This is a genomic window from Streptomyces sp. NPDC051976 (assembly GCF_040680795.1).
GTDB lineage: Bacteria > Actinomycetota > Actinomycetes > Streptomycetales > Streptomycetaceae > Actinacidiphila.
Genome location: NZ_JBFAXL010000044.1, coordinates 1 through 56,215, shown reverse-complemented (window position 1 = coordinate 56,215; position 56,215 = coordinate 1). Strand labels below are relative to the sequence as shown.

The window sequence follows — 56,215 nt, the reverse complement described above, 5'->3', positions numbered from 1 at the left end:
GCTCACCGCGCACAAGTCCAAGGGCCTGGAGTGGGACGTGGTCGCCGTCCCCGGCCTGGTCGCCAAGGGCTTCCCCAGCGAGCGCGGCCGCGAGCTGTGGCCCGCCAACGCCAAGGTGCTGCCGCACGGGCTGCGCGGCGACGCGGCGACGCTCCCCGAGGTGCCGGAGTGGACCAGGGCCGGGCTCGACGGCTTCCGCGACGCGATGAGGGAGCACCAGCGCGTCGAGGAACTCCGGCTCGGCTACGTCACGTTCACCCGGCCGCGCTCGCTGCTGCTCGGCTCGGGGCACTGGTGGGGGCCGACCCAGAAGAAGCCGTTCGGCCCCTCGGCGTTCCTGGAGGCGCTGCGCGAGCACTGCGAGGCGGGATTCGGCGAGATCGACCACTGGACGGAGCAGCCCGCCGAGGACGCCGTCAACCCGGCGCTGGAGACCACCGCCGACCACCCCTGGCCGCTCCCGCTGGACCCGGCCGCGCTGGACCGCCGCCGCCGCGCGGCCCGTACCGTACTGGCCCATCTGGAGGGCCCGGCCGCCGAGGCCCCTCTTGGCACCGCCCTTCCCGGCGACCACGAATTTCCCGATGACGACCCAGGCGACCCGGACGCCCCCGGGGAGCTCGTCGACCCCGACGACTGGGACGCGCTGCCCACCGAGCGCCCCGTCCCCGTACCGCACCAGAGCGCCCGCCCCCAGCGGACCGGGCCCACCGCCCCCGAGGGGGCCTCACCGGAGGAGGCGCGGCTCATCGCGTCCTGGGACCGCGACCTGACCGCGCTCAGCGGTGAGTTGCGGCGTGCCCGCGCCGGTCAGCGGGACGTGCCGCTGCCCGCCGCGCTGACCGCCACCGAGCTCATGCGGCTGGCCGCCGACCCCGACGGGCTCGCCCGCGACCTGGCGCGCCCGATGCCGCGCCGCCCGCACGCCGCCGCACGCCGCGGCACCCGCTTCCACGCCTGGGTGGAGTCCCGCCTGGACGCCCGCCCGCTGTTCGGCCCCGAGGACCTGCCCGGCGTCGAGGACGAGGACATCGCCGACGAGCACGACCTCACCGCGCTCAAGGACGCCTTCCTGCGCACCCCGTACGCCGACCGCACGCCCTACCGCGTGGAGACCGCGTTCCAGGTCACCCTCGCGGGCCGGGTCATCCGCGGCCGGATCGACGCCGTGTACCGCGACGGCGACGACGGCTACGAGATCATCGACTGGAAGACCGGTCGCGGCACCGACGCCGACCCGCTCCAGCTCGCCGTCTACCGGGTGGCCTGGTCCGAACTGCACGCCGTCCCGCTCGACCGCGTCACTGCCGCCTTCCTGCACATCCGCAGCGGCGCCCTGATCCGCCCCGACCGCCTCCCGGACCGCGCGGAGCTGGAACGCCTGCTGAGCGGCGAGTAGCCGTAGCGGCCCGGCGGACCAGGGCCGCCCCGGGCCGCCGCACCCCGCCAAGCTAGGCTGCAGGCCATGAGCTCGACCCAGGACAACGACGTCCGCGCGTACATCGCCTCGCACACCGCCCCCTTCCTCCAGGACCTGCGGGACTGGGTGCGCATCCCGTCCGTCTCGGCCGATCCCGACCGCGCCCCGGAGCTGCGCCGCAGCGCCGAGTGGCTGGTGGCGGCGCTGCGGGAGACCGGATTCCCGGTCGCCGAGGTGTGGGAGACCGACGGCGCCCCCGCGGTGTTCGCGGAGTGGCCCTCGGGCGACGAGAACGCGACGACCGTGCTGGTCTACGGCCACCACGACGTGCAGCCCGCCGCCCGCGAGGACGGCTGGGACACCGACCCCTTCGAGGCCGTCGAGCGCGACGGGCGGCTGTACGGCCGCGGCGCCGCCGACGACAAGGGCCAGGTCTTCCTGCACACCCTGGGCCTGCGCGCGCACCTGGCGGCGACCGGCCGCAGCGCCCCCGCGGTCAACGTGAAGCTGCTCATCGAGGGCGAGGAGGAGTCCGGTTCCCCGAACTTCGCCGCCCTGATCCGCGCCCACGCCGACCGGCTCGCCTGCGACACCGTGATCGTCTCGGACACCGGCATGTGGGCCGAGGACACCCCGACCGTCTGCACCGGCATGCGCGGCCTGGTGGACGGCCAGCTCGACCTGTACGGCCCCGACCAGGACATCCACTCCGGCTCCTTCGGCGGCGCGGTGCCCAACCCGGCGACCGAGGTCGCCCGGCTGGTCGCGGCGCTGCACGACGAGGACCGCAAGGTCGCCATCCCCGGCTTCTACGACGGGGTGATCGACCTCACCGCGCGCGAGCGCGAACTCCTCGCGGAGCTGCCGTTCGACGAGAAGGCGTGGCTGCGTACGGCCAAGTCGCACGCCGCGCTCGGCGAGGCGGGCCACTCCACGCTGGAGCGCGTGTGGGCCCGCCCGACCGCCGAGGTCAACGGCATCCACGGCGGCTACGGCGGCCCCGGCGGCAAGACGATCGTGCCGTCGAGCGCACAGCTGAAGTTCTCCTTCCGGCTGGTCGCGGGGCAGGACACGGCCCGGATCCAGCAGCTGTTCACCGACTGGGTGGCCGAGCGGCTGCCCGCCGGGATCCGGCACGAGATCCGCTTCTGGGGCGGCGGCACCCGCCCCTGTCTGACGCCGCTGGACCACCCCGCGCTGCGGTCACTGGTACGGGCGATGGGCCGCGCGTTCGGCCAGGAGATCCGCTTCACCCGTGAGGGTGGCTCGGGACCCGCCGCCGACCTCCAGGACGTCCTGGGTGTTCCCGTGCTGTTCCTGGGAATTTCCGTGCCGTCCGACGGTTGGCATTCGGTGAACGAGAAGGTGGAGATCGATCTGCTCTTCAAGGGCGTGGAGACGGCCGCCCACCTGTGGGGGGAGCTCGCCGAGGACTGGCGCGCCGAGCCGTGGCAACGAACGACGGGGAAGTAGGAAACAGCCTTGACCGGACTGGACGCGACGTCGCGACCGCTGGCCCTCACGCACGAGGGTGTCGACCGAGCCGCACACCACCGCCTCGACGAGGCGTGGCTGGCCGCGGCCTGGAGCCACCCGACGACCCGTGTCTTCGTGGTCTCCGGCGGCCAGGTGCTGGTCGAGGACACCGCCGACGGCGGCACGGAACTCGTCATGACCCCGGCCTTCGACGCGCCGGAGACCGAGACGCACCGCTACTTCCTCGGTATCGGTGATGACGGCGTCCGCTACTTCGCTCTGCAGAAGGACACCCTGCCGGGCCGGATGGACGAGGAGGCCCGCGCCGCGGGCCTGCGCGAGGTCGGCGGACTGCTCTCGCCGCTCCAGGCGGGCCTGATGGTGCACGCCGTCGCGCTGGAGAACTGGCAGCGCATGCACCGCTTCTGCTCGCGCTGCGGCGAGCGCACAGTCATCGCCGCGGCGGGCCACATCCGCCGCTGCCCGGCCTGCGGCGCGGAGCACTACCCGCGGACCGACCCCGCGGTGATCATGCTGGTCACCGACGAGGAGGACCGCGCGCTGCTCGGCCGCCAGGTGCACTGGCCCGAGGGCCGCTTCTCGACGCTGGCGGGCTTCGTGGAGCCCGGCGAGTCCATCGAGCATTCGGTGCGCCGCGAGGTGCTGGAGGAGGCGGGGGTCACCGTCGGCGACGTCGAGTACGTCGCCAGCCAGCCGTGGCCGTTCCCGTCCAGCCTGATGCTGGGCTTCAACGCCCGCGCCACCTCGTCGGAGATCACCGTCGACGGCGAGGAGATCAGCGAGGCCCGCTGGTTCTCCCGGGACGACCTGCGGGCCGCGTTCGAGTCCGGCGAGGTCCTGCCCCCGTTCGGCATCTCGATCGCGGCCCGGCTCATCGAACTCTGGTACGGCAAGCCCCTGCCGCGCCCGGGCTCGGTCGGCGACCGGCCGTTCGGGCAGGAGAAGTCGTAGGCGAGGCCGTACAGGTGCGTCCGGCGGCAGGTGCTACGCGCCGAGCTTCATCTTGACCTGGGCGAGCGAGGGGTTCGTCAGGGTCGAGCCGTCGGCGAAGAGGACGGTCGGGACGGTCTGGTTTCCGCCGTTGGCCTTCTCCACGAAGGTGGCGGACGCCGGGTCCTCCTCGATGTTGATCTCGGTGTACGCGATGCCCTCGCGGTCCATCTGGGTCTTCAGCCGGCGGCAGTAGCCGCACCAGGTGGTGCTGTACATGGTCACGGACATCGCTTCTTGCTCCTCGTCGCCTGGTGTAGGGGGTCCAGCGACAAGAGAACACCACAGGCGGGCGCCGCATTCCGGCGCGGGCTGTGGATAACTTTCCCGGGGTGTCGGCGGGACCTGGCAGAGTGGCGGTGTGACTGCGACAACCCACGAATCGCTCTTCCCCGCCGTGCCCGACTCCGCGGACGCGGTGCTCGCCGGGCTGGACCCCGAGCAGCGTGCCGTCGCCACGGCGCTGCACGGGCCGGTATGCGTGCTGGCCGGCGCCGGTACGGGCAAGACGCGCGCGATCACCCACCGGATCGCGTACGGGGTCCGTGCGGGCATCCTGCAGCCCGCGAGTGTGCTCGCGGTCACCTTCACGGCACGGGCGGCGGGCGAGATGCGCGGGCGGCTGCGGCAGCTCGGCGCGGGCGGGGTGCAGGCGCGGACCTTCCACTCGGCGGCGCTGCGCCAGCTCCAGTACTTCTGGCCGCGGGCCATCGGCGGCGAGATGCCGCGGCTGCTGGAGCGCAAGATCCAGCTCGTGGCGGAGGCGGGCGCCCGCTGCCGTATCCGGCTGGACCGCAACGAACTGCGGGACGTGACCGGGGAGATCGAGTGGTGCAAGGTCACCCAGACCGTGCCCGAGGAGTATCCGGCGGCAGCCGCCAAGACCGGCCGTGACGTGCCCCGGGACCCGGCCGAGGTGGCCCGGATCTACACCACGTACGAGCAGCTCAAGCGGGACCGCGGGGTGATCGACTTCGAGGACGTGCTGCTGCTCACCGTCGGCGTGCTGCAGGACCGGCCCGACGTGGCGGACACCGTCCGCTCCCAGTACCAGCACTTCGTGGTCGACGAGTACCAGGACGTCAGCCCGCTCCAGCAGCGGCTGCTGGAGCTGTGGCTGGGCGGCCGTGACGACCTGTGCGTGGTCGGTGACGCCTCGCAGACCATCTACTCCTTCACCGGCGCCACCCCCGACTTCCTGCTCGGCTTCAGGACCCGGCACCCGGACGCCACCGTGGTGAAGCTGGTCCGCGACTACCGCTCGACACCCCAGGTCGTCGGCCTCGCCAACGGCCTGCTCGCCCAGGCCAGGGGCCAGGCCGCCGCGCACCGCCTGGAGCTGATCTCGCAGCGCGAGGCGGGGCCCGAGCCCACGTACACCGAGTTCACGGACGAGCCCGCCGAGGCGGAGGGCGCCGCCCGCCGGATCAAGGACCTGATCGCCGCCGGGGTGCGGCCGAGCGAGATCGCCGTGCTGTACCGGATCAACGCCCAGTCGGAGGTCTACGAACAGGCGCTGGCCGACGCCGGGATCCCGTACCAGCTCCGCGGCGCCGAACGGTTCTTCGAGCGGCCCGAGGTGCGCGAGGCGGGGCTGCTGCTGCGGGGCGCGGCCCGCGCGGGCGGCAACTCCGACCCCGGCCTGGAGGACGCGACGGTCCCCGAGCAGGTGCGGGCGGTGCTCAGCTCGCGCGGCTGGGCCTCCGAGGCGCCCGCGGGCTCCGGCGCGGTCCGGGACCGGTGGGAGTCGCTGGCGGCCCTGGTGCGGCTGTCGGAGGACTTCGCGGCGGCGCGGCAGGGCGCCACCCTCTCGGACTTCGTGGCGGAGCTCGACGAGCGGGCCAGCGCGCAGCACGCCCCGACCGTCGAGGGCGTCACGCTGGCCTCGCTGCACGCGGCGAAGGGCCTGGAGTGGGACGCGGTGTTCCTGGTCGGCCTGACCGAGGGCACGCTGCCGATCACCTACGCCAAGACCGACGAGCAGGTCGAGGAGGAGCGGCGGCTGCTCTACGTCGGAGTGACCCGCGCCCGGCTGCACCTGTCGCTGTCGTGGGCGCTGTCCCGGTCGCCCGGTGGACGCGGCGGCCGACGTCCCTCGCGCTTCCTCGACGGCCTGCGGCCGGGTTCGGCGGCCGCTGGTGCCCGGGGCGGCGGTTCGGGCGGCAGAGGCGGCGTGGAGCGCGGCTCCGGCGGACGCAAGCGGCGCGGCCCGGTCCAGTGCCGGGTGTGCGGGCGGACGCTGTCCGAGGCGGGCGAGATCAAGTTGATGCGCTGCGAGGACTGCCCCTCCGATCTCGACGAGGCGCTGTACGAGCGGCTGCGCGCGTGGCGGATGGAGCAGGCCAAGGAGCTGGGACAGCCGGCGTACTGCGTGTTCACCGACAAGACGCTGCTGGCGATCGCCGAGGTCAGGCCGGACGACGAGGCGGGGCTGTCGGCGATCGCCGGAGTCGGCGCCCGCAAGCTGGACAAGTTCGGCGCGGACGTCCTCGCGCTGTGCGCCGGAAGGGAACCAGAGGTTCCGGAAGACGCCGAAGAATCTTCTCCAGAAGAAGCAGAAAAATAGTTTGCGCATCCCGCGGAAGTCCCCATAGCCTTCCTGAGCACGGTCAAGAACGGCTCTTCCAAGAGCCGGGGCGATCGTGATGTACTAGCAGTCCGTTCCATCAGCCACACGAGACGCCGAGAGGAGGCGAGCCAGATGATCAGCCAGATGACCACCACCAAAATGACCGATCGTTCGGTCATCGCCACCTGCCCGCTCGGTGTTTCGCTGCGTGCCACCGGTCTGTCCGCCTCCCTGCTCCTGCCGGTCGTCCCGGTGCGTGAGCGGAATGAGCGACCGATCCAGGCGCCTGCGGTAGCGGCGGCGGCGAAGACGCAGGCCTCGGCCTATGCCTTTGCGGCGGCGGCCAACGGCGCCGGCGCTGGTACCGCCAACGGCATCGATGGTGGAACCGCCAAGGGACAGCAGAAGACGCAGCAGCACGGTAAGTGGGCCTTCCGCGGGCTCGAACCCTGGAGTGATCCAGCCTGATAGCGCATCAGGTCGGCACCTCAGGGCCGCGGAATCCCAGACCGGGATCCGCGGCCCTTCTGTTTTCTCCAGACAGACACAACCGAAGACCGGCCGACCAGGCCGGACACACAGACGAGGAACGAACACCGTGCACACCGCCCCGCACGCACCGTCCGGACCCCAGCCCGACCTGAACCGCCCGCCCGCAGATCACCCGGAGACCGCCTTGCTGCCCCTGACCGAGCTCGATGACGAGATCGAGCGACTCGGCGTGCCCGTCCCGTGCCGGACCTACGACCCCGAGGTCTTCTTCGCGGAGTCCCCGGCAGACGTCGAGTACGCCAAGTCCCTCTGCCAGACCTGTCCTGTCCGTGACGCGTGCCTCGCCGGCGCCAAGGACCGCCGTGAGCCCTGGGGCGTCTGGGGTGGCGAGCTGTTCATCCAGGGCGTCGTCGTCCCCCGCAAGCGGCCCCGTGGCCGCCCGCGCAAGGACGCGCTCGCGGTATGAGCACCAAGAACACCCGCACCACGCACGCACCCGGCACCATCGACCGCCCACTCACCCACGATCCGAAGAATCAGGCTCCGATGACACCCAGCCTCAGCGAACTTCCCGCACGTACTTCCGACGCCCATGCGGCGCACCAGAACAGGAACCTCGAAATGCAACTCATGCCAGAAGCTCTGGCTCGTGCCCATATGCAACAGCGCCTGTACGAGGCCGAACACGAACGCAGGTACGTTCGGCTGGTGCGGGCGCGCAAGCTCCAGCGGCGTGCCGAGCGCGCTTCCCTGCGTGCCCGGCGGGCGCTGGCCCTCGCCGTGATGCAGTAGTCGCCAGGGCAGTGGCCCGGTGACCGCGCGACAGCGCTGACCACGACAGATACCGCGGGACCGGTCCAGAAGGACCGGTCCCGCGGTGCGTTGGGCGGCAAAGGCGACGCCTGCGGAGGTATCGTCACCCAGTGGATCAGAAGAACCCTCAGACCACGACGACGTGCGAGAGCTGCGGCACCACGCGCGAGGGGCTGCCGCTGACCTGGACCTGCTCCAAGGAGAACGGCCGCCGTGTGTACTTCTGCGACGAGTGCGCCCGGAAGCACCTGCGGAGCATCGAAGGACGCCTGGACTCCTCCTGGTGGTAGCCCGCTCGCCGGCCCGATCGGTCGGCGGGACGGCTCAGGCCGACTCGGCAGCGCCCTCCGGGTCGAAACCGGGCAGCCACTCGCGTAGTTCGTCGCGCAGCCGCACCGTCGCCCCGAGCTGGCAGAGCACCCCGACGGTGCTCAGCGTCACGCGGTGGATCAGCAGATACGACGGCGGCAGGTTGAGCTGCTTGCCCAACTGGTGCGCGGGGGAGCGCGGATCGGCGATCCGTGCCGCCTGGGTACGCATCCACGCCCGGTCGAAGGCGAACTCCTCGCACCCGGCGGGCTCGATGATCGGCCGCAGGTAGTCCAGCACCGCCTCCGAGTCCAGCGTGATCGTCGGCTTCACGAAGCCCTCCTGCCGGAGCATCGCGTGCACCTCCTCCGCCTCGCCCTCCAGTGCGAGCCGCAGCGCGGTGCCGATCGGCAGCGGCAGGCCCTCGGGCAGCCGGTCCACGGTGCCGAAGTCCAGCACGCCCAGCCGCCAGCCCTCGGCCGGGCCGTCGTCCACCAGCAGCCGGAAGTTCCCCGGGTGCGGGTCGGCGTGCAGCAGCCCGGTGCGGGCCGGACCGGCGAACAGGAAGTGCGCCAGCAGCTGCCCCGCCCGGTCGCGCATCGCCTCGTCGCCCCCGGAGATCACCTCCGACAGCGGGACGCCGTCCATCCACTCGGTGACCAGCACCTGGTCGGCCTGGTGCACTACATCGGGCACATGGATGTCCGGGTCCCCGGCGAACTCCTCCGCGTGCACCCGCTGGGCCTTCGCCTCCAGGGCGTAGTCCAGCTCCTCCGCCACCCGGTCGCGCAGCTCGGCCAGCAGCGGCTTCACGTCCATGCCAGGGATGAGCGGCCCGAAGAGCCTGGCCACCCGGCCCAGTTGGGCCAGGTCCGACAGCAGCGCGTCACCCGCCCCCGGGTACTGGACCTTCACCGCGACCTTGCGCCCGTCGCTCCACACCGCCCTGTGCACCTGGCCGATGGACGCCGCGGCGGCCGGGGTGTCGTCGAACTCGGCGAACAGCGACCGCCAGTTCCTGCCCAGCCGCTCCGCCAGCACCTTGTGCACGGTGCGGGCGGGCATCGGCGGGGCGGCCTCCTGGAGTTTGGTGAGCGCCGCCCGGTAGGGACCGGCGACGTCCTCCGGCAGGGCCGACTCGAAGACCGACAGGGCCTGGCCGAACTTCATCGCCCCGCCCTTGAGCTCCCCGAGGACCTTGAAGAGCTGCTCGGCGGTGCGTTCCTGCAGCTCGGAGGCGACCTCGTCGGCGGGTCTGCCGCCCAGGCGCTTGCCCAGCCCGAGCGTGGCCCGACCGGCGAACCCCAGGGGGAGCGCGGCCAGTTTCGCGGTCCGGGTCACAGCCTTGCGCGGAAGATCAGACATGCGCCCCTCATTTCCCGTCGGTCACATGGCCATTGTGCCCTCCCGCACTCGCGCCCCGACCCGGAGACCGTCAGTTGAAGCTCTCCCCTCCGCTTGCCCGCCGCCGGGCACCGCTACGGGCGTCCCACCCGCCCCGCCCGCCCCGTCCCGCGGGCCCGCCGGGCGCTGCCGGACCGCGGCGCCGCAGCCGCACCGGGCGTCCCCGGGAAGCGGCCGCACCCGGGTGGAGAGCCGGGCCAGCGACAGCTCCAGCCGGGCCCCGGTGCTCGGTGGCCGCCGCCCGTCGAGATGGGCCAGCGCATGGGCCGCCGCCAGCCCGGCGACCGTGGTGGCCAGCGCGATGTCGCAGGCGGGCACCGCGGGCTGCCGCCCCGACCTGAGCTGGGCGAGCATCCTCGGCCACGCCGGGTCCCGTTCCGCGAGGCCCAGCCCCAGGCACTCGCCGCAGGCGGTCCGCCCCGGCACCACCAGCGGGCCGATGACGCCCGTCCCCTCCACCACCCCGGTGTAGAGGTGCGGCACGCCCGCCGCGACCAGCCGCCGGGACTCCTCGGGGTCGGGCGCATAGGCGTCCAGCCCGTCCCGGGGCGCGAGCACCACCAGCGCGGCGCCCGGCGCGGCGCGCTCCCTGCCGGGCGCGCGGGTCCGGCGCCGCCCGCCGCACCGCGCCCCGTCCGGCCGCGTCCCGCCGGTCCCCGATGTGCTCGGCGGGGATGCCGCCAGGCCCGACGTCCCACGGCTCGACCCGCCCGCTGTCCAGCACGTCGACCGAGCCCACCCCGGCCGCCGACAGCACCGAGGCCACCGCGGCGCCCACCCGGCCCGCGCCGCGCACCCGCACCCTGGCCGTCCGCCGGTGCCGTATCCGGTCCGCGGCCCCGCCCGCGCAGGGGTGGACGACCGAGAGCGCGGCGAGGTCGGGCCGCAGCCGGTCGAGCGCGCCCGTCCGGTGCCGCACCGCCTCGGACAGGGCGCCGTGCGCCGCCGCGTCGTCCAGCACACCGCCCTCGGCGAGCAGCGCCAGCAGCCGTCTGACCTGGTCGGGAGCCAGTCCCAGCGCGCCCGCGTCCCGGGTCAGGGTGTCGGCGGACCGGGTGCCGTCGAGCAGGTCGAGGAACCCCGCCGCCGCCCCGTCGACCGGCTCCAGCACCACCGCGTGCGCGGGGTCCACCCCGAACTGCACACTCTCCCGGTCCCGCCAGCTCCGCCGCAGCGCGCTCTTGAGCATCGGCCGCATGCCCGCCACCTCCTTCGTCCCGTCGACCGCTCCGTCGACCGACCCGGCCACCCGCCGACACGCCGACCTCTCGGCCATCGGCCGGCCGCCGCCGGCTCGGCCCGATCCCATCACTCTCCGTGAGCGACAGATGCCAGCATGTCCGATTCCGAAGGTTCGGCCGGGCGGTTATCCACAGGTTGTGGGGGATAGTCGTTCAATATGCGTATGAAGCGAGGTGATTCCCATGCGAACCGGCCGGGAGACGGGACTTCCCGGACATGCAGCGGGTAACGTCGTCGGCGTGTCCGCCGATCGAGCGCGAAATCTCGCCAGTCAGTCCGCTAGCGGCCTTCGGACGAGCGCGGTGGAGGTCCGCCGCAGTGCCCGACGGAGCCGGACGGTCTCCGCGTACCGCGACGGCGATCGCACGGTCGTGCTCATCCCGGCCCGGATGTCGGCCGCGGAGGAACAGCGCTGGGTGACGGTGATGCTGGACAAGCTCGCCGCCCAGGAGAGCCGCCGGATGCCCGGCGACGACGAACTGGCCGCCCGCGCCGAGCGGCTGTCCGAGCAGTATCTGCGCGGCCGGGCCGTCCCGGACTCGGTCCGCTGGGTCACCAACCAGAACTCCCGCTGGGGCTCGTGCACCCCGTCCGAGGGCAGCATCCGCCTGTCGCACCGGCTGCAGGGCATGCCCGAGTACGTCATCGACTACGTGCTGCTGCACGAACTCGCGCACCTTCTGGTGCCGGGACACGGCCCGAGCTTCTGGCGGCTGCTGGAGAACTACCCGCGTACCGAGCGGGCCCGCGGCTTCCTGGAAGGCGTGGTCGCCGCCGACCGGCTGCCGCACCTGCCCGCGGCCCGGGAAGAATAGCCGCTGTCCGTACGACCGGTTAGCCTGTCGCCACGCACCAGCAGCAATGAGGGGATGGGGGACGGTCGCATCCATGGCCAGGGAATTCCAGCGTGGCCACAAGGCCAAGATCAGTGATCTGACGGCGGGTACGGATCTTTATGTCGGTGTGCAGATCACCGGCCCCGGCCTGACGTTCGACATCAGTTGTTTCGGGCTCGACGACAAGGAACAGCTGTCGGACGACCGTTACTTCATCTTCTTCAACCAGCCGAAGTCGCCCGAGGAGTCCCTCCAGCTTCTCGGCGCGCAGTCCGGTGACACCGAGTCGTTCCGGGTCACCCTCGACCGCGTCCCGTCCACCGTGCGCAAACTGGCCTTCACCGCCACGATCGACGGCGCCGGACAGATGTCCCAGGTCGCCCCCGGCTATCTGCGGATCGTCGCCGGCGGCGAGGAGGTCGCGCGGTACGCCTTCACCGGCGCCGAGTTCAGCACCGAGCGCGCGGTCATGCTCGCCGACATCTACCTCAAGGACGTGTGGCGCTTCGCCGCCGTCGGCCAGGGCTTCGACGGCGGCCTCGAAGCGCTGCTGCGCAACTTCGGCGGCGAGGTCGCCGAGGAGGAGCCGGCGCAGCCGGCCGCGACTCCCGGGTTCGCGCCGCCGTCCGGCGCCGCCCCCGGGTTCGCGCCGCCGCCCGGCGGACCGGCACCGGCCCCGGCGCCGTCCTTCGGCGCGCCCCCGCCCGCCCCGGCACCCGCGCCCTCCTTCGGCGCGCCCGCGGGACCGCCGCAACCCGCCGCGGCGCAGCAGGGCTTCACCCCGCCGCCCGGCAACCAGTCGATCCACCAGGCGCCGACCATGATCGCGCCGCTGGCGCCGCCCGGACAGCAGGGGCCGCCCGCCCCGCCGCCGTTCGGCCAGGTCCCGCCGCCTGGCGCGCCCCCCGGCGCCCCCGGCTACCCGCAGCCCCCGGGCTACCCCCAGCCGCAGTTCGGCCAGGTCCCAGGACAGGTACCGGGCCAGGTCCCCGGTCAGGCGCCGGGCCAGACGCCAGGGCAGGCACCCGGCCAGTTCCCCGGCCAGCCGCAGGGTTACGGCCAGCCGCCCGCCCCCGCGCAGGGCGGCGGTCTCGCCGTCGGCATGCAGAAGTACCGGGAGACGCCGACCGGCCAGCGCTGGACGCAGCAGAACCCCAAGATGATGCGCGCCGACCTCGGCCAGGGCAACGGCCAGCCCGTACTCGCCCGCCAGGGCAGCATGGTGCTCTACCAGGGCAAAGTCGATTTCGGCTACAAGGGTGCCGGTTTCACCGGCCGGATCATCGGCAACGCCACCGGCCAGGAGATGCAGCTCATGCGCTGCACCGGCGGCGGTCAGGTCTTCTTCGCCGAGAACGCCGCCTATCTGCACCCCATCGAACTCCAGGGCGACGCCTTGTGCGTCTCCGCGGAGAATGTGCTGGCGTTCGACGAGAGCCTCCAGCACGAGGTGCGCAGGATCGAGGGCCACGGCATCCCCGGCGGCGCCCTGTTCACCATGCAGTTCCAGGGCACCGGCACCGTCATCGTGAAGACCCACGGCACCCCTGTGGTGCTGCCGGTCACCCCCACCACCTACGCCGACAGCAACGCGATCGTCGCCTGGTCGGCCGCCGCCCAGGTGATCATCTCCAGCCAGGTGCGGCTGCGCAGGAGCGCCTATCCGGGCCACAGCGGCGAGACCGTGAACCTCCAGTTCCGCGGTGCTCCCGGCAACTTCATCGTCGTCCAGCCCTACGAGGTGTGACCCCGCCATGGACCAGCAGATGATCGCGGGCTACGCACCGACCCCGGTGGCCGCCCGGATGGAGAACCACGGCTCGTCGATGCTCAAGGTCGCCATGGTGACCGGCCAGGACCTCTTCGCGCGCAGCGGCTCGATGGTCGCGTACGAGGGGTTCGTGCAGTACGAGCCCAACCCGCCCGCCGTGCGCCAGATGGCCTCGGCCTGGCTCACCGGTGAGAGCGCCCCGCTGATGAAGTGCAGCGGCGACGGCCTGCTCTACTTGGCCGACTACGGCGCCGACGTGGTGTGCCTGAACCTCAACAACGAGTCGGTGTCCGTCAACGGCACCAACCTCCTGGCCTTCGACGCGCATCTGACATGGGGCGTCGAGCGGGTCAAGGGCCTGGCGAAGTTCGCCGGCCAGGGCCTGTTCAACGTCGGGGTGTCCGGCAACGGCTGGGTGGCCGTCACCTCCCGCGGCACACCGATCGTGGTCGACTGCGGCAGCGGCGCCGACGAGACCTACGTCGACCCGGACGCGCTCGTCGCCTGGTCGTCGGGGCTGAAGATGAAGGCCAAGCGCAGCTTCAAGGCGTCGTCGCTGATCGGGCGCGGCAGCGGGGAGGCGTTCCAGATCGCCTTCTCCGGGCAGGGCTTCGTCGTCGTCCAGCCCAGCGAGGACAGCACAGACCGCCTCCGAGTCCGGGGCTGAGGGGGAACAGAGCATCATGCAGAGCCCGCTTTTCGCATTCACCGAGGTCCAGAGCGAGGACCACTACACCCTGCAGAACTCGTACCTGCTGCGGGTGAAGCTGGACGGCAACACCGGCCCCGACTGCCTGGCCCGCAAAGGGTCGATGGTCGCGTACCAGGGCATGATCGAGTTCGACGGCGAGTACCAGTCGCAGGGCCAGCGCGGCGCGCGGCGGTTCACCGGCGAGGGCCTGGACCTGATGCGCTGCTCCGGGCAGGGCACCGTCTACCTGGCCAACCTGGCCCAGCAGATCCACGTCCTGGACGTCGACCAGGAGGGGCTGACCGTCGACAGCGCCTATGTGCTGGCGCTCGACTCCGGGCTGCACTACGACGTGATCGCCGTGGACAGCCAGTTCGGCCTGTCCGGCACCGGCGCCTACAACCTGAACATCTCGGGGCGCGGCAAGGTGGCCCTGATGACTTCGGGCAAGCCGCTGCTGATGCCGGTGACGCCCGACAAGTACGTGTCCTGCGACGCGGACGCGGTGGTCGCCTGGTCGACCAGCCTGCGGGTCCAGATGCAGGCGCAGACCAGCAGTTCCTCGGTCTTCCGCCGCCGCGGCAACACCGGCGAGGGCTGGGAGCTGAACTTCGTCGGCCAGGGATACGTCCTGGTGCAGCCCAGCGAGCTGATGCCGCCGCAGAACGCGGTGATCGGCCAGGGGCTGCGCGCGCAGTACGGCATGGGCCAGCACGGCGCGCACGGCCAGAACCAGGGCAACATCTGGTCCAACTGACGCCCGGCATCCCGAGCTTGCCCGGTGCGCCGGGCAGGCCCGGGGCCGCGGTCAGAGGAGCGCGCGGGTCCTGGCCAGCAGGCCCACCACCGAGCTGTCGGCCACCTCGGCCACCTCGTCGTACCCGAACCAGCGCAGTTCGAGCGACTCGTCGCTGATCGCCACGGCCGCGTCGCGCGGCGCGAGGGCCGCGTACTGCACATCGAGATGCCAGGCGCAGGGCGTGAGGTGCCGGTCGAGGTTGACCGGCTCGGGGCGCAGCAGCCGCAGCCCCTCGATACCGGACTCCTCGGTCCCCTCGCGCAGCGCGGACGCGGCCAGCGAGATGTCCTCCGGCTCGCAGTGGCCGCCCATCTGCAGCCACATCCGCAGCTTGGCGTGCAGGGTGAGCAGCACCCGCTCCCGGGACGGGTCGATCACCAGGGCGCTCGCCGTGATGTGCCCGTCCCGGCAGGGCTTCCACACCCCGTCGGGGTGCGCGCCCAGATGCGCCAGATACTCCTCGCGGAGCCGCTCCTGGCCCTCGTCGGGCGCGCGCCAGCCCTCAAGGACGCCGACGGCGTCCGCGTGCAGCCCGCTCACTTCTCGCCGTCGCCGTCCTCGTCGCTGCCCTTGGCGTCGTCTTTGGCGTCCTTGTCCGTACGGTCGCCGGCGTCGTCCTTACGGTCCTTGCCGCCGCTCGCGGCCTCGCCGAGCATCTTGTCCAGCTCGGAGAAGTCCACGGTCTCGCGGTGCACGAAGCCGTCCGGGTCGTCGAGGTCGGCGGCGGTCGGCAGCATGTCGGGGTGCGCCCACAGGCCGTCACGGCCGTCGACACCGCGGGCGTCGGTCAGCGAGGCCCACAGCCGGGAGGCGTCCCGCAGCCTGCGGGGGCGCAGCTCCAGGCCGATCAGGGTGGCGAAGGTCTGCTCGGCGGGACCACCGGTGGCGCGGCGGCGGCGCAGCGTCTCGCGCAGCGCGCCCGCGGACGGCAGATGCGGCGCGGCCGCCTCGTGCACGACCGCGTCTACCCAGCCCTCGACAAGGGCCAGCGCCGTCTCCAGACGGGCCAGCGCCGCCTTCTGGGCCGGGGTGTCCTCGGGCTGGAACATGCCCTGCTGCAGCGCCTCCTGGAGCTGCTCGGGCTGCGACGGGTCGAGCTGGCCGACGGCCTCCTCCAGCCGCGCGGTGTCGACCTTGATACCGCGCGCGTAGCCCTCGACGGCGCCGAACAGATGGGCGCGCAGCCACGGCACATGGGCGAAGAGCCGCTGGTGGGCGGTCTCGCGCAGCGCCAGGTAGAGGCGCACCTCCTCCTGCGGGACGCCGAGGCCGTCGCCGAACGCGGCGACGTTCGCCGGGAGCAGCGCGGCCTTGCCCGCCGGGCCGAGCGGCAGCCCGACGTCGGTCGAGCCGACCACCTCACCGGCCAGGGTGCCGAGCGCCTGCCCGATCTGGGAGCCGAACATCGCACCGCCCATGGAGCGCATCATGCCGAGCAGCGGCCCGGACATGGCCTGCATCTCCTCCGGCAGCACATCGCCCATCGCGCCGGCGACCCGCTCGGCCACCGGATCGACCAGCTCCTTCCACACCGGGAGGGTCGCCTCGACCCACTCGGCGCGGCTCCACGCGACCGCGGACCCGGCGCCGGAGGGCAGCGAGGTGGCGCCGTCCAGCCACAGGTCGGCCAGGCGCACGGCCTCCTGCACCCAGGTGCGGTCGGAGGCGCTGACGGTCGCGTCCTTGACGCCGTCCGGCGTGCCCTGGGCGACGGTCTGGCGGGCGATGTCCTTGGCCATGTCCCAGTTCACCGGCCCGCCGTCGTACGACAGCATCTGGCCGAGCTGCTGGAAGGCGGCTCCGAGGTCGTTGGGGTTCAGCGAGCCGAACATCGCCGCGAACGGGTTGTCGCCGCCGCCCGCGCCGAAGGGGTTGTCACCGAATCCGAAGGGGTTGGGCGGTCCGCTCTGGCCGCCGTCCTTGCCGCCGCCCTTGTTCTGCCGACCGTCGTCCCCGTCCTCGGGCTCCTCGGGAGGGACGCCGAATCCGAATGGGATGTCACTCACGGGATTCCTCGGCTCTGTGTTGTGATGGGCTGGGAGTGCGGGCTGTACCTCCAGCCTAGACACCTGTCGGGCAGGATGGCTGCGTACCGATGTCATACCGATGCCATACGGCAGCCGCACCTCGTACCTGAATCAACCGTGGGAGACACCCGGTGAGTTCCCCAGAAGGACACGTTCGCCCAGAGCGGAGCGCCGCCAGGGCCGGAACGGGACCGGTGGTCGCGATCACCGGCGCCGCCTCCGGCGTCGGGCACCACCTGGCGCTGCGGCTCGTGGAGTCCGACCAGGTCAGGAAGGTCGTGGCGATCGACGAGCGGCGCGGTGACGTGCCCGGGGCGACCTGGCGGGTGCTCGATGTGCGCGACCCCGCGATCGCCGAGAAACTGCGCGGCGCCGACGTCGTCGTCCACCTGGCGCTCGACCTGGACCTGACGTCCGACGCCAAGGCCAGGTCCGCCTTCAACGTGCGCGGCACGCAGACCGTGCTCACGGCGGCGGCCGCGGCGGGCGTGCACCGGGTGGTGCTGTGCACCTCCGCCATGGTCTACGGCGCCCAGGCCGACAACGACGTGCCGCTCGCCGAGGACGCCCCGCTGCGGGCCACCTCGGAGGCCAGCTTCGTCGAGGACCTGATGGAGATCGAGCGCCTCGGCCGCCGCGCGCCGCGGGCCCACCCCGGCCTCAATGTGACGATCCTGCGCCCCGCGGTCCTGGTCGGCGGCACCGACACCGCGCTCACCCGGTACTTCGAGTCGCCGCGGCTGCTGGTGGTGGCGGGCAGCAGGCCGTGCTGGCAGTTCTGCCATGTCGACGACCTGGTGTCGGCGCTGGAATACGCCGTCCTGGAGAAGGTGGACGGCGAGATGGCGGTCGGCTGCGACGGCTGGCTGGAGCAGGAGGAGGTCGAGGAGCTGACCGGGATCCGGCGTATGGAGCTGCCGCCGGCCATCGCCTTCGGCGCCGCCTCCCGGCTGCACCGCCTGGGCCTGACCCCGTCGCCCGCCGGTGACCTGGCGTACACGATGCACCCCTGGGTGGTCAGCGGCAGCCGTCTGCACGAGGCGGGCTGGCGGCCGCAGTGGTCCAACGAGGAGGTGCTGGCCGAGCTGCTCGAGGAGGTCGCGGGCCGCAACTCGGTCGCGGGCCGCCGGATCGGGCGCAAGGACGCCACCGCGCTGGGCGCCGCGGGCGCGACGGTCGCCCTGGTGGGCGCCGCGGCCGCGGTACGCAGGGCCCGCAGGCGCCGCGGCATCTGAGCGCCGCCACTCCCTCCCCGGACCGTGGGGGAGTCCTGGCGTGGAAGACACTTTCCGTATCGCGGGCAGATGAGGCAGCATGGGCGACATGGCACCACAGCACGAAGACCGCGAGACCGGCACGACGCCCGGCACCGGCTCCACCGAGGACCAGGGCGGACCGATCCGTCTGCTGGCGATCCGCGACACCCCGCTGTCGGTGGACGAGGTCTTCGCGGCGGTCGGGGACGACGCCGCGGGCGGCACCACGCTCTTCGTCGGCACCGTGCGCGACCACGACGGCGCCTCCGCCGCCGGGGTGACCGGGCTGACGTACTCCGCGCACCCCGGCGCCCTCGCCGAGCTGCGCCGGGTCGCGGAGAAGGTCGCCGCGGACTTCCCGGTCCGCGCGCTGGCGGCCGTCCACCGGGTGGGTGAACTGCGGGTGGGCGATCTGGCGGTCGTGGTGGCGGTCTCCTGCCCGCACCGCGGCGAGGCGTTCGCGGCCAGCCGGCGCCTGATCGACGACCTCAAGGGCGAGGTTCCGATCTGGAAGCACCAGACCTTCACCGACGGCACCGACGAATGGGTCGGCGCATAGCACGCCGAGGGGCGCTCACTGCGGTTGCGTAACCCCGTGCGTCGCCAGAACGTTGGTCTTCAGAGCGGTTAATCTGCTCATAAGTCCGTTTTGGTGTACGTGGGTCGGGAGTTCACAGTGGCAGCACTCGCATGGTTGATCATTCCGGTGGTCGGCGCGATCTGCGCAGCCGCCTGGGCCCGCTGGGCGACGCGTGCCCGCTCCAGCGGCGACGGCGCCTCCCTCGCGGGCTACGAGCGGTTCCGCGAGGCGATGCAGGGCGAGGCGGTACGGCCGGAGCCGACGCAGAAGCCGGACACCGAGCCCGCCTGACGCCGGCCCGCACCCGAGCGGACTCACCCCGGGAGCCGGTTGCCGGTCCGGTCCCGTAGGGTCGGGGGCATGCCCCGCCGCACCGCGACGCTGCTCGCCTCGACACTGACGCTGATAGTGCTGCTGTCCGTCGCGCTGATCGCGCGGGCGCCGTACGCGGAGATGTCACCGGGACCGACGGTGAACACCCTCGGGGACTACGCCGGTGACACCGTGATCCAGATCACCGGGCGCAAGACCTACCCGGCCTCCGGTCACCTCAACATGACGACGGTCCGGGTCACCGGCGCCGACTACTCGATGAACCTGGTCGAGGCGGTGCTCGGTTGGGCGCGGCACGACGACAAGGTCGTCGAGCACGACACCCTGTACCCCCAGGGGCAGACCGCCGAACAGGCCGACCAGGAGAACGCCGAGGAGTTCAGCCAGTCCCAGGACAGCGCCAAGGTCGCCGCGCTCAAGGAACTGAGCATCCCGGTCGGCTCCCGGGTGATCGTCGCCACCGTGGTCAAGGGCGCCGCCTCGGAGGGCGTGCTGCACGCGGGCGACGAGATCAAGGCCGTCGACGGCACCCAGGTCAAGGAGGCCGACCAGGTCGCCGGGCTGGTCACCAAGCACAAGCCGGGCGAGAAGGTGGTCTTCACCATCGTGCCCGCGGCCGAGGTCAAGAAGCCCGCGGGCCAGCAGACCCCGCAGCAGGTGACGATCACCACCCGGGTCTCCCACGACCAGGGCCCGCGGCGGGCCGTGGTCGGCATCTCGGCCGGGATCGAGCACATCTACCCGTTCACCATCGACATCAAGCTCGCCGATGTGGGCGGCCCCAGCGCGGGCATGATGTTCGCGCTCGGGATCATCGACAAGCTCACGCCCGGCGACCTGACCGGCGGCAAGTTCGTCGCGGGCACCGGCACCATCGACGACACCGGCAACGTCGGGCCGATCGGCGGCATCAGCCTCAAGACGATCGGCGCCCGGGACAAGGGCGCGAAGTACTTCCTCACCCCGGCCGACAACTGCGAGGAGGCCGCCAAGGACATCCCCTCCGGCCTCACCCTGGTGAAGGTGAAGACCCTCGACGACGCCATGGCGGCGCTCAAGGACATCAAGTCGGGGAACGTCGCGGCGCTGCCGAGCTGCAAGAGCTGAGCCCGGGGCCGCCCCGGGCCGCCCCCCCGGCGGGCCCGCCGGGCCCGCCCCGCGCCCCGTCAGCCCTCGAAGGTCGCCGTCAGCGCCTCCGCCAGCCCCGGCACCAGTTCGGAGCCGGTGAGCACCTCGGTCGGCGAGTCCTTCGCGCGCAGCCGTACGGCCGACTCGCGGGCGCCGTCGCGGAGCACCGCCACCGTCATCCGTACCTCCTGCCGCTCGGGGTGGGCGGCCACCCAGGAGGCCAGGGAGGCGTCGTCCAGGCCCTCCGGGATGGCCGTCTCGGCGGACGGCGGCAGCATCAGGCGCTCCACGGTCAGGGCGCAGCCCGCGATCACCTCGGGCCAGGCGATCGTCGCCAGGAACTCGTCGAGCGGGGTGCCCGCGGGCAGCTCGTCCTGCTCGATCGGGGTCAGCGCCCCCGCGGTCGTCTCGTCGGCCCCCAGCCCGAGCTGGTCGGCCAGGCCGGGTTCCTGGGTACGGAGCTGCGCGGTGTCGACGAGGGCGAACAGCCGCGCGGGCTGGTCCCAGCCGAGACCGGACGCGTAGTCGTCGATCTCCAGAACGGCACGGGTCAGCGGGCTTCCCGCGAGCGGTGCACCATCGGTCGCAATGTTGGACATGGTCAATATCCTGCCTCTTCCCAGGGCGGAATCGGGAACCGGCTAAAGCGTAGGTAAGTTGCACCTGTGGGGATCCGACCCGGGACCCCCGCGAAACACTGACATTTCGAGGTGCGCACCTTGGTATTCCAGATGCCGGACCGTGGCGGCGGGCCGTCCGGGCCGCGGATCAGAGTGGGCCGCCCGTCCCGGCGGACGCGGACGCTGCTCATCACCCTCGGCATACTCGCCGCGCTGATGATCGCGTTCGTGATGTTCGCCGGGTTCTGGACGGACTGGCTCTGGTACCGCTCGGTCCACTACTCGTCGGTCTTCACCACCACCCTGTGGACCAAGGTCGGTCTCTTCTTCGTCTTCGGCCTGCTGATGGCCGGCGCCGTGGGGCTGAACATCTATCTGGCGCACCGGCTGCGGCCGCCGCTCAGCGCGATGTCGGTGGAGCAGCAGAGCCTCGACCGGTACCGGATGGGTGTCGCGCCGTACAAGAAGTGGGTGCTGCTCGGGATCTGCGCGGTGGTCGGGCTCATCGCCGGCGGATCTGCCTCGGGACAGTGGCGGCTGTGGCTGCTGACCACCAACGCCACCAAGTTCCACGTCAAGGACCCGCAGTTCCACAAGGACGTCTCCTTCTACGCCTTCGACCTGCCCTGGTACCGCTTCCTGCTGAGCTTCGGCTTCGCCGCCGTGGTCCTGTCGCTGGTCGCCGCCGCCCTGGTGCACTACCTGTACGGCGGGCTGCGCATCACCTCGCCCGGCGGCCGGGCCACCGCCGCCGCCACCGGCCATCTGTCGGTGCTGCTCGGCGTGTTCGTCTCGCTCAAGGCGGTCGCCTACTGGCTGGACCGCTACGGGCTGGCGGTGAAGTCCAGCGGCTTCAAGGCCACCGACAACTGGACCGGCCTGCGGTACGTCGACGCGAACGCGTACCTGCCCGCCAAGACGATCCTGTTCTGCATCGCGGTCATCTGCGCCCTGCTCTTCTTCGCGACGCTATGGCGCCGCACCTGGTCGCTGCCCATGATCGGCTTCGGCCTGATGGTGCTCTCCGCGATCCTGATCGGCGGCCTGTACCCGGCCATCGTGCAGAAGTTCCAGGTGCAGCCGAACGAAGCGGCCAAGGAAGCGCCGTACATCCAGAAGAACATCGACGCGACCCGGGCCGCGTACGGCATCGCGGACAGCCAGGTGAGCGACTACGCGGGCACCAGTGGCGCCGCCAACGGGACGCTGCGGGCGGACGCCAACAGCACCGCCAGCGTGCGGGTGCTGGACCCGAACGTGGTCTCGCCGACGTACCAGCAGATGCAGCAGTCGCGCAGCTACTACTCCTTCCCGTCCACGCTCGACGTCGACCGGTACACCACCGGCGGCAAGGAGCAGGACACCGTGGTCGGCCTGCGCGAGCTGAACATCAACGGCATCCCCGAGAACAACTGGATCAACGACCACTTCAAGTACACCCACGGCTTCGGCCTGATCGCCGCCAAGGGCACCACCGCCACCGCCAGCGACCCCTCGGGCCAGCCGGTGTACACCGAGCAGGACCTGCCGACCAGCGGTGACCTCGGCTCGTACCAGCAGCGGATCTACTTCGGCGAGCAGACCAAGCAGTACTCGATCGTCGGCGGTCCCACGCCGGAGCTCGACTACGCGGACAAGGACGGCGAGAAGCCGTTCACGTACGACGGCACGGGCGGCGTCAGCCTGAACAACCCGGTCACGCGGGCCGCGTACGCGGTGACGTTCGGCGAGCCGCAGATGCTCTACTCCGGGGCGATCGGCAAGGGGTCGAAGATCCTCTACAACCGCACCCCCAAGGAGCGGGTGGAGGCGGTCGCGCCCTGGCTGACCATCGACGGCGACCCGTACCCGGCCGTGGTGAACCACAAGGTGGTGTGGATCGTGGACGCCTACACGACCACCAACGGGTATCCGTACGCGTCGCGCACCACGCTCGGAGACACCACCGCGGACTCCCTCACCGACAACCAGCGCGAGGTCATCGCGCAGCAGAACCAGGTCAACTACATCCGCAACTCGGTCAAGGCGACCGTGGACGCGTACAACGGCACGGTGACCCTCTACCAGTGGGACACCCAGGACCCGGTGCTGAAGACCTGGATGAAGGCGTTCCCGCACACGGTGAAACCGAAGTCCGACATCTCGCCGGAGCTGATGGCGCATCTGCGCTATCCGCAGGACCTGTTCAAGGTGCAGCGGCAGCTGCTCACCCGCTACCACGTCACCAAGGCCGCGCAGTTCTACAGCGGCAGTGAGGTGTGGCAGGTGCCGGACGACCCGGCGTCCAAGTCGGGCAAGGCGGTGCCGCCGTACTACCTGAGCATGAAGATGCCGGACCAGAGCGACCAGTCGTTCTCGCTGACCACCACCTTCACGCCGAACAAGCGCAGCAACCTGTCGGCGTTCATGGCGGTGGACGCCAACGCGACCAGTCCGGACTACGGCAAGATGCGGGTGCTCAAACTCCCGTTGAACGCCCAGGTCGACGGGCCGCAACAGGTGCAGAGCAAGTTCAACTCCGAGCCGCAGTTCGCCCCGACGATCACCTTGCTCAAGGGCAAGGACTCCACGATCGAGTACGGCAACCTGCTCACCATGCCACTGGACGGCGGGCTGCTGTACGTGGAGCCGGTGTACGTGCGCGGCGCGGACACCGACTACCCGCTGCTCAAGAAGGTGTTCGTCAACTTCGGCGGCAAGATGGCGTTCGAGGACACCCTCGGCAAGGCGCTGGACGTGGTCTTCGGCAACGGCGCGAGCCCACCGCCGGCCGACACCGGCGGTTCGACCACCAAGCCGCCACCGACGACGACCGTCAACCCGACCCTCCAACAGGCCCTGGCCGACGCCCAGAAGGCGTACGACGACGGTCAGGCGGCCCTGAAGGCGTCGGACTGGGTGAAGTACGGCGAGGCCCAGAAGCGGCTCGCCGACGCCCTCAAGGCGGCGCAGGACGCGGAGAAGGGCACCAAGAGCCCGGCCAACGGGACCAAGGGCGGCTGATCGGACCGAACGGGCGACACTCCGCGACGTGGTAGCGTTGCACTCAGAACGCAACGAAAACCGTCGCGGGGTGGAGCAGCTCGGTAGCTCGCTGGGCTCATAACCCAGAGGTCGCAGGTTCAAATCCTGTCCCCGCTACTGCTCGAAGAGGCCCGAAGTCAACTGACTTCGGGCCTCTTCACTGTTACGGGGGATCTTCGCGGAGTAGGGTTTGGCGTGACGCCTTGTCGGGAAGTCGACAAAACGCTGTAGTGACCAATCGGGTTGCGGTATACCAGGTGTACGCCGGTAGCGGGTGGTGCGACGATGGACCTCATGGGGGATGGTGCAAGACTGCTGAATACTCGTCAGATCCGCGAACAGCGCGGGTCGGCGGGCGACATGTCGACGCCCGCGACCGTTTCCGCGCTGCTGCCGGCGCCGCGTCCAGGGGAGGACGCCGGTGCCACCGACACACAGGGGACCGTTCAGGAGACCGCTACACGTGCGCTGAGCGCCGCTGAGCTTCCCGAGCCCGCCGGACTGGCCGAACTGCCGGACGAGGAGGGCCTCGCGCTCCGCGAGGAGGCCGAGATCGAGGCGCGCCACCGCCGCGCGGCCGACCAGGGCGACCCGGGCGCGATGAGCGCGCTGGGCACCCTGCTGCTGCGCCGCGGCGACCTCGACGGCGCCGAGCCGTACCTGCGCGCGGCGGTCACCCACGGGGACCGCGCCGCCGCGAACAACCTGGCGCTGCTGCTGCACCAGCGCGGCTACGCGGACGAGGCGGCCGGGTGGTGGCGGATCGCCGCCGTCGCGGGCTCCGCGCCCGCGGCGCACGCGCTGGGCCGCTACTACCGCGAGCGGGGCGACGAGCCCGCGGCCGAGTACTGGCTGCGGCACGCCGCCGAGTCCGGCCACACGCTGGGCGCGTACGCCCTCGCCGACCTGCTCGACCACCGGCGGGACGTCGGCGCCGAGCGCTGGTTCCACGCCGCAGCCGAGCACGGCCACCGCGAGGCCGCCTACCGGCTCGCCCGGATCTGCGCCGACCGCGGCCAGAACCGGGAGGCCGAGCAGTGGTTCCGGCAGGCCGCCGCGCGCCGCCACCGGCGGGCCGCGCTGCGGCTCGGCACCCTGCTGGAGGAGCGCGGCGAGCTGAAGGAGGCCGCGCGCTGGTACCTCACGGCCGCCAGGGACGGCGAGGCGCGGGCCGCCTGCGCGCTGGCGTTCCTGCTGCGCGACGCGGGCGACATCGACCAGGCCGCCACCTGGTGGCGCCGCGCCGCCCAGGCGGGCGACGGCAACGCGGCCAACGCGCTCGGCGCGCTGCACGCCCAGGAGGGCGAGACGCAGACCGCCGAGCGGTGGTACCGCACGGCCCTGGACGCGGGCGACATCAACGGCGCCTACAACCTCGGCCTGCTCTGCGCGGGCCAGAGCCGTACCGCCCAGGCCGAGCAGTGGTACCGCAAGGCCGCGTACGCCGGGCACCGCGAGGCCGCCAACGCGCTGGCCGTGCTGCTGCTGCAGCGCGGTGACGCGGCGGGGGCCGAGCCGTGGTTCTCCAAGGCCGCCGAGGCGGGCAGCATCGACGCCGCCTTCAACCTCGGCATCCTGCACGCCAGCCGGGAGGACGGCGACGCCGCCCGCGGCTGGTACGAGCGGGCGGCCGCCGCCGGTCACTCGGAGGCGGCCCTCCAGGTGGCCATAGCGCTCCAGCGCGAGGGCGACCACCACGGCGCCGAGCGCCATCTGCGGTGCGCCGCGGGCGGTGGCAGCCCGGAGGCGGCGTTCCGGCTCGGCGCGCTGCTCGACCGGCGCGAGCGGGAGGGGCAGCAGGAGGGCGGCACGGCCGAGGCGGAGACCTGCGTCGAGGCCGAGGAGTGGTACGAACGGGCCGCCCAGCAGGGGCACCGCCGCGCCCAGGTGCGGCTCGGCATGTGCGCCGCCCAGCGGGGCGACGTGGTGGCCGCGGCGCACTGGTACCGGCGGGCCGCCGAGGCGGGCTCCCGCAACGGCGCCTTCAACCTCGGGCTGCTGCTGGCCCGTGAGGGCGCCGAGCCCGAGGCGGCGCTGTGGTGGACCCGTGCCGCCGACGCGGGGCACGGCCGCGCCGCGCTGCGGATGGCGCTGCTGGCCGCTCGCCACGGTGAGCTGGCCGAGGCGCAGTCCTGGTGCGCGCGTGCCATCGCCTGCGGCCCGGCCGAGGTCGCCGAGCGCGCCGCCCGGCTGACCGACGCGGTCAAGCACGAGCTGACGGCGTAAGAAGAAGGGGTGGGGTCCGGCGTCCGGACCCCACCCACTTACTGATTTGCACTGCTCAGCGGCGCTGGTCTACAGTGAGGGCACAACGACGCGGGGTGGAGCAGCTCGGTAGCTCGCTGGGCTCATAACCCAGAGGTCGCAGGTTCAAATCCTGTCCCCGCTACTGTTGGAGAAGGCCCGGAAGCCATGGCTTCCGGGCCTTCTTCCTGTCCGCGCGCGTCGCGTCCCGTGTCCCACTTGCCCCAATGGTCCCGGCCACTTCTTATTCGGGCAAAGTCCCGCCGATCCGTCTTGGTCCTGGTGCGCGGGCGGGCCATCCTGGTCGGGTACGACGGGGCAAGGAGGCGGGATTGCTGCGCAGACGGCGGGGGCGATCCGGAACGGGCCGTGAGGCCGCGGCGGGCTTCACCGTGGACACCGAACGCTGGACGCGCTGGTGCGAGGCCACCGCCGACGGGCGGCGCGAGGACGCGGTGATCCTGCTCACCCAGCTGCGCGCGGTCCGGGACACCGGCCCGCCGTACGACCGCGCCGCCGCCGTCGAGGCGCTCAGCCGCGCTCCGGCCGATCTGCTGCTGGTGCTCGACCGGCACGCCCGCCCCGGTCTCAGCGGCCCGCGGCCGACCGGCTACGGCTCCGCCGACCCGCTCCGGCTGCTGCTCGCCTCCCTCGACCAGGACGGCCGGGTCCGCGCCGCCGCGGTGACCGGCCTCGCGGGCTGCGGCGGACCGCTGGCGGTGGGCGCGCTCGCGCTGCGGACCGTCGACTGGGTGCCCGAGGTGCGGGAGGACGCGGTGGCCGCGCTGGTCGCCAGGAACGCCCCCGACGAGGTCGCGGCCGCGGTCCGGGTGCTGCTGCGGCTGGGCCGGCGCAGCCGGGCGGGCGGTCTGCTGGCCGACTATCGGGCGGTGCTGAGCGAGCCGCCGCACCGCCGCGCGGTCCGCGCCCTGGCCGCCGACTCCGATCCGCTGGCCCGCCGCTTCGGCGTGGAACTCGCCCTCGATCTCGGCCAGTACGTCCGCGGCGACCTGCTGCGGACCGCGCTGCACGACCACGACCAGGTGTGCCGCAAACTCTGCGCGCAGCGGCTGCTGGAACTCGACCCCGACCAGGCGGGGCGCCTGATGTGGGCGCGCAGCGCGGGGGTGCGGGAGCTGGCGGTGGCCGCGCTGCCGCCGGACGTGCCCGCCACCCGGCTGGTGCCGCCGCTGGCCGACCGGGCCCGGATGGTGCGGGCGCAGGCCCGCTGGCAGCTCTACCGGCGCGGTGAGCCGCCCGCCGACGTCTACCGCAGGCACTTGCGCAAGGCAGGCCGGTCGACCTCGCCGCGGCTGGCGGCCGGGCTGGCGGCGGGGCTCGGGGAGTGCGGTGACGCGGGTGACGCGGCGCTGCTGATGCGGCTGCTCGGGCCGCGGGACCGCGACCACGGCGAGTCGTGGCCGCCGATGGTGCGGCGGGCCGCGGCACGCGCGGTGGGGCGGCTGGCCCAGCCCGCCGAACTGGTCGCCCTGCTGGGTCCGTTGGCGACCGACCGCGATCCGGGCGTGGCCCGCGAGGTCTTCGAGGCGCTGGCCCGGGTGCCGCAGGACGTGCCGGCCGAGACGTTATGGGTCGGCAGGACCCGTACGGAACCGGCCGTCCGCCGGGCCGCCGAACGCATCGGCAGCGGCTCGGGACGGCCGGATCCGCTGAGCCCGGTGAGTCCCGGGGTTACGAGCAGTCGGGGCACAGCCCCCGGTAGGTGACCTCGACGGCGGAGACCGCGAAGCCGAAACGCTCGTGCGCGGGCAGCGCCGCCAGCGCGTCGCCGTGCGGGTGGACATCGCGGATGGTGCCGCAGCCGGAGCACACCAGGTGCTGGTGCGGACGGTGGGCGTTGGGGTCGTAGCGCTTGGCGCGGCCGTCGGTGGCGACCTCGATGATCTCGCCGATGGTCACCATCTCGCCCAGGGTGTTGTAGACGGTGGCACGGGAGATCTCGGGCAGCCGTTCGATGGCACGCGCGTGCACCTCGTCGGCGGTCAGATGGACGTGGTCGCCGTCGAGGACCTCGGCGACCACCCGCCGCTGGGCGGTCAGCCGCCAGCCGCGTTCGCGCAGGCGTTCCAGCAGGTCACTCATGCGCATCAGCCTAACAGTGGGGTGTTCGGATTCGAACGAGTCCGTGACTGTCTCTTTTCTTGACTTGGACTCTGTCCATTGTAGGATCTGGTCATACGCCTGAGATGCGAAGGCGTGACCGGCGGCTTCCGCCGGGCGGACCCCGACTACGGCAAGCGGCTGGAGGCAGCGGTCCAAGGCCCTCCGCGCCCGAACTGCCGCTTTCCGTAAGGCCGGAGGGGCCGGACGCCATTGGGCTCCGGCCCCTTCGTCGTACGGTGGCCGCGGGGTCAGACGGTGACGGCGGCGGTCGTGCCGGTGGCGTGCTCCGGCGCCCAGCAGCGGATGATGTCGCGGACCGAGACGACCCCCACCGGGTCGTGTCCGTCGAGCACGATGAGATGGCGGAAGCCGCCGCGGACCATGGCGGTGGCGGCCTCCTCGAGGGTCCACCGGGGGGCGGCGAACACGACGTCAGTCGTGGTGTGGGCCTGGGCGAGTTCGTGGTCGGGGCTGAGCCCCGCGCCGATGGCGTTGAGCACGTCGCGCTCGGTGAGGATGCCGAGGGCGCAGCTGTCGGTGTCGAGGACGATGGCCGCGCCGACACGGCGGGCGGACATCAGCCGGGCGGCCTGGCGGAGGGTGTGGGCGGGGCCGATGGTGAGGACCACCGTACTCATGGCGTCGCGGACCAGCATGGACAGGCACCTCCTGGACTGAATCCGTTCCGTGAACGAATTCACAAGTTCACAAGCGGGGGCACCTTCATCGTCACACCGACCAGGGGGCGGGGCAAGGGGGCGCGCGAGGCTCCCGCGCGGCCCGGCCGCGACTCTACGCGCGGCCCAGATACCCCAGGAGTTCCTCGTGCAGCAGGCCGTTGGACGCCGCCGCGTTCGTCCCGAACGGGCCCGGCTCGCCGTCCAGCGAGGTGAAACGGCCGCCGGCCTCCCGCACGATCACATCGGGCGCCGCCATGTCCCACATGTTCAGCTCGGGCTCCGCGCAGATGTCCACCGAGCCCTCGGCGACCATCATGTACGGCCAGAAGTCGCCGTAGCCGCGGGTCCGCCAGCAGTTGCGCGACAGGTGCAGGAACCCGTCGAGCCGCCCCTGCTCCTCCCAGCCGGTCAGCGAGGAGTACGCGAAGGAGGCGTCCTCCAGCTTGCCGACCTGGGACACGTGCAGCCGGGTCGCCGACGACAGGCTGCGGCCGGTGTACGCCCCGCCGCCCTTCGACGCCCACCAGCGGCGGCCGAGCGCGGGCGCCGACACCACGCCCACCACGCCCTCGTCACCGTTCTCGCCGCGCACCATCAGGGCGATCAGCGTGGCCCACACCGGCACCCCGCGCACATAGTTCTTCGTGCCGTCGATGGGGTCGACGATCCAGCGGCGCGGCCCGGTGCCGTGGCTGCCGTACTCCTCGCCGAGCACCGCGTCCCGCGGGCGGGCCCGCCCGAGCTGACCGCGCATCAGCTCCTCGGCCGCCTTGTCCGCTTCGCTGACCGGCGTCAGGTCCGGCTTGGTCTCGACCTTCAGATCGAGGGCCTTGAAGCGGTCCATGGTGGCGGCGTCGGCGGCATCGGCCAGCACATGGGCGAGACGCAGGTCGTCGTTGAATTCGGGCATAGGGCGAACAGTAGCGATCTCGCCTGGTCCCGGCCATCATGCCCGCTGCGTGAGACCTTGACAGAGTCGGCCGCCGCGTCAATTCTCATCGCACGGCCGGCGTCCGCGAGGTGCGGCGCCTTGGAGGCGACGATGCCTACCGCGCGGGAATCGCTACTGGACGCAGCCTTCGCCGCGCTCGGCGACCGGCCGTGGACCGAGGTCCGGATGGTCGAGGTGGCCGCCGCCGCCGGGGTGTCGCGGCAGACCCTCTACAACGAGTTCACCAGCAAGGAAGGGCTCGCCCGCGCGCTGGCCCGCCGGGAGACCGACGACTACCTCGCCGGGGTGGACCGCGCCCTGGCCGCCGCGGAGCGGGTCGGCGCGGACGCCGGGGAGTGCTTCGCCGGCGCCGCGGGCTGGACGCTGCGGACCGCCCGGCGCAGCCCGGTGGTCAAGGCCGCGCTCACCGGGGAGCACACCGACCGGGTGCCGTTGCCCCGCGATCCCCTGGTCGCCGCCCTCCCCGGCCGGGCGGCGGGCCCCGCCGACCTGGTCGAGGCGCTGCGGGCCCGTACGGTCGCGGCGCTGGTCCGCGGCCAGCCGCGGTTGCGGCACAAGGACATCGCGTGGGCCTGCGAGGCGGCCATCCGGCTGACCCTGTCCTACGTGATCGCCCCGGCGGCCACCGACGAGGCGGCGTGCCTGCGGGTGGCCCAGCTGGTCAGAAGCCTGCTGTCGTGGCCCGCGCCCGAGGGCGGCGCCGGTACCTGAGCGGGCGTCAGTGCGCCGAGCCCGAGATCTGCAGGCCGATGACGCCCACGATCACCAGCGAGATCGACACCAGCTTCAGGGTGGAGACCAGGTCGCCGAGGAAGACCATGCCGTAGATCGCGGTGCCCGCGGCGCCGATGCCGGTCCACACCGCGTACGCCGGGCCGACGTCGAGCTTCTTCAGTGACAGGGTGAGCAGGCCGAACGAGCCCAGCGCGAACAGGCAGAAGGCGATGGTCGGCCAGATACGGGTGAAGCCGTGCGACAGCTTGAGGCAGACGGCGAAGCCGGTTTCGAGGAAACCCGCCACCACCACCAGCAGCCACGCCATCGGGTGCCTCCCGTTCCCGTCGTGTCGCGTCGATTCCGTTGCGATGCGCGATGCGCTGTCGATCATCACACAGCAGGCCGGGAAAGCGCGTGCCGGTCGGGTGAAGTGGCGCACGATCCGCCGGACAGCCGCCTAGTCGCCCTCGCGCCGCTCGCGGGTGGCCAGCAGCCGGCGCAGGGAGTCGAGGCGGGCGGGTTCGGCGTGGCCCGCGGCCACCCAGGCGTCCAGGGCGCACTCCGGCTCGTCGTGCGAGCAGGCCCGCGGGCACTCCTCAGTGCCCGGCTCCAGGTCGGGGAAGGCGTGGATGACCCGCGACGGGTCGATGTGGTGCAGGCCGAACGACCGTACGCCCGGGGTGTCGATCACCCAGCCGGTGTCGCCGGGCAGCGGCAGTGCCAGCGCCGAGGTGGTGGTGTGCCGGCCGCGGCCGGTGACCGCGTTGACCAGGCCCGTCGTGCGCTGACGCTCCACCAGCGCGTTGACCAGGGTGGTCTTTCCGACGCCGCTGTGCCCGACGAAGGCGGTGACGTGCCCCGCCAGCCGCTCCCGGATCGCGTCGACGCCGCCGGTCAGGAAGTCCTCCCGGTTGGTCACCACATACGCCAGGTCCAGCGCGCCGTATGTCTCCAGCAGCGGCGCGGCCGGGGCGAGGTCGGACTTGGTGAGCACCAGCAGCGGTTCCAGGCCCGCGTCGTAGGCGGCGACCAGACAGCGGTCGATCATCCGGGGCCGCGGCTCGGGGTCGGCCAGCGCGGTGACGATGGCGAGCTGGTCGGCGTTGGCGACCACCACCCGCTCGTACGGGTCGTCGTCGTCCGCGGTCCTGCGCAGCACCGACCTGCGCTCCTCGACCCGGACGATACGGGCCAGCGTGTCCTTGGTGCCCGACAGGTCGCCGACCACGGCCACCCGGTCGCCGACCACCGCGGACTTGCGGCCCAGCTCACGGGCCTTCATCGCCACGACCTCGCGGTCGTCGACGAGTACGGTCAGCCGGCCGCGGTCGACGGTGAGCACCATCGCCTCGGCGGCGTCCTCGTGCTTGGGCCGGATCGTGGAACGCGGCCTGGTGCCCTTGGCGTTGGGGCGGACGCGGACGTCGTCCTCGTCGGGGTTCTTTCCGTAGCGGCGCATGGCGGAGCGTCAGCCCCGTCCGGTGGGTCGGCTGCCGGCGAGCATCGCCGTCCACAGCTCGGGGAACTCCGGCATCGTCTTGGCGGTCGTCGCCACGTTCTCCACCTGGAGGCCGTCCACGACCAGGCCGAGCACCGCGGCGGCGGTGGCCAGCCGGTGGTCCTCGTAGGTGTGGAAGATTCCGCCGCGCAGCGGGCGCGGGCGGATCCGCAGCCCGTCCTCGGTCTCGGTGACGTCACCGCCGAGTTCGTTGAGCTCCTTGGCCAGCGCGGCCAGCCGGTCCGTCTCGTGCAGCCGCAGATGGGCGATGCCGGACAGCTCGGACTCGCCGTCGGCCAGCGCGGCGACCGCCGCGATCACCGGGGCCAGTTCGCCGACCTCGTGCAGGTCGGCGGTGATGCCCTGGATCCGGCCGGTGCCGGTGAAGGTCAGCCCGCGGTCGGACAGTTCGTACGTGCCACCCATCAGAGTGAGGATGCCGCGCAGCGCGTCCCCCGCCTGGGTGGTGCGGCGCGGCCAGTCGGGCACGGTCACCCGGCCGCCGGTGACCAGCGCGGCGGCCAGGAAGGGCGCCGCGTTGGACAGGTCGGGCTCCACCGTCAGGTCCCGGCCGAGCAGTGCGCTCGGCGCCACCCGCCACATGTCACGGGTGCCGCCGTCCTCCGGCGTGTCCACCTTGGCCCCGGCCTTGCGCAGCATGTCCACGGTCATCCGGATGTGCGGCAGCGACGGCAGCGTACGGCCGGTGTGGCGCAGCTCCAGGCCCTGGTTGAAGCGCGGTCCCGACAGCAGCAGGGCGCTGACGAACTGCGACGACGAGGAGGCGTCCACCTGGACGGCGCCGCCGTCCAGCGAACCGGCGCCGTGCACGGTCAGCGGCAGCGAACCGCGGCCCTCGTCGTCCACCCGGGCGCCCAGCGCCCGTAGCGCGTCGATCACGCCGTGCAGCGGGCGCTCGTAGGCCCGTGCGTCGCCCTCGAAGCGGATCGGGCCGTCGGCGAGTGCCGCCACCGGGGGCAGGAAGCGCATCACGGTGCCCGCGTTGCCCACGTCGATCCGGGCCGGGCCGTGCAGCCCGGTGGGGATGATCCGCCAGGCCTCGCCGCCGTCCGGGTTGACCGTCTCGTCGATCTGCACGCCCATGGCGCGCAGCGCGTCGGCCATCAGGACGGTGTCCCGGCTGCGCAGCGGGCGCCGCACCCAGCCCGGTTCCGAGGAGTGGGCGGCCAGCACCAGGGCACGGTTGGTCACCGACTTCGAACCGGGCACCGTGACAGTCGCGTCCACGGCACCGGGCGCGGTCGGGGCCGGCCAGAGTGGGGCTTGCTCGGTGCTGTCGGTCATGGGGCCCAAGCGTAGTGGCTCGGGTAGGGGGAGACAGGCCGCGGAATACGTCGAAACCCGCTGGAAACCGGACGCGTCACCGCCGCTTGACCGCCGCTCCCGCGTCACCGGTCACCCCCGTCACCGCAGCAGCAGCCAGCGCGCTCCGCCGACCAGCGAGCAGATCGCGACCGCGTAGAAGACGAAGAGCCAGAGCGCCGCCGGGGTGTGCGTCAGCCGGGCGAGCTGGTCGGCGTCGGAGGACCCCGAGCGCTCGCGGCGCCGGGTGCGCTGCAGTTCGGCCACCGGCCGGGCGCCGCCCACCAGCAGGAACCACACCACCAGATAGGCGAACGCCGCCTGCACCTGCGCCTTGGTCAGCCAGGACACCAGCAGGAAGACCGCGCCGGTGATCACCACGGTCACGGCCCCGTACGCGTTGCGGATCATCACGAGCATCACCAGCAGCAGCGCGGTCGCGCCCCACAGCAGCGCCGTGATGTGCCCGGCGGCGAGCAGCGCGGCGCCGGCGAGGCCCAGCAGCGGGGGCGCGGTGTACCCGGCGGCCGCGGTCAGCACCATGCCCAGGCCGTGCGGCTTGCCGCGGGAGACCGTCAGGCCCGAGGTGTCCGAGTGCAGCCGGATGCCCTCCAGGCGGCGCCCGGTGAGCAGCGCGAGCAGCCCGTGCCCGCCCTCGTGCGCGATGGTCACCGCGTTGCGCACTATTCGCCACACCCCGTGCGTCATGACGGCGGCCAGCGCCAGCAGCGCGGTCGCCCCGATCAGCCAGCGCGACGGGTCGGGCTGGGTCCCCGTCAGCCGGTCCCACATCTCGGTGATGCTCGCGACGTTCATTCCTCGCTGGTCCTTGCCTCTCGGGGCCACGGTCGTGGCAGTGTGGCAGCTATGTGTGGTCGATATGCGGCGAGCCGGAAACCAGAGGATCTCGCAGGACTCTTCGAAGTCCGTCAGTGGGATCCCACCGAGGCCCTCGCCCCTGACTGGAACGTGGCGCCGACGAAGGACGTCTATGCCGTACTGGACCGTCCGGTGCGGGACTCCGGTTCCACCGAGCCGGTGCGGCAGATGCGGGCGCTGCGCTGGGGTCTGGTCCCGTCCTGGGCGAAGACGCCCGAGGGCGGCGCCAGGATGATCAACGCCCGCGCCGAGACCGCGCACGAGAAGCCGAGCTTCCGCCGCGCCCTCACCACCCGCCGCTGCCTGCTGCCCGCCGACGGCTACTTCGAGTGGGTCACCGCCGAGGACGAGCGCGCACTGGAGGAGCAGGGCAAGAAGAAGCGGGCCCGCAAGCAGCCCTACTTCGTGACGCCCGCCGACGGCTCGGTGATGGCGATGGCCGGGCTCTACGAGTTCTGGCGCGACCGCACCCTGCCCGACGACCACCCGCGCGCCTGGTGGACCACCTGCTCGGTGCTCACCACCGCCGCCGAGACCACCCCGCTGGCCGGGTACGCGGGCGAGGGCCCGCGGGCGCTGGCCGACATCCACCCCCGGATGCCGCTGATGATGACGCCGGACCGCTGGGCGTCCTGGCTGGACCCCGCCACCACCGGCGAGGACGAGATACGCGCCCTGCTCACCGCCCCGGCGCCGGGCCTGATGCGGGCCTACCCGGTGGGGACGGGCGTCAGCAACGTACGCAACAACGGCCCGGAACTGCTCGACGAGCTGCCCGCGCCGGAGGAGGAGACGCTGTTCTGACAGCGGCGTGGCGGAAGCGGCGCCGGCGAGGGCAGTGGCGGGATCGGGAGCGGGAATGGCGGAGATGACGGACAAGCCGGACGTGGAGCTGGTCGGCACCCCGGCGGGCGAGGCGCGGATCACCTGGCACCGGGCGCGCGGCCGCGCCCGGGCTGTGCTGGCGGTCTCGCACGGCGCGGGCGGCGGCATCGGGGCGCGTGACCTGGTGGCGCTGGCCGGGGCGCTGCCCGCCCGCGGGGTGACGGTGGCCCTGGTGGAGCAGCCGTGGCGGGTGGCGGGCAAGAAGATCGCGCCCGCGCCGAAGACCCTGGACACCGGCTGGACGGCGCTGTGGCCCCTGCTGGCCGCGCCGGGACTACCGGTGATCGCGGGCGGCCGCAGCGCCGGGGCGCGGGTGGCCTGCCGTACCGCGGGGGAGCTGGGCGCCGCCGCCGTCCTCGCGCTGTCCTTCCCGCTGCACCCGCCGGGGAAGCCGGAGAAGTCCCGCGAGGACGAGCTGTTCCTGGCCGCCTCCGCCTGCCCGCTGCTGATCGTGCAGGGCGGCAACGACCCCTTCGGGCGGCCCGCGGAGTTCCCCGAGGGCTACGCGCCGGTGGAGGTGCCGTACGGGGACCACGGCTTCGCGGTCCCCAAGCGCGCGGAGATCACCGAGGAGGAGGCGCTCGCCGTCCTCACCGGGGCCGTCACCGACTGGCTGGCCGGGCTCGGACATGCATCCGCTCGCCCTGGCGGCCGAAAAGGCTGAGCACCTCCACGGGTATCGACCCGGCCGGCCCGAACCAGTGCGGCAGCCTGGTGTCGAACTCCGCCGCCTCGCCCGCCCGCAGCTCCAGGTCCTTGTCGGCCAGCAGCAGCCGCAGCCGCCCGGAGAGCACGTACACCCACTCGTAGCCCTCATGGGTGCGCTGTTCCTCGGGCGGCCCGGGATCGATGATCATCTTGTACGCCTGGAGTCCGCCGGGCTGCCGGGTCAGCGGCAGTACGGTCATGTGCTCCATCTTGCGCGGCACCGCCCGTACCCGCGGGTCGCCGACCTCCGGCGCGCCCACCAGCTCGTCCAGCGGGATCTGGTGCGCGCGGGCCAGCGGCAGCAGCAGCTCCAGGGAGGCGCGGCGCTGCCCCGACTCCAGCCGCGACAGGGTGCTGACCGAGATGCCGGTGGCGGCGGCGAGCGCCGCCAGGGTCACCCCGCGCTCCTGCCGCGCCGCCCGCAGCCTCGGCCCGACCTCGGCAAGCGTCCGCTCCACGTCATCCATGCTGTCGATGGTGCCACGCCTTGCCGCACCGGCAATCCACGTTGCCGTAAGCGCACGAAAACGGACTCCTGGGAATGACGGCACCGGCGGTGGTGTTGTGCGAGGCGGAAGAACGCAACAGCTACGACGAAGCAATGGTGAGAGAGGCAGCCGCATGGTTTCAGCCGCTTGCAGGCCACGCGCACAGGCCACCGCGCCGTCGGCCGCAGCCGCCCCCTATGTGAACTGGGCCGAGTGGCCCGCCAAGGACGACGGCAAGGGTGGATCCGGCACGCCGATCTCCAGCGGGATATCCTCCGAATCGAGCGTGTCCGTTTTTGGGCCCGCTAGGGTTTCGGAGGAGGTGGGTCCGGTCACCGGCACCGACGACAGCACGGCGGAGAACGCGGGTGCGTCCGGTGAGGCAGCGCAGGAGAGCAGCACGGAGCGCACCGAGCGCTTCGAGCGGGACGCGCTTGGCTTCCTCGACCAGATGTACTCGGCCGCGCTGCGTATGACACGCAATCCGGCCGACGCGGAAGACCTCGTACAGGAGACGTACGCCAAGGCGTATGCCTCCTTCCACCAGTTCCGTGAGGGCACCAACCTCAAGGCCTGGCTGTACCGCATCCTCACCAACAGCTTCATCAACTCGTACCGCAAGAAGCAGCGCGAACCGCTGCGCAGCGGATCCGAGGAGATCGAGGACTGGCAGCTCGCCCGCGCCGAGTCGCACATGTCGACCGGCCTGCGGTCCGCGGAGTCGCAGGCGCTGGACCACCTGCCCGACTCCGACGTGAAGGCGGCGCTCCAGTCGATCCCCGAGGAGTTCCGTATCGCGGTCTACCTGGCCGACGTCGAGGGCTTTGCCTACAAGGAGATCGCCGACATCATGGGAACACCCATCGGCACGGTGATGTCCCGGCTGCACCGCGGACGGCGCCAGTTGCGCGAGCTGCTGGAGGACTACGCGCGGGACCGCGGGCTCGTCCCCGCGGGCGCGGCAGACGAGAAGGGCACGGATTCATGAGTTGCGGCGACGCACATGAGACGGACTGCTCGGAGGTGCTCGACCACCTCTACGAGTACCTCGACGACGAGATGTCCGCCGATGCCTGTGCCAAGTTCAAGGAGCACTTCGAGGAGTGCCACCCGTGCCTGGAGAAGTACGGGCTGGAGCAGGCGGTGAAGAAGCTCGTCAAGCGGTGCTGCGGCTCCGATGACGTGCCGACCGACCTCCGGTCCAAGGTCATGATGCGGATCGAGCTGATCCGCTCGGGCGAGATCGTCCCCGCGCAGGACCCGACGCCCGACGTGCTGGCGACCGAGGCCGAGGTCCGTCCGTAGGACGTGTCCGTAGCGCACGGCGCACGGTGACCGGCGCGTCAGCGCCGGTGTACCGCCGGCGCACCCCACTTCACCCGTGCGGGTGAGCATCGGTGCCCCCTTTCGGCCCAATGCGCCCAATCGCCTCTTTCGCGGCGGGCGCGGCCCTATCCTCCTGACTCTCGAACGGGCCGGGAACCGACAGGTGCCGCGCCCGCCGCGCGTGTGAGGAGGGGCGCCCGTGACGGTCACATTCCGTACCCTGCCGCCGTCCGCCCGGGTCACCATCGCCGCCGTCTGCACCGCGGGAGCGCTGTGCGGAGGGCCCGCGGTACGCCTCGCGACGCCCTGGGGGACGGTCGCCGTACTCGCCGCCCTCTACGCGCTGAGCGAGCCGGGCGTGCTGCCCGGCCGCCGCGCCCCGGACGCGCCGCGCCCGTCCCGTCGGACGCCCCGCGGCCTGCTCCACGAGGTGTTACGCGGCAGGCCGTCCGGTGTGCCCGCCCGGGTGCCGCCGGACGATCCGGCCACCGGCACCGGGCCCTTCCTGCCCCTGCTGCTGGCCGCCGCGCTGCTGCTGCCGCCCGCCGCCGCCTCCCTGGTGGCGCTGCCCGGCTCGCTCGCCGGCCGCGCCGACGAGGAGCCGCGCCGGGTGCGGCGGGTGTGGCGGGCCGCGCATCTGGCCGTCGCGGTGTGGGCCGCGGCGCTGACCGCCCGGCTGCTCGGCGGCCCACGGGCCGTGGCCGCCGCCGACCTGCCGTACGCACTGCTGCCCGCCACGGCCGCCGCCGTCGCCTTCTGCCTCACCGCCACCGCGCTGACCGGCGCCGTCCTGGTCACCGCCGAGCGCCGCACCCCCGCCGCGGCCTGGGGCGGCCCGCTGCTCGGCTCGCTCGCCCCGCACCTCACCTACGGCCTGGTCGCGCTGATGACCGCCGTGCTGTGGCGCGGCCGGGGCCACTGCGGGGAGGCCGCGGCGCTGCTCGCGCCGCTGCCGATGTACGCCGCCTGCCGGTTCTTCGCCCAGTCGCGCCGGGAGCAGGCCGCGCACCGGGCGACGGTACGGGCGCTGGTGCAGGCGGTGGAGATCAAGGACCGCTACACCCGCGGCCACAGCGAGCGCGTCGGCCGCGCGTCGGCGGCCATCGCCCGCGAGCTGGGCATGGCCGAGAGCCGGGTCGACGTGCTGCGGTTCGCCGGGATCCTGCACGACATCGGCAAACTCGGTGTCCCCACCCGGGTGCTGCGCAAGGCGGGCCCGCTCACCGCGCAGGAACGCCGGGTCATCCAGCTGCACCCCGAGTACGGCCACGAGATGGTGCACGGCATCGGCTTCCTCGACGAGGCGCGGTCGGCGATCCTCCACCACCACGAGCGGCTGGACGGCCGCGGCTACCCGTACGGTCTGCGCGGCCGCCAGATCCCGGAGTCCGCGCGTCTGGTCGCCGTCGCGGACGCCTTCGACGCCATGACGTCCACCCGGTGCTACGGCCGCGCCCGCAGTGTCCCGGACGCCGTCGCCGAGCTGCACGCCTGCGCGGGCACCCACTTCGACCCCACGATGGTCGCCGCCCTCACCCGCGCTCTGACGGCCGCAGGTGAGCTGCCACCGCCGCGCCCGGCCTGCCCGTGCGGCGCGACGACGGCGGGCGAGGGCCCGCTGCTGGACCGTGCGGCGGCCCTGAGGGCGCGGGCCGCCGCCACTCCCTCCGGCGCCGCCCCCGACACCCGTCGGGCGGCGCCGTGACCGCCCGCCGGTCCGCGCCGCTCGCGGTCACCGCGGCCCACACGGCGGCCGTCGCCCTCACACTGGGCGCGGTGGGCTGGACGGTGTGGGCCGGGGTGGTCAGGCCCGGCACCGCGGCGGCGTTCGGCGCGGTCATCGCCGTCGGGGAGCTGCTGCGCATCGGCCAGGTGCCCTCCGGCGCATACGGCTCGGACCGGGAGTCCGCCCCGCTCGCCACCGCCGCGGCCCTCGCCTACGCCCTGCTGAGCCCCGGCCGCTACGACGCCCCCCAAGTGCTCGCCCTCGCCGTGACGGCGGCCCTGGTGGGCGCCCTGACCCGTGCGGGGGCGCGGGCGCTGTGGGGCGACGGAAGCGTGGGCGGCCCGGAACCCGCGATTCCCCCGCAGGGGTCCGCGCCGGGGGAGCGGCGGCCCGAGCAGGTCCCCGAACAGCGGGACGGCGGGGAGGGCGGGTCTCCGGGCGGTCCGGCGGAGGGCAGTCGCCGTGACGGCGCCAGGGAGGGTGGGTCCGGGGATGGCCCGGCGGAGGGCAGTCGCCGTGACGGCGCCAAGGAGGGTGGGTCCGGGGATGGCCCGGCGGCGGAGGGCCGCCGTGACGGCGAGGAGGGCGGGCTCAGGGGCGGTCCTTCGGCGGAGGGGCGCCGTCGGCACCGGGCGGGCGGGCGGGGACCGCTGTCGCGGCGCACGCTGCCGGTCGTGGGGTGGGGGGCGGACACGGCGGCGCGGCGGGTGCTGGCCCTCGGGTTCGCCGCCGCGTGCAGCCGCCCGCTCGGCGGCGGACGGCTGGCGACCGGCCCCGGGTACGCCGTCGGCCTGCTGCTCGTCCTCGTGCTCACCGCGCTGTGCGACGCCGCCCTGGCCGCCTGGCTGACCGCCGCCCGCGCCGGGCACCCCTTCCCGCCCGCGCTCCGCGACGAGGTGCGGAACCTCGCCGGGATCGGCTCCACGGTGTGCGCCGGGGGCGTGGTGATGGCCCTGGGCGCCGCGGAAGCGGGCCTGTGGGCGCTGCCGGTGGTGGGCGTGCCCCTGCTCCTCACCCAGATGTCGCTGCGCGGCCAGGCCGCGGTGCGGGCCACCTACCGCCAGACCATCGGCTCGCTGGCCCGCGCCACCGAGGTCGCGGGCTACACCCCCGCGGGCCACGCGCGCCGGGTGAGCGAGCTGGCCACCGCCGTCGGCCGCGAACTCGGCCTGAGCGCCCGCCATCTGATGCTGCTGGAGTACGCGGCGCTGATGCACGACATCGGCCAGCTCTCCCTCGTCGACCCGGTGCCCGGCGGCGCCACCGAACCGCTGGACGCCGAGCGGCAGCAGGCCATCGCGGCGCTCGGCGGCGATGTCGTACGCCTGACGGGCGCGCCGCCCGAGGTCGCGCTGATCGTCGAGCGGCAGGCGCACCCGTACCGCGAACAGCCACTGGCCGGCCGGATCGTCCGGGCCGTCAACGCCTACGAGGACCTCACCGGCGCCGAGGCGGCCCTGGAGCAGCGTCTCGCGGCGCTGGAGAGGCTGCGGCTGGCCACCGCCCACGACTACGATCCGCGCGTGGTGGAGGCACTCACCCGGGTGCTGGCACGCCATCCCACCTCGGCATGGTTGGATGCCCGTGGGGATGGCAAGGACGTCGGATGAGGGTGCGCGTTCACCGGGGAACGCCGCACCGCACAGGCCGGGCCCGCACACGGGCTGAGACCACGGCCAAAATGTGCAAGGTTGGTGTGTGTACGGGGGGACGTGATCGTGGTGCGGGAAGGCGACGTCCTGGCAGTGTTCGGCTGAGCGGACAGGCGGGTAACGACCTTGAGGATCTTCGGAAGAGTACGGCACCGTCCGTCGCCCACATGGCGGCAGGCGACCGACCGCGCGTTCTCACTGATCGGCGACGGCCGCTACGAGGACGCGGGGGCGCTGCTCACCCGCGCCGCCGACCTCGAACCATGGATGTCGGAGTCCTGGTACAACCTGGCGCTGCTGCACAAGTTCCGGCACGACTGGGCGCAGGCCAGGATCACCGGGCTGCGCGCGGTCGCCCTGCTGGACCGGCCGGTCGGCGCCCCGGACTGGTGGAACCTCGGCATCGCCGCCACCGCCGTGCAGGACTGGCCGCTGGCCCGCCGCGCCTGGCAGGCGTACGGCCTGCGGATGCCCGCGGGCACCGCGTCGCGCAACGGCGAGGAGTCGGTGCGGCTGCCGCTGGGCAGCGCCGCGGTGCGGCTGTCGCCCGAGGGCGAGGCGGAAGTGGTGTGGGGCCGCAGGCTGGACCCGGCGCGTATCGAGGTGCTCTCGATCCCGCTGCCGTCCTCCGGCCGCCGCTGGGGCGAGGTCGTGCTGCACGACGGCGTCCCGCACGGCGAGCGCGCCACCTCGCAGGCCGCGGGCAGCGCGGTCTACCCGGTCTTCGACGAGATCGAGCTGTGGGCGCCTTCACCGGTCCCCACCTGGCTGGTGCTCCTGGAGGCGGACTCCGCCGCCGACCGTGACGCGCTGGAGCGGCTGGCCGCCGAGGCCGGGTACGCCGCCGAGGACTGGTCGTCGTCCGTCCGGCTGCTGTGCCGCACCTGCTCGGAGAGCCGGATGCCGACCGACGACGGCACCGGCTCCGGTGCCACCCGTGACCCGCACGACCAGGGCGAGCCCGGCCACCCCGGGCACCTCAGCCACTTGAGCCACCACAGCGACGGCGGCGCGCACTGGTCACCGGAGCGCGAGTGCGGGATAGCGGCGCCCGCCGCCCTGGTGCGCGGTCTGCTCGACAGCTGGGTCGCCGACAGCCCCGACACCCGCGACTGGCGCGACCTCGAAGAGGTCACCTGAAAGGACCCCGCCCCGCCTTCCGGTAAGGCCCCGTACCCTGGGACGGTTCACTTACAGGTTTCCGGAAGGCGTACGGCGGAGATGTCCCAGCAGAACACCGAGCACGGCCATGGTCACCACCACCACGCGCACGACCACGGCCATGACCACGATCATGACCACGGACACGGTCACGCGGCGCCCTCGGAGGAGTTCTTCGACGACGTGACCGACGCCGAGGCGCGGGAGAAGGCGCACCGCGAGCGCGGCACCGCCCGCCCGATCACGGTCGTCGGCAATCCGGTGCTGCACCGCGAGTGCGAGGACGTCACCGCCTTCGACGACGAGCTGGCCGCCCTGATCGACGACATGTTCGCCAGCCAGCGCGCCGCCGAGGGCGTGGGCCTGGCCGCCAACCAGATCGGCGTCCCGCTGAAGGTCTTCGTATACGACTGCCCCGACGACGACAACGCCCGCCACGTCGGCGCCATCTGCAACCCGGTCCTCGACGAGCTGCCCGCCGACCGCCGTATCCTCGACGACTCCAACGAGGGCTGCCTGTCCGTGCCCGGCGCCTACATGGAGCTGGCCCGCCCCGACTACGCCGTCGTCCGCGGCCAGGACCCGCAGGGCAACCCCATCACCGTGCACGGCACGGGCTACTTCGCCCGCTGCCTCCAGCACGAGACCGACCACCTCTACGGCCGCCTCTACATCGACCGCCTCTCCAAGCGCGACCGCAAGGACGTCATGCGGCAGATGTCCGAGGCCACCCCGAAGTTCGAGACGGTCCCCAACGACTGAGCCCCCGCCGAACGCGGCGGTGCGCCCCGGGACATCCCGGGGCGCACCGGCGCGGTCAGCGGGCAGGGATCAGAAGTCCTCGTCCAGGGCGACCGAGCCCTCTACCGCGACCTGGTAGGCGGAGGGGCGGCGTTCGAAGAAGTTGGTGAGTTCCTGGACGCCCTGGAGCTCCATGAAGGAGAAGGGGTTCTCCGAGCCGTAGAGCGGGGGGAAGCCGAGGCGGGTGAGTCGCTGGTCGGCCACGCACTCGAGGTAGGCGCGCATGGACTCGGTGTTCATGCCGGGCAGGCCGTCGCCGCAGAGGTCGCGGCCGAACTGCAGCTCGGCGTCGACGGCCTCGCGGAGCATGTCGGTGACCTGCGTGCGCAGTGCGTCGTCGAAGAGGTCCGGCTCCTCCTTGCGTACGGTGTCGACGACGTCGAAGGCGAAGCTCATGTGCATCGTCTCGTCGCGGAAGACCCAGTTGGTGCCGGTCGCGAGCCCGTGCAGCAGCCCGCGGGAGCGGAACCAGTAGACGTACGCGAAGGCGCCGTAGAAGAACAGGCCCTCGATGCAGGCCGCGAAGCAGATCAGGTTGAGCAGGAAGCGGCGGCGGTCGGCCTTGGTCTCCAGCCGCTCGATCTTCTCCACCGAGTCCATCCAGCGGAAGCAGAACCGGGCCTTCTCCCGGATGGACGGGATCTCCTCGACGGCGTCGAACGCGGCGGCGCGGTCGGCCGGATCGGGCAGGTAGGTGTCGAGCAGCGTCAGATAGAACTGGACGTGCACGGCCTCCTCGAAGAGCTGCCGGGACAGGTAGAGCCGGGCCTCGGGCGAGTTGATGTGCTTGTAGAGGGTGAGCACCAGGTTGTTGGAGACGATCGAGTCGCCGGTCGCGAAGAAGGCGACGAGGCGGCCGATCATGTGCTGCTCGCCGGGGGTGAGCTTGGCGAGGTCGGCCACGTCGGAGTGGAGGTCGACCTCCTCCACGGTCCAGGTGTTCTTGATGGCGTCGCGGTAGCGCTCGTAGAAGTCGGGGTAGCGCATCGGGCGCAGGGTCAGCTCGAAGCCCGGGTCGAGCAGGTTCTTCTCCGCCGCGGGGGTGGTCGTGGTCATTACTGGCAGGCCTCGCAGGACTCGGGGTTCTCAAGGGAGCAGGCGATCGCGTCGGGGTCGACGGCGACCGGTACGGGGACGGGGGTGGCCGTCGCCGCCCGCGCCGCGCGGGCGATCCGCGTCGCCGGGCGCGACCGCAGGTAGTACGTGGTCTTCAGGCCCTGCTTCCAGGCGTACGCGTACATCGAGCTGAGCTTGCCGATGGTCGGCGTCTCCAGGAACAGGTTGAGCGACTGGCTCTGGTCCAGGAACGGGGTACGGGCCGCGGCCATGTCGATCAGCGCGCGCTGCGGGATCTCCCACGCGGTGCGGTACAGGTCGCGCACCTCGGCCGGGATCCAGCTGAAGCCGCTGACCGAGCCGTTGGCGTCGCGCAGCGCCTCGCGGGACTGGGCGTCCCAGACGCCGAGCCGCTTGAGGTCGGCGACCAGGTAGGAGTTGACCTGGAGGAACTCGCCCGACAGCGTCTCGCGCTTGAAGAGGTTGGAGACCTGCGGCTCGATGCACTCGTAGACACCGGCGATGGACGCGATGGTGGCGGTCGGCGCGATGGCCAGCAGCAGCGAGTTGCGCATACCGGTGGCGGCCACCCGGGCGCGCAGCGCCGCCCAGCGCTGCGGCCAGTGCGGCTGCGTGGCGAAGTGGTCCGGGTGCAGTACGCCCGCGGCGGTACGGGTCTGGTCCCAGGCCGGCAGCGGGCCGTTGCGCTCGGCGAGGTCGCAGGACGCCTCGTAGGCGGCGAGCATGATCCGCTCGGCGATCCGGGTGGAGAGCGCCTTCGCCTCGGCGGAGTCGAAGGGCAGCCGCAACTGGAAGAAGACGTCCTGCAGGCCCATCACCCCCAGACCCACCGGGCGCCAGCGGGAGTTGGAGCGGCCGGCCTGCTCGGTCGGGTAGAAGTTGATGTCCACGACGCGGTCGAGGAAGGTCACGGCGGTGCGGACGGTCGCGTCCAGCCGCTCCCAGTCCATCTCCCGGCCCTCGCCGCCGCCGGGCAGCACGAAGGCGCCGAGGTTGACCGAGCCCAGGTTGCACACGGCGGTCTCGGAGTCGTCGGTGACCTCCAGGATCTCGGTGCACAGGTTGGACGAGTGGACGGTACGGCCGGGCAGCGCGGTCTGGTTGGCCGTACGGTTCGAGGCGTCCTTGAAGGTCATCCAGCCGTTGCCGGTCTGCGCCAGGGTGCGCATCATGCGGCCGTACAGCTCGCGCGCCGGGAGGGTCCGCTGGGCCAGTCCCGCGGCCTCGGCCGCCCGGTACGCGGCGTCGAAGTCGTCGCCCCACAGGTCGACCAGCTCGGGGACGTCGGCGGGGGAGAAGAGCGACCAGTCGGCGTCGGCCTCGACGCGGCGCATGAACTCGTCGGGGATCCAGTGCGCGAGGTTGAGGTTGTGGGTACGCCGGGCGTCCTCACCGGTGTTGTCGCGCAGCTCCAGGAACTCCTCGATGTCGGAGTGCCAGGTCTCCAGGTAGACGGCGGCGGCGCCCTTGCGCCGCCCGCCCTGGTTGACCGCGGCGACCGAGGCGTCGAGCGTCTTGAGGAACGGCACGATGCCGTTGGAGTGGCCGTTGGTGCCGCGGATCAGCGAGCCGCGGGAGCGGATGCGCGAGTAGGACAGGCCGATGCCGCCCGCGTGCTTGGAGAGCCTGGCGACCTGGTGGTAGCGGTCGTAGATCGAGTCCAGCTCGTCCAGCGGGGAGTCCAGCAGGTAGCAGGAGGACATCTGCGGGTGCCGGGTACCGGAGTTGAACAGGGTGGGGGAGCTGGGCAGGTAGTCCAGCGCGCTCATCAGCCGGTAGAGCGCGGCCACCTCGTCGGCGGCCCGGACGCTGTCGTCCTCGGCCAGACCGCAGGCGACGCGCAGCATGAAGTGCTGCGGGGTCTCCACGACCTGACGGGTGATCGGGTGCCGCAGCAGATAGCGGCTGTGCAGGGTGCGCAGCCCGAAGTAGCCGAAGCGGTCGTCGGCGCCGTCGTCCAGTGCCTGGCCGACCAGCGCGTCGAGCCGCGCCTGGTGCAGGGCGACGAACTCCGCCGTACGGTCGGCGATCAGGCCCTCGCGGTGGCCGACGGCGACCGACGCGGAGAAGGACACCGCGCCCTGCCCGGCGGCCTCGTCGGCGATCGCCCGGGTCAGCAGGCGCGCGGCCAGCCGGGAGTACGCGGGGTCCTCGGAGATCAGCCCGGCGGCGGCCTCGGTGGCGAGTCCGCGCAGTTCCGCGGCGTCGGAGGCGGCGTTGCGGCCGCGCAGCGCGGCCGCGGCCACCCGGCCGGGGTCGGTGTCCGGGAGGTCGGCCGTGAGCCGGATCAGCGTGCGCAGCAGGTCGGCGCCGGGTCCGTCGTCGGGCTCGCCGGGAGGGGGAGCCGCGGCCGGGGACACGCGGGGGGAAGCGAGCCGGAGGTCGGCTGCGGCGGGGTCTGCGGGCGCGATGGTCACGGTGGTGCGGTCTCCCTCATGCGCGGCGGCGGCCACGCGCGAGGGCAGGCAGGCGGGCAGCCGGGCACACGCCCGCACACATCGGGCAGGGGCATGCCGCACCGCGTCCGCCGGCCCAATCCGCGAGGCCCGGACACAACTGCGCCCGGTGGCCGGGCGCGCGGTCGGCAGGTCCTCGGACTGTGCGGGGCGCACGCGTGGCACGCACCGCTCACCGTTGCGGGGCAGCGCCGGATTCACACCGGCTTCCCCTGCTCGACAGCGAGGTCGAGCATACATGTAGTGGTGCCCTATCCAGGCACCACCACATGTTGTGTCGCTTGCGACTTTCGGGAATAAACAGCCGTCTGTCGCAGGGCGGTTCAGGCGGCCCGGTCGTACTGCGGCCGGCGGCTCTCGGCGGCGCGGGCGGCGTCCGCGGCGCGGAGCTGCGCGGTGATCCGGGCCTCGGCGCGCAGGCCCAGCGCGGGGACGAAGGTGAGGACGAGGAGGAGGACGGAAAGGGCGGCGATGTCGAGGAGTGCGGTCATGGGTCAATCGTGCTCTCGCTGCTTACTCGCGAACAGTGGCAGCGCTGCCGCACTACCGCAACATCCTGCCAAGTGGCATCCTCGGATCCATGCTGAAGAACGTCGCCGCCGTCCTCCTCGAAGGGGTGCATCCGTTCGAACTGGGCGTGGTCTGCGAGGTGTTCGGCCTCGACCGCAGCGACGAGGGGCTGCCCTCCTACGACTTCGCGGTGGTCTCCGCCGAGGGGCCGCTCCTGCGCACCCACGCCGGGTTCGACCTGTCCGCGCCGTACGACCTCGACCGGCTGGACGAGGCCGACCTGATCGCGGTGCCCGCCGGGGACTCCTATGTCGAGCGGGACTTCCCGCCCGAGGTGCTGCGGGCGCTCAACCGCGCCGTCGAGCGCGGCGCGTGGGTGCTCAGCGTCTGCTCGGGGGTCTTCGTGCTGGCCGCCGCAGGGCTGCTCGACGACCGCCGCTGCGCGGCGCACTGGCGCCACACCGAAACGCTGGCCCGCCGCTATCCGCAGATCACCGTGGAGCCGGACGTGCTGTACGTGGACGACGCCGGGGTGATCACCTCGGCGGGCACCGCGGCCGGGATCGACGCCTGCCTGCACCTGGTCCGCAAGGAGCAGGGCAGCGCCGTGGCCAACGGCATCGCCCGCCGGATGGTGGTGCCGCCGCATCGCGAGGGCGGCCAGGCGCAGTACGTGGACCGGCCGCTGCCGCGCGCCCAGAGCGACACGGTCACCGGGGTGCTCTCCTGGATGGAGCGCCATCTGGACCGCGAGGTGACGGTGGAGGAGCTGGCGGCGCGGGCCCACATGTCGCCGCGCACCTTCGCCCGCCGCTTCCAGCAGGAGACGGGCACGACGCCGTATCGCTGGCTGCTGGGCCAGCGGGTCCTCTTGGCGAGGGAGCTGCTGGAGGGTACCGACGCCACGATCGATTCCATCGCGGTACGGGCCGGGTTCGGCGCCGCCGCGACCCTGCGCCACCACTTCCTCCGGTGGACCGGCACCACCCCCCACGCCTACCGCCGCGCCTTCCGCGGCCCGGCCGCGCTTGCGGAGGTCGTGCCCCGATAGGGGCGCGGGGAAGCGCGCTGCGCTTGCGGAGGGCCTGCTTTTCAGGGGCGCGGGGAACTGCGCGACAAGCCCCCACCGGCCGGTGGTCCGAAGACAACCGATCTGCCCCTCTGGGGCCGGTGGTGACGTGCAGGAGCGCGACGGCTGGTCGCGCAGTTCCCCGCGCCCCTACGGGGCACGTACCTACGCGCCCGCGGGCTCCGGCAGGCCCGGGGGGATTTCGGGCTCGCCCGGCTCGCCCGCGCCGACGGGGCGCCCCGCCTCCGGGGCGGCGTCGACGAGATAGTCGCCCCGCGAGGTCTCATCGGCGCCCTCGGGCGCCTTGAGGGCGCGCAGGACCAGGGTGAGGACCACCGCGGCGCCGATGTTCAGGACGAACGCGGTCAGACCGATGTACCCCTTCTCGCCGATCCACGGAATCATGTCCGAGCTGCCGCCGAAGTGCGCCTGCGTCGGGCTGTGCTGGTCGTACGCCTTCCAGGTGCCGTAGCCCATGCCCGCGGCCCAGCCGGCGAGCAGCGCCCAGCGGTGGAACCAGCGGGTGAACAGGCCGCCCACTATGGCGGGGACGGTCTGCAGGATCCAGATGCCGCCCAGCAGCTGGAAGTTGATGGCCACCGTCTTGTCCATGGTGAGGACGAAGACCAGCGCGCCGACCTTCACCAGCAGCGAGACCGCCTTGGACACCCGGGTCTGCTGCTCGGGCGTGGCGTCCGGCTTGAGCAGGTCCTTGTAGATGTTGCGGGTGAACAGGTTCGCCGCCGCGATCGACATGATCGCGGCCGGGACCAGCGCCCCGATGCCGATCGCGGCGAAGGCCACCCCGGCGAACCACGAGGGGAACATGTTCTCGAAGAGCTGCGGGATCGCGAGCTGCGCGTTGTAGCCCTTGATGCCCTTGCCGACGCCCGCGGCCAGCGCCATGAAGCCGAGCATCGCCAGCAGGCCCAGCATCAGCGAGTACAGCGGCAGGATGGTGGTGTTGCGGCGGATCACGTTGCGGCTCTTGCTGGAGAGCACCGCGGTGACCGAGTGCGGGTACAGGAACAGCGCCATCGCCGAGCCCATCGCCAGCGTGGCGTACGCCCACTGCGCCTGCGGCCCGGTCACCAGCGAACCGCGGGGTTTCCCGGTCGCCGGGTTCTTCACCGAGTACGCGGCCGACGCCTTGCTGAAGATGTCGTCGAACCCGCCGAGCTTGTACGGGATGTAGATGATCGCCACCGCGATGACGATGTAGATCAGCGCGTCCTTGACGAAGGCGATCAGCGCGGGCGCGCGCAGCCCCGAGGAGTACGTGTACGCCGCCAGCACACCGAAGGCGATCAGCAGCGGCAGGTCCTTGACGAACCAGTTCGACGAGTCGCTGCCGCCGATGCCCATCACGTCCAGCACGGCCTGGATGCCGACGAGTTGGAGCGCGATGTACGGCATCGTCGCCAGGATGCCGGTGACCGCGACCGCCACCGACAGGCTCTTGGAGCCGAACCGGCCGCGGATGAAGTCCGAGGACGTCACGTAGCCGTGCTTGTGCGAGACCGACCACAGCCGCGGCAGGAAGAGGAAGACCAGCGGGTAGGTGATGATCGTGTACGGGACGGCGAAGAAGCCCGCCGCACCCGCGCCGTAGATCGCCGCCGGGACGGCCACGAAGGTGTACGCGGTGTACAGGTCGCCGCCGAGCAGGAACCATGTCACCCAGGTGCCGAAACTCCGCCCGCCCAGGCCCCATTCGTCGAGGTGGAGGGCGTTCTCCGCGCGCCGCCAGCGGGCGGCGAGGAAGCCCATGACGGTGACGGCGACGAAGAAGAAGAGGAAGACGGCGAGTGCCACGCCGTTGACGCCGTTCTTCACCGGGAACCACCCTCCTTGCGCGCCCGCTCCTCACGCCGTACCAGCGTGTAGGCGGTGTACGTCAGCAGCGCCGCCAGCGGGACCCATGCCATCTGGTACCAGTAGAAGAACGGGATGCCGATGAATCTGGGTGTCAGCCGTGAGTAGGAGTTCACCCAGAGCAGCGCGACGAACGGCGCGAGCAGACACAGTGCGGCCAGGACACGCGAGGGCGTGACGACCGGGCCGCGTTCCTGCTCCGGTGCGGGTGTGAGGGGTGGTACTTCCGGCATGCGTGGTGCTCCCGTCCCCTAGAGCGACGTGTGTAGTGCGCAGGGAAATCTAGGGGAGGGTACCGACAGCCGTCACTACCTGTGCGTATTTTGGTCCGGACTCATTCGGTAGGGCGGCTGAGCCGGGCGACGAACTTGTAGCGGTCGCCGCGGTAGACCGAGCGGACCCACTCGACCGGTTCACCCGTGGTGTCGATCGAGTGCCGCGAGAGCATCAGCATCGGCAGGCCGACGTCTGTGCCCAGCAGTCCGGCCTCGCGCGGGGTGGCCAGCGAGGTCTCGATGGTCTCCTCGGCCTCGGCCAGCCGTACGTCGTACACCTCGGCGAGCGCGGTGTAGAGCGAGGTGTACTTGGCCAGGCTGCGGCGCAGCGCGGGGAAGCGCTTGGCGGACAGATGGGTGGTCTCGATGGCCATCGGCTCGCTGTTGGCCAGCCGCAGCCGCTCGATCCGCAGCACCCTGCCGCCGGCCTTCATGTCCAGCAGCGTCGCGAGCCGGTCGTCCGCGGTGATGTAGCCGATGTCCAGGAGCTGGGACGTGGGTTCCAGTCCCTGGGCGCGCATGTCCTCGGTGTACGAGGTCAGTTGCAGCGCCTGGGACACCTTGGGCTTGGCCACGAAGGTGCCCTTGCCCTGGATGCGCTCCAGCCGCCCTTCGACGACCAGTTCCTGCAGGGCCTGCCGGACCGTGGTGCGCGAGGTGTCGAACTCGGTGGCCAGGGTGCGCTCCGGCGGCACCGGCGTGCCGGGAGGCATCGTCTGGGTGATGTCCAGCAGGTGGCGCTTGAGTCGGTAGTACTTGGGCACACGGGCGGTCCGGCCCGCCGTACCGGCAGTGCTCTCGGCGGCACTGACCGCGTCGCTGTCCATGACGTCTACTCCCGACTGCTGACGTGCTGCCGTCACCGGCTCCTCCGATATTCGCGGCTCACATGGTGGCACGGCCTGACCTGGGTGAGGGAGCCGGTAGCGGGCGTAACTCCCGTTTCCCCCGTATCCCCCCTCAGGTGTCGGTCCGATAACAGAGCCGACAGGGCTTCTTATACACCCTTGACACCCCTAAAGGTCTAGGCCAAGCTCCCGGTACTGGTCTAAACCATTAATGACCAAGTCCCAGACCCACGAGCAGGACGCGGCTGCACACGTGTCTCGCGGCGGCCGGTATTTCGGGCGGTGGGGGGAGTTTCGGGCATCCTGAGGAGGGTGGCGTGAAGCGCAAGCTCATCGCGGCGATCGGCGTCGCGACCATGATTGCTGGCATTGCGGCCTGTGGGTCGGACAAGAAGGACGACAAGGCGGGCGACACCAGCAAGGCGTCCACCGCCAAGTCCATCACCGTATGGCTGACGGTTGACGCGCAGCACAACTGGCCGGAGCTCGTGAAGGCCGCGGACGACGCGATCATCGCCAAGCACCCGGGCCTGAAGGTCAAGCACGAGTACTACGCGTGGCCGGACAAGAACGCCAAGCTCGACGCGGTGCTCGCCACCGACCACGCGCCGGACGTCGTCGAGATGGGCAACACCGAGATGGTGCCCTACATGGCGGAGGGCGCCTTCGCCGAGCTCGACCCGTCGAAGTTCGAGAACTCCGCCGCCTGGCTGGACGGCCTCAAGGCGTCCGTCAGCTACGACGGCAAGACCTACGGCGTGCCGTACTACGCCGCCGCGCGCATCGCGACCTGGCGCAAGGACATCGCCACCGCGGCCGGCGTCAAGAACACCCCGGCGAACTACACCGAGCTGACCGCGGACCTGGACAAGATCCAGGCCAAGGAGGGCGCCAAGTTCAGCGCCTGGTACCAGCCCTCGCGTGACTGGTACGCCGCGCTGTCCTTCGTCTACGACGCCGGCGGCGCCATCGCCAAGGAGGACGGCGGCCAGTGGAAGGGCAGCCTGGAGGCGCCCGAGGCGATCAAGGGCCTCAACGCCTGGAAGGACGCCACCGCGAAGTACATGCACGGCGACCTGACCAAGGACGAGTCCGACCGCTACATCGTCTACGGCCAGGGCAAGTCCGCCATGATCTACGCCCCCGGCTGGGAGGCGCCGTCCGCCGCCGACCCGAAGTTCGACAAGACCGGCGGCAAGCTCAAGGACAACCTGGTCAACTTCGTGATGCCCGGCCCGTCCGGCAAGGCCCTCCCGGTCTTCCTCGGCGGTTCCGACCTCGCGGTGCCGTCGAAGTCCAAGGCGCAGGACCTGGCCGCCGAGTGGATCAACGACTTCACCAACACGCAGTCGCAGACGGTGCTGATGTCGAAGGGCAACCTGCCCAACAACAACACCCAGCTCGCCACGCTGAAGGCCGACCCGAAGAACACGGTCACGGCCACCGCGGCTGAGATCAGCTGGTTCGTCCCGACCGCTCCCGGCTGGGGCACCGTCGAGAAGGCGAAGACGCTGCAGGACATGCTGCAGTCCATCGCCACCGGCAAGAAGTCCGTCGAGCAGGCGGCGAAGGACGCGGACGCCGCGATCGACAAGGTCATCAACGTCAAGAACTGACCCGGCTCGCTCGTAGGAGAAGGACCGCTGAGGAGCACGTGATGAGTGCCGCCGAGACAACCACCGCAAAGGTGCCGCCGACGCGGCACTCATCACCTCCGCCTCCCTCCGGGCGGCGCCGCGCAGCGGGCAGAGGCAGACAGAGAGGACGCACACTCCTGCCATGGGCCCTGCTGGCCCCATGCATCCTGGTGCTGGCCCTGGTCCTGGGCTATCCGCTGGTGCGGCTGGTCACCCTCTCCTTCCAGGACTACAAGAAACCGCAGCTCTGGGGCTTCAAGCCCGCCGAGTGGGTCGGCTTCGACAACTACTCCGCGATCCTGCACGACAGCGAGTTCTGGTCCGTCGTCGTCCGGACGATCATCTTCGCCGGCGGCGCGGTCATCCTCACCATGGTGCTGGGCATGCTGATCGCCCTGCTCCTCCAGCGCGTGTCGCCCTGGGTCAAGACGCTGATCAACATCTCGCTGGTGGCGAGCTGGGCGATGCCCGTGGTCGTCGCCGTCACCATCTTCAAGTGGATGTTCGACAGTGACTACGGCGTCGTCAACTGGGTGCTCAGCAAGCTGCCGGGCGTGGACTACGACGGCCACAACTGGTTCGCCTCCGGGCCCGAGGGCCTGACCGTCATCATGCTGCTGGTGGTCTGGGGCGCCATCCCGTTCGTCGTGATCACCCTCAGCGCCGGTCTCACCCAGGTCCCCAAGGAGCTGGAGGAGGCCGCCAGGCTCGACGGCGCCGGCGCGTTCGGCATCTTCCGCTACGTGACCTTCCCGATCCTCAAGCCGCTGGTCGTGATGATGACGACCCTGTCGGTGATCTGGGACATGGGCGTCTTCCCGCAGGTCTGGCTGATGCGCGGCGGGCACCCCGAGCCGGAGTTCCAGCTGCTCACCACCTACTCGTACGACAAGGCCTTCGGCGTCAACGACTACGCCGGCGGTTCGGCCATCGCCCTGGTGACCGTGCTGCTGCTGATGGGCGTGGTCGCCGTCTACATGCGCCAGATGCTGCAGATCGGAGAGGTGGAGTGACCACGCTGACGACGGCGCCTCCCGCCGCACCCGCCGCCCCTGCCGCGGCCGCCACCAACGCGCCCCGCCGACGCAACTCCAAGATCGTCTACAACCTGCTGGGCCTGCTGGTCTTCGTGGTGACCGTCTTCCCGGTCTACTGGATGCTCAACACCGCGTTCAAGCCCGCGAAGTACGCGATCGACCCCAACCCGCACTTCTTCCCGTGGCCGACGTCGCTGGAGAACTTCCGCCGGGCGCTCAACATCACCGACTTCTGGGGCCCGGTCGAGCGCAGCCTGATCGTCAGCCTCAGCACCGTCGTGATCGGCGCGGTGGTCGGCCTGCTGGCCGCGCTGGCCATCTCCCGGTTCGCCTTCCGCGGTCGCAAGGTCGTGATCGTGGCGATCCTGACCGTCCAGATGGTGCCGCTGGTCGCGATGATCATCCCGGTCTTCCTGCTGCTCAACCAGATCCACCAGATCGACAAGCTCTCCGGCCTGGTGCTGACCTACCTCACCTTCATCCTGCCCTTCACGGTGTGGACGCTGCGCGGGTTCATCGTCAACATCCCCAAGGAGCTGGAAGAAGCGGCCATGGTCGACGGCTGCAGCCGCACCGGCGCCTTCATCCGGGTCGTCTTCCCGCTGCTCGCCCCCGGCCTGGTCGCCACCTCGATCTACGGGTTCATCCAGGCGTGGAACGAGTTCCTCTACGCGCTGCTGGTGATGAGCCAGGAGCACGAGACCGCCACGGTCTGGCTCGGCACCTTCACCACCCAGCACGGCACCGAGTACGCCCCGATGATGGCCGGTTCGACCATGATGGGCATACCCGTCGTGATCCTGTTCCTCCTCGTACAGCGCAAGATGGCCGCCGGACTGACCGCCGGCGCGGTGAAGGGATGACCGTCATTTCCATCGACAGCCCCGCGGACACCCTTACCCGCGACGCGCTCACTGTCCTCCAGCCGGGCTTCACCGGCACCACCGCGCCCGACTGGCTGCTGCACCAGCTCGCCGAGGGCCTCGGCGCGGTGGCGCTGTTCGCCCGCAACATAGAGTCGCCCGCCCAACTGGCCGCGCTCACCGCACAGTTGCGGGCGGTACGCCCCGACGTGCTGGTCGCCGCCGACGAGGAGGGCGGCGACGTGACCCGGCTGGAGTCGCGCGGCGGCTCGTCCTTCCCCGGCAACCTCGCGCTCGGCGCGGTCGACGACGTCAAGCTGACCCGGGCGGTGGCCGCCGAACTCGGCCGCAGGCTCGCCGAATGCGGCGTCAACCTCAACTGGGCGCCGTCCGCCGACGTCAACTCCGACCCCGGCAACCCGGTCATCGGCGTCCGGTCCTTCGGCTCGGAACCCGACCTGGTGGCCCGCAACACCGCCGCCTACATCGAGGGCCTCCAGTCCTCCGGGGTCGCCGCCTGCGTCAAGCACTTCCCCGGCCACGGCGACACCGCGACCGACTCGCACCACGCGATGCCGCGGATCGACGTCGACCTGGAGACCCTGCACGCCAGGGAACTCGTGCCCTTCAGGGCCGCGCTCGCCGCGGGCACCAAGGTCGTCATGAGCGCCCACATCCTGGTGCCCGCGCTCGACCCGGAACTGCCCGCCACCCTCAGCCCGGCCGTCCTCACCGGCCTGCTGCGGGCCCCGCGGGAGGAGGGCGGCCTCGGCTACGACGGGCTGATCATCACCGACGGGATCGAGATGCAGGCGATCGCGGCCACGTACGGCATCGAGCGCGGCACCGTCATGGCGCTGGCCGCCGGGGCCGACGCGATCTGCGTCGGCGGCGGGCTGGCCGACGAGGGAACGGTGCTCGCGCTCCGCGACGCCATCGTGGACGCGGTACGCGCGGGCGACCTCCCGGCGGCCCGGCTGGCTGACGCCGCCGCCCGGGTGCGGGAACTGGCCGCCTGGGCGGCCGAGCGCGCGGGTGCGGAGGAGGGGAACGCACCCGCCGCGCCGTCCGGCGAGTCCCGCGAGTCCCGCGACGAGGTCGGTCTGGAGGCGGCCCGCCGCGCCCTGCGGATCACCCGCCGCGACGCGTTCACCCCGCTCACCGGCGCGCCCTACGTGGCCGCGCTCACCCCGGTGGCGAACCTCGCGGTCGGCGAGGACACCCCGTGGGGCGTCGCCGCCGAACTCGCCAGGCTGCTCCCCGGCACCGTCACCGGCACCTACCGCGCCGAGGACGCCGCCGCCCTGGGCACCGCCGCCTTCGTCGCCGGGCTCGTCGAGGAGGCGGGGGACCGCAGGATCGTGGCCGTCGTCCGCGACGTCCACCGGCACCCCTGGATGGCCGATGCCCTGGCCGCCCTGGTGGCGCTCCGCCCCGGCACCGTGGTCGTCGAGATGGGCGTCCCGCAGGCCCCGCCGACCGGCGCCCTGCACATCGCCACCCACGGCGCCGCGCGGGTCTGCGGCCAGGCCGCTGCCGAAGCGATCACCACGGCGCTCTGACCCACCCAGCCCGCCGGGCCGGACCGAATCATCGGTCCGGC

53 protein-coding genes, 2 tRNA genes, 1 pseudogene and 1 riboswitch (1 of these 57 cut by a window edge) are annotated in these 56,215 nt (G+C 72.2%); of the genes and pseudogenes, 35 read left to right on the top strand and 21 right to left on the bottom strand.

Translation table 11 applies throughout. From position 1 onward, the window contains the following. The 3 genes from AB0M29_RS32815 to nudC form a co-directional block, all read left to right on the top strand. Positions 1-1,399, top strand: partial view of an ATP-dependent DNA helicase gene (locus AB0M29_RS32815; protein WP_365389371.1) — the final stretch only. The gene continues 2,015 nt to the left of window position 1, outside the view; the window shows 1,399 of its 3,414 coding nt (coding positions 2,016-3,414); the start codon falls outside the window, past its left edge; it ends in the stop codon at positions 1,397-1,399. Between the two features lie 66 nt (positions 1,400-1,465). Beyond that, a complete protein-coding gene (locus AB0M29_RS32810; protein WP_365389369.1) occupies positions 1,466-2,893 on the top strand; it encodes a M20/M25/M40 family metallo-hydrolase in 1,428 nt (475 codons plus the stop codon). Positions 2,894-2,902: 9 nt separating this feature from the next. Beyond that, a complete protein-coding gene (gene nudC / locus AB0M29_RS32805) occupies positions 2,903-3,868 on the top strand; it encodes an NAD(+) diphosphatase (protein WP_365389367.1) in 966 nt (321 codons plus the stop codon). Between the two features lie 33 nt (positions 3,869-3,901). Here nudC and AB0M29_RS32800 read toward each other — a convergent pair whose 3' ends face one another. Next, positions 3,902-4,138: a mycoredoxin gene (locus tag AB0M29_RS32800; protein WP_365389365.1), complete on the bottom strand. Its 237-nt coding sequence runs from the start codon at positions 4,136-4,138 to the stop codon at positions 3,902-3,904. 130 nt (positions 4,139-4,268) lie between these two features. Between AB0M29_RS32800 and AB0M29_RS32795 the strand changes: the two genes are divergently transcribed. From AB0M29_RS32795 to AB0M29_RS32775, 5 genes are all read left to right on the top strand, one after another. Beyond that, positions 4,269-6,473, top strand: a complete 2,205-nt coding sequence (locus AB0M29_RS32795) for an ATP-dependent DNA helicase UvrD2 (RefSeq protein ID WP_365389363.1) — start codon at positions 4,269-4,271, stop codon at positions 6,471-6,473. 135 nt (positions 6,474-6,608) lie between these two features. After that, positions 6,609-6,944: a hypothetical protein gene (locus AB0M29_RS32790; protein ID WP_365389361.1), complete on the top strand. Its 336-nt coding sequence runs from the start codon at positions 6,609-6,611 to the stop codon at positions 6,942-6,944. Positions 6,945-7,116: 172 nt separating this feature from the next. Continuing rightward, positions 7,117-7,434 carry a WhiB family transcriptional regulator gene (locus tag AB0M29_RS32785; protein ID WP_365389408.1) on the top strand — a complete coding sequence of 106 codons (318 nt, stop codon included), beginning with the start codon at positions 7,117-7,119 and terminating at the stop codon, positions 7,432-7,434. Continuing rightward, complete coding sequence (locus AB0M29_RS32780; RefSeq protein WP_365389358.1) at positions 7,431-7,760, top strand: hypothetical protein; 330 nt, start codon at positions 7,431-7,433, stop codon at positions 7,758-7,760. The genes AB0M29_RS32785 and AB0M29_RS32780 overlap by 4 nt, the downstream gene beginning before the upstream one ends. Positions 7,761-7,891: 131 nt before the next feature. After that, positions 7,892-8,071, top strand: a complete 180-nt coding sequence (locus tag AB0M29_RS32775; RefSeq protein ID WP_365389355.1) for a hypothetical protein — start codon at positions 7,892-7,894, stop codon at positions 8,069-8,071. Positions 8,072-8,105: 34 nt separating this feature from the next. Here AB0M29_RS32775 and AB0M29_RS32770 read toward each other — a convergent pair whose 3' ends face one another. The 3 genes and pseudogenes from AB0M29_RS32770 to AB0M29_RS32760 form a co-directional block, all read right to left on the bottom strand. After that, entirely contained in the window at positions 8,106-9,455 is a 1,350-nt protein-coding gene (locus tag AB0M29_RS32770) for an AarF/ABC1/UbiB kinase family protein (protein WP_365389352.1), read from the bottom strand. A 21-nt stretch (positions 9,456-9,476) separates the two neighbouring features. Then, positions 9,477-10,055: a TOMM precursor leader peptide-binding protein gene (locus AB0M29_RS32765; protein ID WP_365389348.1), complete on the bottom strand. Its 579-nt coding sequence runs from the start codon at positions 10,053-10,055 to the stop codon at positions 9,477-9,479. A 103-nt stretch (positions 10,056-10,158) separates the two neighbouring features. Then, positions 10,159-10,683: pseudogene (locus AB0M29_RS32760) on the bottom strand (ThiF family adenylyltransferase); the annotation flags it as partial. Between the two features lie 292 nt (positions 10,684-10,975). Here AB0M29_RS32760 and AB0M29_RS32755 point away from each other — a divergent pair. The 4 genes from AB0M29_RS32755 to AB0M29_RS32740 all read left to right on the top strand — a co-directional run bounded on the left by AB0M29_RS32755 (position 10,976) and on the right by AB0M29_RS32740 (position 14,791). Continuing rightward, on the top strand, positions 10,976-11,551 hold the full coding sequence (locus tag AB0M29_RS32755) for a M48 family metallopeptidase (RefSeq protein WP_365389345.1): 576 nt from the start codon (positions 10,976-10,978) through the stop codon (positions 11,549-11,551). Positions 11,552-11,624: 73 nt separating this feature from the next. Then, the gene (locus AB0M29_RS32750; RefSeq protein WP_365389342.1) at positions 11,625-13,319 is read left to right on the top strand and encodes a TerD family protein; all 1,695 of its coding nucleotides are present in this window, start codon (positions 11,625-11,627) and stop codon (positions 13,317-13,319) included. A gap of 7 nt (positions 13,320-13,326) precedes the next feature. After that, entirely contained in the window at positions 13,327-14,010 is a 684-nt protein-coding gene (locus AB0M29_RS32745) for an AIM24 family protein (RefSeq protein WP_365389339.1), read from the top strand. Positions 14,011-14,026: 16 nt separating this feature from the next. Beyond that, positions 14,027-14,791 (top strand): AIM24 family protein, encoded by a 765-nt coding sequence (locus AB0M29_RS32740; protein ID WP_365389336.1) that lies wholly within the window; start codon positions 14,027-14,029, stop codon positions 14,789-14,791. A gap of 51 nt (positions 14,792-14,842) precedes the next feature. On the opposite strand, the gene AB0M29_RS32735 is transcribed toward AB0M29_RS32740, so the two are convergent. Then, a complete protein-coding gene (locus AB0M29_RS32735; protein WP_365389333.1) occupies positions 14,843-15,373 on the bottom strand; it encodes an NUDIX hydrolase in 531 nt (176 codons plus the stop codon). Beyond that, a complete protein-coding gene (locus tag AB0M29_RS32730) occupies positions 15,370-16,839 on the bottom strand; it encodes a zinc-dependent metalloprotease (RefSeq protein WP_365389330.1) in 1,470 nt (489 codons plus the stop codon). Before AB0M29_RS32730 ends, AB0M29_RS32735 begins: the two co-directional genes overlap by 4 nt. Before the next feature lie 152 nt (positions 16,840-16,991). On the opposite strand from AB0M29_RS32730, the gene AB0M29_RS32725 reads away from it, so the two are divergent. The 4 genes from AB0M29_RS32725 (at position 16,992) to AB0M29_RS32710 (ending at position 20,136) form a co-directional block, all read left to right on the top strand. Next, complete coding sequence (locus AB0M29_RS32725; RefSeq protein ID WP_365389328.1) at positions 16,992-18,095, top strand: SDR family oxidoreductase; 1,104 nt, start codon at positions 16,992-16,994, stop codon at positions 18,093-18,095. Positions 18,096-18,183: 88 nt separating this feature from the next. Beyond that, the gene (locus tag AB0M29_RS32720; protein ID WP_365389325.1) at positions 18,184-18,675 is read left to right on the top strand and encodes a molybdenum cofactor biosynthesis protein MoaE; all 492 of its coding nucleotides are present in this window, start codon (positions 18,184-18,186) and stop codon (positions 18,673-18,675) included. Positions 18,676-18,792: 117 nt separating this feature from the next. Further along, the gene (locus tag AB0M29_RS32715; protein ID WP_365389322.1) at positions 18,793-18,987 is read left to right on the top strand and encodes a hypothetical protein; all 195 of its coding nucleotides are present in this window, start codon (positions 18,793-18,795) and stop codon (positions 18,985-18,987) included. A 69-nt stretch (positions 18,988-19,056) separates the two neighbouring features. Continuing rightward, positions 19,057-20,136: a PDZ domain-containing protein gene (locus AB0M29_RS32710; protein WP_365389320.1), complete on the top strand. Its 1,080-nt coding sequence runs from the start codon at positions 19,057-19,059 to the stop codon at positions 20,134-20,136. A 59-nt stretch (positions 20,137-20,195) separates the two neighbouring features. Here the strand turns inward: AB0M29_RS32710 and AB0M29_RS32705 are convergent, their stop codons facing one another. Further along, positions 20,196-20,756: a PPA1309 family protein gene (locus tag AB0M29_RS32705; RefSeq protein WP_365389317.1), complete on the bottom strand. Its 561-nt coding sequence runs from the start codon at positions 20,754-20,756 to the stop codon at positions 20,196-20,198. A 132-nt stretch (positions 20,757-20,888) separates the two neighbouring features. Here AB0M29_RS32705 and AB0M29_RS32700 point away from each other — a divergent pair, with 132 nt between their 5' ends. From AB0M29_RS32700 to AB0M29_RS32680, 5 genes are all read left to right on the top strand, one after another. Then, a complete protein-coding gene (locus tag AB0M29_RS32700) occupies positions 20,889-23,780 on the top strand; it encodes a UPF0182 family protein (protein ID WP_365389405.1) in 2,892 nt (963 codons plus the stop codon). A gap of 64 nt (positions 23,781-23,844) precedes the next feature. Next, positions 23,845-23,918 (top strand) — tRNA-Met (locus tag AB0M29_RS32695). A 168-nt stretch (positions 23,919-24,086) separates the two neighbouring features. Next, positions 24,087-26,027, top strand: a complete 1,941-nt coding sequence (locus AB0M29_RS32690; RefSeq protein WP_365389314.1) for a tetratricopeptide repeat protein — start codon at positions 24,087-24,089, stop codon at positions 26,025-26,027. Between the two features lie 89 nt (positions 26,028-26,116). After that, positions 26,117-26,190, top strand: a tRNA-Met gene (locus tag AB0M29_RS32685). Between the two features lie 187 nt (positions 26,191-26,377). After that, the gene (locus AB0M29_RS32680; RefSeq protein WP_365389311.1) at positions 26,378-27,772 is read left to right on the top strand and encodes a HEAT repeat domain-containing protein; all 1,395 of its coding nucleotides are present in this window, start codon (positions 26,378-26,380) and stop codon (positions 27,770-27,772) included. Here the strand turns inward: AB0M29_RS32680 and AB0M29_RS32675 are convergent. The 3 genes from AB0M29_RS32675 to hisN all read right to left on the bottom strand — a co-directional run bounded on the left by AB0M29_RS32675 (position 27,738) and on the right by hisN (position 29,759). Continuing rightward, positions 27,738-28,148, bottom strand: a complete 411-nt coding sequence (locus tag AB0M29_RS32675) for a Fur family transcriptional regulator (protein ID WP_365389308.1) — start codon at positions 28,146-28,148, stop codon at positions 27,738-27,740. The two genes, AB0M29_RS32680 and AB0M29_RS32675, sit on opposite strands and share 35 nt — an antisense overlap. A 269-nt stretch (positions 28,149-28,417) precedes the next feature. Next, positions 28,418-28,825, bottom strand: a complete 408-nt coding sequence (locus AB0M29_RS32670; protein ID WP_365389305.1) for a CBS domain-containing protein — start codon at positions 28,823-28,825, stop codon at positions 28,418-28,420. A 136-nt stretch (positions 28,826-28,961) separates the two neighbouring features. Continuing rightward, positions 28,962-29,759, bottom strand: coding sequence for a histidinol-phosphatase (hisN, locus tag AB0M29_RS32665; RefSeq protein WP_365389302.1), 798 nt, complete (start codon positions 29,757-29,759; stop codon positions 28,962-28,964). Positions 29,760-29,891: 132 nt separating this feature from the next. On the opposite strand from hisN, the gene AB0M29_RS32660 reads away from it, so the two are divergent. Further along, positions 29,892-30,512: a helix-turn-helix domain-containing protein gene (locus tag AB0M29_RS32660; protein ID WP_365389298.1), complete on the top strand. Its 621-nt coding sequence runs from the start codon at positions 29,892-29,894 to the stop codon at positions 30,510-30,512. Positions 30,513-30,519: 7 nt separating this feature from the next. Here AB0M29_RS32660 and AB0M29_RS32655 read toward each other — a convergent pair whose 3' ends face one another. From AB0M29_RS32655 to AB0M29_RS32640, 4 genes are all read right to left on the bottom strand, one after another. Next, complete coding sequence (locus AB0M29_RS32655; RefSeq protein WP_365389296.1) at positions 30,520-30,843, bottom strand: multidrug efflux SMR transporter; 324 nt, start codon at positions 30,841-30,843, stop codon at positions 30,520-30,522. A gap of 132 nt (positions 30,844-30,975) precedes the next feature. Then, the gene (gene rsgA / locus AB0M29_RS32650; protein WP_365389293.1) at positions 30,976-31,977 is read right to left on the bottom strand and encodes a ribosome small subunit-dependent GTPase A; all 1,002 of its coding nucleotides are present in this window, start codon (positions 31,975-31,977) and stop codon (positions 30,976-30,978) included. Between the two features lie 9 nt (positions 31,978-31,986). Continuing rightward, positions 31,987-33,321, bottom strand: a complete 1,335-nt coding sequence (aroA, locus tag AB0M29_RS32645) for a 3-phosphoshikimate 1-carboxyvinyltransferase (protein WP_365389290.1) — start codon at positions 33,319-33,321, stop codon at positions 31,987-31,989. A gap of 120 nt (positions 33,322-33,441) precedes the next feature. After that, positions 33,442-34,155 carry a M50 family metallopeptidase gene (locus tag AB0M29_RS32640; protein WP_365389289.1) on the bottom strand — a complete coding sequence of 238 codons (714 nt, stop codon included), beginning with the start codon at positions 34,153-34,155 and terminating at the stop codon, positions 33,442-33,444. A gap of 51 nt (positions 34,156-34,206) precedes the next feature. Here AB0M29_RS32640 and AB0M29_RS32635 point away from each other — a divergent pair, with 51 nt between their 5' ends. Further along, positions 34,207-35,022, top strand: coding sequence for an SOS response-associated peptidase (locus AB0M29_RS32635; RefSeq protein ID WP_365389288.1), 816 nt, complete (start codon positions 34,207-34,209; stop codon positions 35,020-35,022). Positions 35,023-35,086: 64 nt separating this feature from the next. Beyond that, entirely contained in the window at positions 35,087-35,767 is a 681-nt protein-coding gene (locus AB0M29_RS32630) for an alpha/beta family hydrolase (protein WP_365389403.1), read from the top strand. Here AB0M29_RS32630 and AB0M29_RS32625 read toward each other — a convergent pair. After that, the gene (locus tag AB0M29_RS32625; protein WP_365389287.1) at positions 35,706-36,278 is read right to left on the bottom strand and encodes an XRE family transcriptional regulator; all 573 of its coding nucleotides are present in this window, start codon (positions 36,276-36,278) and stop codon (positions 35,706-35,708) included. The genes AB0M29_RS32630 and AB0M29_RS32625 overlap by 62 nt on opposite strands. Before the next feature lie 277 nt (positions 36,279-36,555). On the opposite strand from AB0M29_RS32625, the gene AB0M29_RS32620 reads away from it, so the two are divergent. The 6 genes from AB0M29_RS32620 to def all read left to right on the top strand — a co-directional run bounded on the left by AB0M29_RS32620 (position 36,556) and on the right by def (position 42,926). Further along, complete coding sequence (locus AB0M29_RS32620) at positions 36,556-37,287, top strand: sigma-70 family RNA polymerase sigma factor (protein WP_365389401.1); 732 nt, start codon at positions 36,556-36,558, stop codon at positions 37,285-37,287. Continuing rightward, positions 37,284-37,604, top strand: a complete 321-nt coding sequence (rsrA, locus tag AB0M29_RS32615) for a mycothiol system anti-sigma-R factor (protein WP_365389286.1) — start codon at positions 37,284-37,286, stop codon at positions 37,602-37,604. Before AB0M29_RS32620 ends, rsrA begins: the two co-directional genes overlap by 4 nt. A 220-nt stretch (positions 37,605-37,824) precedes the next feature. Then, on the top strand, positions 37,825-39,330 hold the full coding sequence (locus tag AB0M29_RS32610; protein ID WP_365389284.1) for an HD-GYP domain-containing protein: 1,506 nt from the start codon (positions 37,825-37,827) through the stop codon (positions 39,328-39,330). Further along, positions 39,327-40,961, top strand: coding sequence for a hypothetical protein (locus AB0M29_RS32605; RefSeq protein WP_365389281.1), 1,635 nt, complete (start codon positions 39,327-39,329; stop codon positions 40,959-40,961). The genes AB0M29_RS32610 and AB0M29_RS32605 overlap by 4 nt, the downstream gene beginning before the upstream one ends. Before the next feature lie 168 nt (positions 40,962-41,129). Next, on the top strand, positions 41,130-42,143 hold the full coding sequence (locus AB0M29_RS32600) for a hypothetical protein (RefSeq protein WP_365389279.1): 1,014 nt from the start codon (positions 41,130-41,132) through the stop codon (positions 42,141-42,143). An 81-nt stretch (positions 42,144-42,224) separates the two neighbouring features. Then, a complete protein-coding gene (gene def / locus AB0M29_RS32595; protein ID WP_365389277.1) occupies positions 42,225-42,926 on the top strand; it encodes a peptide deformylase in 702 nt (233 codons plus the stop codon). A 69-nt stretch (positions 42,927-42,995) separates the two neighbouring features. Here the strand turns inward: def and AB0M29_RS32590 are convergent, their stop codons facing one another. The 3 genes from AB0M29_RS32590 to AB0M29_RS32580 all read right to left on the bottom strand — a co-directional run bounded on the left by AB0M29_RS32590 (position 42,996) and on the right by AB0M29_RS32580 (position 46,989). Continuing rightward, complete coding sequence (locus AB0M29_RS32590; protein ID WP_365389275.1) at positions 42,996-44,021, bottom strand: ribonucleotide-diphosphate reductase subunit beta; 1,026 nt, start codon at positions 44,019-44,021, stop codon at positions 42,996-42,998. Further along, positions 44,021-46,402, bottom strand: coding sequence for a ribonucleoside-diphosphate reductase subunit alpha (locus AB0M29_RS32585; RefSeq protein WP_365389399.1), 2,382 nt, complete (start codon positions 46,400-46,402; stop codon positions 44,021-44,023). The genes AB0M29_RS32590 and AB0M29_RS32585 overlap by 1 nt, the downstream gene beginning before the upstream one ends. A 205-nt stretch (positions 46,403-46,607) precedes the next feature. Further along, a riboswitch (cobalamin riboswitch) is annotated at positions 46,608-46,780 on the bottom strand. A gap of 41 nt (positions 46,781-46,821) precedes the next feature. After that, entirely contained in the window at positions 46,822-46,989 is a 168-nt protein-coding gene (locus tag AB0M29_RS32580) for a hypothetical protein (protein ID WP_365389274.1), read from the bottom strand. An 89-nt stretch (positions 46,990-47,078) separates the two neighbouring features. On the opposite strand from AB0M29_RS32580, the gene AB0M29_RS32575 reads away from it, so the two are divergent. Beyond that, positions 47,079-48,059, top strand: a complete 981-nt coding sequence (locus AB0M29_RS32575) for a helix-turn-helix domain-containing protein (protein WP_365389271.1) — start codon at positions 47,079-47,081, stop codon at positions 48,057-48,059. A gap of 183 nt (positions 48,060-48,242) precedes the next feature. Here the strand turns inward: AB0M29_RS32575 and mctP are convergent, their stop codons facing one another. The 3 genes from mctP to AB0M29_RS32560 form a co-directional block, all read right to left on the bottom strand. Continuing rightward, positions 48,243-49,913 carry a monocarboxylate uptake permease MctP gene (gene mctP / locus AB0M29_RS32570; RefSeq protein WP_365389268.1) on the bottom strand — a complete coding sequence of 557 codons (1,671 nt, stop codon included), beginning with the start codon at positions 49,911-49,913 and terminating at the stop codon, positions 48,243-48,245. Then, a complete protein-coding gene (locus AB0M29_RS32565) occupies positions 49,910-50,185 on the bottom strand; it encodes a DUF3311 domain-containing protein (RefSeq protein WP_365389265.1) in 276 nt (91 codons plus the stop codon). The genes mctP and AB0M29_RS32565 overlap by 4 nt, the downstream gene beginning before the upstream one ends. A gap of 101 nt (positions 50,186-50,286) precedes the next feature. Next, on the bottom strand, positions 50,287-51,054 hold the full coding sequence (locus tag AB0M29_RS32560; RefSeq protein ID WP_365389397.1) for a GntR family transcriptional regulator: 768 nt from the start codon (positions 51,052-51,054) through the stop codon (positions 50,287-50,289). Positions 51,055-51,392: 338 nt separating this feature from the next. On the opposite strand from AB0M29_RS32560, the gene AB0M29_RS32555 reads away from it, so the two are divergent. From AB0M29_RS32555 to AB0M29_RS32540, 4 genes are read left to right on the top strand one after another with little or no spacing between them, the layout of a single operon-like run. After that, positions 51,393-52,691 (top strand): extracellular solute-binding protein, encoded by a 1,299-nt coding sequence (locus AB0M29_RS32555; RefSeq protein ID WP_365389263.1) that lies wholly within the window; start codon positions 51,393-51,395, stop codon positions 52,689-52,691. A gap of 41 nt (positions 52,692-52,732) precedes the next feature. Then, the gene (locus AB0M29_RS32550; protein WP_365389261.1) at positions 52,733-53,725 is read left to right on the top strand and encodes a sugar ABC transporter permease; all 993 of its coding nucleotides are present in this window, start codon (positions 52,733-52,735) and stop codon (positions 53,723-53,725) included. 5 nt (positions 53,726-53,730) lie between these two features. Continuing rightward, positions 53,731-54,612, top strand: a complete 882-nt coding sequence (locus AB0M29_RS32545; protein WP_365389396.1) for a carbohydrate ABC transporter permease — start codon at positions 53,731-53,733, stop codon at positions 54,610-54,612. Continuing rightward, positions 54,609-56,174 (top strand): glycoside hydrolase family 3 N-terminal domain-containing protein, encoded by a 1,566-nt coding sequence (locus AB0M29_RS32540; RefSeq protein WP_365389259.1) that lies wholly within the window; start codon positions 54,609-54,611, stop codon positions 56,172-56,174. The genes AB0M29_RS32545 and AB0M29_RS32540 overlap by 4 nt, the downstream gene beginning before the upstream one ends. Positions 56,175-56,215: the final 41 nt, after the last annotated feature.

Coding starts and splice junctions, on each gene's coding strand:
- AB0M29_RS32810 (WP_365389369.1), top strand. CDS start 1,466: ATGAGCTCGACCCAGGACAACGACGTCCGCGCGTACATCGCCTCGCAC.
- AB0M29_RS32800 (WP_365389365.1), bottom strand. CDS start 4,138: ATGTCCGTGACCATGTACAGCACCACCTGGTGCGGCTACTGCCGCCGG.
- AB0M29_RS32790 (WP_365389361.1), top strand. CDS start 6,609: ATGATCAGCCAGATGACCACCACCAAAATGACCGATCGTTCGGTCATC.
- AB0M29_RS32780 (WP_365389358.1), top strand. CDS start 7,431: ATGAGCACCAAGAACACCCGCACCACGCACGCACCCGGCACCATCGAC.
- AB0M29_RS32770 (WP_365389352.1), bottom strand. CDS start 9,455: ATGTCTGATCTTCCGCGCAAGGCTGTGACCCGGACCGCGAAACTGGCC.
- AB0M29_RS32750 (WP_365389342.1), top strand. CDS start 11,625: ATGGCCAGGGAATTCCAGCGTGGCCACAAGGCCAAGATCAGTGATCTG.
- AB0M29_RS32745 (WP_365389339.1), top strand. CDS start 13,327: ATGGACCAGCAGATGATCGCGGGCTACGCACCGACCCCGGTGGCCGCC.
- AB0M29_RS32740 (WP_365389336.1), top strand. CDS start 14,027: ATGCAGAGCCCGCTTTTCGCATTCACCGAGGTCCAGAGCGAGGACCAC.
- AB0M29_RS32720 (WP_365389325.1), top strand. CDS start 18,184: ATGGCACCACAGCACGAAGACCGCGAGACCGGCACGACGCCCGGCACC.
- AB0M29_RS32710 (WP_365389320.1), top strand. CDS start 19,057: ATGCCCCGCCGCACCGCGACGCTGCTCGCCTCGACACTGACGCTGATA.
- AB0M29_RS32705 (WP_365389317.1), bottom strand. CDS start 20,756: ATGTCCAACATTGCGACCGATGGTGCACCGCTCGCGGGAAGCCCGCTG.
- AB0M29_RS32700 (WP_365389405.1), top strand. CDS start 20,889: ATGCCGGACCGTGGCGGCGGGCCGTCCGGGCCGCGGATCAGAGTGGGC.
- AB0M29_RS32690 (WP_365389314.1), top strand. CDS start 24,087: ATGGACCTCATGGGGGATGGTGCAAGACTGCTGAATACTCGTCAGATC.
- AB0M29_RS32675 (WP_365389308.1), bottom strand. CDS start 28,148: ATGAGTGACCTGCTGGAACGCCTGCGCGAACGCGGCTGGCGGCTGACC.
- AB0M29_RS32670 (WP_365389305.1), bottom strand. CDS start 28,825: ATGCTGGTCCGCGACGCCATGAGTACGGTGGTCCTCACCATCGGCCCC.
- hisN (WP_365389302.1), bottom strand. CDS start 29,759: ATGCCCGAATTCAACGACGACCTGCGTCTCGCCCATGTGCTGGCCGAT.
- AB0M29_RS32660 (WP_365389298.1), top strand. CDS start 29,892: ATGCCTACCGCGCGGGAATCGCTACTGGACGCAGCCTTCGCCGCGCTC.
- AB0M29_RS32655 (WP_365389296.1), bottom strand. CDS start 30,843: ATGGCGTGGCTGCTGGTGGTGGTGGCGGGTTTCCTCGAAACCGGCTTC.
- rsgA (WP_365389293.1), bottom strand. CDS start 31,977: ATGCGCCGCTACGGAAAGAACCCCGACGAGGACGACGTCCGCGTCCGC.
- aroA (WP_365389290.1), bottom strand. CDS start 33,321: ATGACCGACAGCACCGAGCAAGCCCCACTCTGGCCGGCCCCGACCGCG.
- AB0M29_RS32640 (WP_365389289.1), bottom strand. CDS start 34,155: ATGAACGTCGCGAGCATCACCGAGATGTGGGACCGGCTGACGGGGACC.
- AB0M29_RS32635 (WP_365389288.1), top strand. CDS start 34,207: ATGTGTGGTCGATATGCGGCGAGCCGGAAACCAGAGGATCTCGCAGGA.
- AB0M29_RS32630 (WP_365389403.1), top strand. CDS start 35,087: ATGACGGACAAGCCGGACGTGGAGCTGGTCGGCACCCCGGCGGGCGAG.
- AB0M29_RS32625 (WP_365389287.1), bottom strand. CDS start 36,278: ATGGATGACGTGGAGCGGACGCTTGCCGAGGTCGGGCCGAGGCTGCGG.
- rsrA (WP_365389286.1), top strand. CDS start 37,284: ATGAGTTGCGGCGACGCACATGAGACGGACTGCTCGGAGGTGCTCGAC.
- def (WP_365389277.1), top strand. CDS start 42,225: ATGTCCCAGCAGAACACCGAGCACGGCCATGGTCACCACCACCACGCG.
- AB0M29_RS32590 (WP_365389275.1), bottom strand. CDS start 44,021: ATGACCACGACCACCCCCGCGGCGGAGAAGAACCTGCTCGACCCGGGC.
- AB0M29_RS32580 (WP_365389274.1), bottom strand. CDS start 46,989: ATGACCGCACTCCTCGACATCGCCGCCCTTTCCGTCCTCCTCCTCGTC.
- AB0M29_RS32575 (WP_365389271.1), top strand. CDS start 47,079: ATGCTGAAGAACGTCGCCGCCGTCCTCCTCGAAGGGGTGCATCCGTTC.
- AB0M29_RS32565 (WP_365389265.1), bottom strand. CDS start 50,185: ATGCCGGAAGTACCACCCCTCACACCCGCACCGGAGCAGGAACGCGGC.
- AB0M29_RS32560 (WP_365389397.1), bottom strand. CDS start 51,054: ATGGACAGCGACGCGGTCAGTGCCGCCGAGAGCACTGCCGGTACGGCG.
- AB0M29_RS32550 (WP_365389261.1), top strand. CDS start 52,733: ATGAGTGCCGCCGAGACAACCACCGCAAAGGTGCCGCCGACGCGGCAC.
- AB0M29_RS32540 (WP_365389259.1), top strand. CDS start 54,609: ATGACCGTCATTTCCATCGACAGCCCCGCGGACACCCTTACCCGCGAC.